Raw genomic sequence first — 55,828 nt, 5'->3', positions numbered from 1 at the left:
CTCGTATAAGCACAGGTTTTAGTCGGGCGTTCGGGGCTGTGTTGCATCGAAGAACCGGAAATCCACACTGCCTTGGCCCGCGTCCGCGTCAGCTCCTTTTTCGCGGATGAAATCGAGATCCTCACGGGAAAGCATCATCTGGCCGTGGTCGTCGACTTCGATGCGCCTGACGGACTCCTGTTTTATCCGGGCGGTGACGGTGCGTGGCACCAACACGCATCCCGGATTGGCTAGGAGCCACTGGCGCGTCTCAGAATCAAGCCGGTCCCACTCTTCTTTGAGTGTCATCTCGCTCATGCCACCCTTCCCCATTTGCTCCTGGAACCCAAGTCCGGGGCAGGATTCCGCCCAGAGTACGCCTCACCCCTGGAGAAGAACAGCGTCCTCGCACCCAATCTGGAAACTAGCTGCACCTTCCCCGTGGCGCTGCCGAGGAGTTCCATGTCGGCCAACTCGTTGCGGCCGACGTTGATCAGCGGCGTCGGGATGGAAAGGGTCCGCTTGGGGGCCGCCCAGCTCAAATCAAATGGAGCGGACGTCCCAATTCCTTGGTTCGGGGACGCTGCACAAAATGACACAGTGCAGGCCTGACGAAGCCTCCTAGGCCTAACGCGTGTCGTAGGATTCCCGGCAAACAAGCGCACATATGGTCATTCAATGGATAGGGAACATTACGACGAGCTGGAAGGGCAGACCTCGATCAACGAACTGCTCGACGAGCCCGTCGGCGTTAAACACATCCAGATGGCGCTGCCCCTTCATGTCCAGCTCCCAATGGGGGAAATCCGACGGCTGTGATGACGCTGCCGTGGACGACCCGCAACGTGTTGCTTCTCCGCCGCGCTCCGCTGCGCGTAATCTTCGCGTTCCAAAAGTTGTTCCAAAAATCGCATCTCAAAACTGCGGACGGAACGGACTTTAGAGATCCCCTGGCTGGCGTCTAAACGGTAACTGTTTGTTTTGAGCTGAGAGCGCGGGTCAGCGATGAAACGCTGACACTGAGGGTGCCTGCTGTCTCCTTCAGTGTCTTGCCCTGGCTCCGCAGCTGGTGGGCAGCTTCAAGTTTCTGTGGGGTCATGCTCCGGGGCCTGCCGCCCAGCCGGCCTCTGGCCTTGGCGGCCGCCAGTCCGGCCCGTGTGCGTTCTGAAAGCCTGGACCGTTCATACTCTGCGAGGGAAGCAAACATGTCGAAGATCAGCTTGCCGTGGGCGCTAGTGGTATCCAGCCACGGTTCCGCCAGAGAACGGAAGCCTATCCCGCGCTGCCCAAGGACCGTCACGATGTCCGACAGATCTGCCGTGCTACGGCCCAGCCTGGTCAGATCGTTCACGACCAGAATGTTTCCTGGTTGGAGGTAGTCGAGGCACTCCTTCCACCTCGTGCGGGCCTGTGTCGCGCCGGATGCGTATTCCTGGAAGACCCTCACCGCACCAGCCGCCACCAGCGCATCCACCTGCAAGTCCAATGACTGGCCCCGGGTGCTGACCCGCGCATACCCGACAACATTCCCAGACAAGCCCCTCGGCACGTCAAAAACCCTCTGCTCCACGTTCTGACCTATCTTCTTTTCGACAACGAGTTCTGACTAACGATATTGATCGCCATAGCTAGGATTTCGAGGACTCGCCGGGCATTGGTCAGAAACGGTCGTTTTTGAATACCTAACCGACAGAAGGCGTCCAGCTGCTCCGGAACGACCGGGCGGGGGCAGACCCATGGGTATGCTTTCGGCATGGCGGACGACATCATCATCGAACACCGGATTGCCACGATCAGCGAACACCGTCGGATAGCAGAAGCCGTTGGGTGGTCGGGATCGTTTGACTGGCAGACCGTACCTTTGTCCTTGGAGGCCTCCGTGTCCGGCGTCGTAGCAGTTGTTGGTGAGCGGGTTGTGGGCATGGGTCGCCTTGTAGGTGACGGGGTGAAGTACTTCTACATCCAGGACGTGGCCGTGCTTCCTGAGTACCAGGGCCAAGGAGTGGGGAAGGCGATCATCGACCGACTCCTGCTGCACGTCGCACAAACTGCGCCGTCGACTGCCTTCGTCGGGCTATTCAGCACAGAGCAGGCGACGGAGGTCTATGCCAGCCGAGGATTTACCGCGGGAGATATGACCGGCATGTTCCGGCTGGTGGAGCCCACCTAGGCTGTCCGGTGCCACCTGCTGTGATATCAGGCGTCACAACCGGTCGTTTTTGACGTCGGCAGCGTTTGCGCTTGATGAAACATGCTTCCGAGATACGGGCATGCCCCATAGTCCCGGCCGGCAGTTGCTGTTAGCGCCCCCCTCATCGTGCATTTCACCGTGCGGGTCATACGTACATCGCCAAGACCCGTCGTCACGCTGACCGCGTCAGCGGCTTTCCGCGGCACGCTGATCGACCGGCTTGCGGGCACCGGTGGGCACTATTGGTGAGCGTGGGTGATGGGAGTTCCCGGCCCTGGCGACGTCCAAGTGAAGGTTCTGACACGGAGTGACCCCCGCTGGTGCGTTTGGCATCATTCGGGGGTCACCGGTTCTTGCTGCATGGATCAGGCGGGAAGGATGATGACCTTTCCGGGCACGCGGCCGGCGCTGGCCTCGGCGTGGAGGGCAGGCAGCTCGGTGAGTGGGATGCGGCGGGTGACTTCTACGGTTAGTTTCCCGTCATCGACGAGGGACGCCAGTTCGGTGAGGCGTTCACGGTTTGGGCGGACGTATACGGTGGTGGCGCGCACGCCACGCCTCTCGTCTCCTGGAGTCGGCATGAATGCAGTGGTGCTGACCACTATGCCGCCATCGCGCACGAGTGCGACAAGCGCGATGAATTGCTCCGGATCGATCGGAGCGAGGTTGAGCAGCACGTCGACCTGCCCATTTACGGCGCTGATCAAGTCGGCGTCGGTGTGGTCGATGATCTCGTCCGCGCCGGCCGCGCGGACAGCGTCGATGCTGCGCGGGCTCGCGGTCGCCACGACGTGCACGCCGGCACGTTTCGCAAGCTGGATGGCGTACTTGCCCACGACACCGCCCGCACCGACGATGAGCAGGCGCTGCCCTGCCTCGAGCCGGCCGTCATCGAAAAGCGCCTGCCAGGCGGTCAACGCCACAGAGGGCAGTGCTGCGGCATCGGCCAGCGAGATGTTCGTCGGGGCCGCCACAACCGCATCCGCAGGGGCGATCACATACTCCGCCGCGCCGCCATCCCGCTCCATGGGCAGGAAGCCGATCACCCTATCACCGACCGCAACGCCCTCGACACCCTGACCGACCGCGTCGATGGTGCCGGAGACGTCGAAGCCGGGCACATGCGGCAGCACCACCGGGATCGGCAAGAACCCGGCCCGCATTCCGTTGTCAGCCGCGTTGAACGCGGACGCCGCAACACGCAGCCGAACCTGCCCAGCGGTCGGCACCGGCTGCTCGGTCTCCCCGTACTGGAGCACGTCGGGTCCGCCCACCTCGTGGAACTGTACTGCTTTCATGATTCTCCCTTTCATCGAATGCTTCGAATTCGAAGCAATACGGAGACTGTATCATTGCTTCGAACTCGAATCAACCATCTATGATGAGAGCATGAACGAAACGCCTGCGGCCCTGACCCTTACGCAGCTCGGGGCGTACTTCGCTTTCACGGAGGTGAGTAGCTTGTTGCGCCACGCAGTTGAGAAACAGCTCCGCGATGCCGGGGACCTCAGCTACGTCCAGTTCCAGCTCCTCGCTCGCCTGGGTGACGCTCCGGATGGGCAACGGCGCATGACGGATCTCGCCGACGGCGTGGTCTATAGCCGCAGCGGACTGACGTACCAAGCGCAATTGCTGGAACACCGTGGGCTCGTTGCCCGCTCGCCCTCGCCCGATGACGAACGCAGCACCGTCCTGGCACTCACCGAGGCTGGCCGCACCGTACTCGCGACAGTGTTCCCCGGCCATATCAACGCCGTTCACAGCTTGCTGTTCGCGGCTCTTTCCGACGGTGACGTCGACGATCTCGCGCGCATCCTTGGTCAGGCAGCCGCCCATCTCCGGGCCGCTCCGCCACGCTCAGCTACACGCCGCCGGCGGAAGACATCGTAAAAGCGGTATGCACCATTTAAGCGAAATCGCACCGGCTCTGAGCAATCGCCCGTTAGTCGATCCTTCACCGGACACGCTACCGTCGCCTGGTCATGAGCTGCTGGCGCTTCGGACGGGCTCACGTCGGGCCAGGGATGTCTAAGCTGGAGCACATGAATTTGGTGGCTGAGACCTACTATGTGCCCTAACGAGGGTGACGGTCTTCGTCCGCCGGCCGCGGCAGAGAAATCTCTGCTGCAATGGTTGCTCAGTGCGGACTATCAGGGCGCAGAGGTAACGCTTGATTCAGCGATCACAAGCAGCCCTTCAGGTTCCCACCTGGCCGTCAGCGAACGCATACCGGTCGTATGGCTTATCAAAGTGATGGCGCGTACAGTGACGCATACACACCACATCGATGGTGGCGTTCGTTCATGGTGGGGGCTACAGAACGAATTCCTTATTGCTCTCACGCAAGTAGCCGGTACCGATCGCAGGCCGGATGTGGGTGGCGGGTTGTTCAAACCGCGGCCGGGTCCACGCTTTTTATAGCTGATCATCGACCGGGCACGTTCTTGCGGATCTCAACCACTCATTTCAACGCCAACTCCGCGCACGCGATTCTTTGGCGTGCCCGCCAATAACTGGAGAGATCCCATGCGCAAAATAATCAAGGCCGCAGGCGTTCTGGCCGCCGCCGGAATCCTGCTTACATCCGCACTCCCGGCTGCAACGGCAGACACGGTGGACTCCACCATTTCCGGTGGCGCTCTGGCCGCAACCACGTCCGGCGCTGCCCTGTCTGGAGTACTGCTGAATGGAACCGACCAGGCCGCGACCGGCACTTCGTCTTCGCCGTGGAGTATTTCCGACACCCGCGGTACAGGCGCGGCCTGGGCGCTGTCGGTCACTGCCACTGTCCCTACCAGTGCTGCCGGCACCGTTGAAACAACGGCCCGCACTATTCCGATCGGCAACCTGACCATCACTCCGGGAACGATCACTGCCGGGACCGGCGCCGATGCTGCTGCCGGTGTTAGCGCACCTGTCCTGGCAATGTCCGGATCCGCACAGGTCCTCGTTTCGTCGGCGGGTACCAACAAAGGAACGTACGCGCTGACGCCCTCCTACAGCCTGGCCGTTCCCGCCAGTACGTACCGGTCCAACTATTTCGGCGCGGTCGGGTCCACGGCGCTCCTGCCCTACGTCTCGACCCTTACCTACACCATCTCCTAACAGCTGAACATGCGGCCCGCCGTTTGTCCCTCCCGGGAGGAGGGCGGGGGGCGGGCTGCACGACCGGCCGGATGAATCAGAAGAACGAAACGCTCAGCCGTCGCCACGTTCCTCGTCCTTATCGTGCACTGGACTGGTTGGCGTCCTGAGGCTGCGGCTCTCTGCGTATCGCTGCTGCCCCCGGGTCGGCGCCCATCACGCGCTAACCCAACAATCCGTTTTGCTACCAAGGACTTCCCCGTGACGATTCCATTACTGCGTCCCCTGCAGCGTAAGCCTCTGCGTACCGTCCTGATGATGGCGGCGCTGGCCCTTGGCCTGCTCGCTGGCTCGGGACCGGCGGCGGCCGTCGACAACGGGGCACTGGGAATCCGGCCATCGAACGAATCGGACTTCTTCCACCTCTCCCTTTACCCGGGAGCAGCCCTCGAAGCGACCGCGATCGTAACCAACCACACGCAGTCCCAGGTAACACTGCTCAACTATCCCGTGGACGCCATCAGCACCCCGCAGGGGGCTTTCGCCCTGGCCAACCAGTCCGAGCCCCGCGCCGGCGTCGGCGGCTGGGTACACCTGAACGGGGACCACATCACCGTCGCAGCGAACTCGGAAATGAAAGTCCCGTTCCGGGTGTCCGTCCCCGCGGGCACGCCACCGGGCGACTACGCCGGCGGCCTGATCATCCAGAGCCCCCCGGTCCAGGGCCAAACCTCCAACGTCAACGGAGACACCGCCGTCCGCCTGGACGTCATCCAGCGTCAAGGCGTCCGTATTTATCTCAATGTCGCAGGCACAGCCGTCAGCACCCTCGACTACGGTGACCTGAGCTGGCGGCAGACCGGGGATACGCTCACCTTCACGATTCCCTTGATCAACACCGGCAACACCATCCTGCACCCGTCCGCCATCCTCGATGTCAGCAGCTGGCTCGGAGCAAACACCCAACTCAAATTCGACACCCCCGAAAGCATGCTGCCCGGATCCACCCTGGACCTTCACGCCCGTCTGACACAGGCGCCCGCGATTCAGTCGGGTACCGCCCGGACCACCATCACCTCCGAGGCTGGCACCGGCCACACCGAGACCAGCGTTGTCTACGCACCCTGGCCCCTCATAATCATCGGACTGCTCCTTTTCCTTGCCGCCGTCTACGGTGCCTGGCGCACAGCCCTTTTTGTCCGCCGCGCCCGCCGAGCCATCGCTCAGGTCAACGAAAGTGAACGCTCGGCCCGCGATCCGGAGACCGTTCCCGCACGTTAACCCCGGCGTGTTGAACTGCGCCGACTTTAGGATTCACGGACAGCGAAGGGGGATGAATGGGCCGGCCGCGTAGGTTCCTGTCACTTCTGAGCAGCCATTCACCGCTGTGCGTCCTCTGTGTGCAGAGGGACTGGAGGCGCGCTGGAAGAAGCTCTCCATACATGTAGCCGCCAGGGAACAAGCCGGGACTGAACCCGGGGACCCCCCCCTAAGACCAGTTGCAGAACTCGCTCCGCTTTCACCTGGCACTGACAGCACGACGATGACCATTGCTTTAGTCCTCGCCTTCGAGTGTTTCAGCCTTGATGGTTCCGGCAGCGATTCGGTCCTGGGTCTCCTGGTAGGCGCGCTCAAGGTAGTCCGCCAGGTCATCCTCGCTGACGCGCCACATTCGCCTTTTATCTTGCCTTGATTCAGCTGTAGGCGTTGTTTGTTTTGGCATCCCGCTCACCGTTCCTTACAAATTTCATCGCCGACGTGAGGGTGGGGCTTTCGTAAATGCGATCGAAATCTTCGTGTGAGACATGGAAGACGTCACAGACAACACCGCTTGGGCGGTCTCGTCCGCGTCACTGAAGGAAATGAAGACCAGCCCCGGCTTCGTCCCCTAAGGCTTGGGAATATGGGAGCATCCGGACGGATGCTCGAAAGAGTCGAGACACGAAGGCCCAGGCTCGCTCTGGGGCCATCAAACCGCAGCCGTCAGCAGCGCAGATGGGCGGTACCAGGCAACAATGACCGTGACAGTGCTACCGCTGCCGACTGGACTCGAGGACCCAGCCAGCGAGGAGAAGCGTAGTTTCAGGAACGGCCGGATGGAGTCGACCCTCAACGAGTCCTTGGATCGCCTCTGCCAGCGATCCAGCTGACGAACCACCTCCCGTCTTCGTTCTTTTGAACATGGCAGAGGCTGGCATCGAGGCGCGTGATTCCATTCGACGACGGGGCCTAGAGTGGAACCGGGCTCAGCACATCTGCAACAGGATCCTATCTGGGAGGGCGTTTAGCCACCGGCCCAATGGCTAAAATTTCCCCCGCCTACGGCGCGTTCATCGTCGTCTTTGCCACACCGCATACAGCGCTTGAACAACCGGCCGTCTTCGGAATGTTCGACATGCCACTTATGGCTGATATTCAGCTTGCACAACAGGGCCCCAAACATGGCCTTCTCCGATCCGTGAGTCAGCTGCCTTTGCAATCTAATGATGACCCTCGTTTAGCCCGGCCGGTACCAGCAAATACTGGCCCTTCATCGGTGGCAGGACCAGCAAGAGTAAGCCTCAGCCAGGAAGCGTAAAGAAGCTCGTCGGGTCGTTGGCCCCGAGTAGGTCGTGGTGGAAGACGATGGCGTCCACTGGCCGGGTGTCCACGAACAGGACCGCCACCTCGCGCGAGTGGACGACGGTGCGCCGGGTGGGCCCGTCCAGCCAGGAGTGGACGCCGGTGTACTCCTCGACGAACAACCCGTCGCCGAGCAGTCCCCACTGATCGAGCAGGTCGTAGACAAGATTCCAGGCGAGATCTATGAGCTCATGGATGGCCCCCTCCACCGTTGGAGCCGTCATGACTCCATGGTCCTCCGGGCACTGACAGTATTCGGAAGCCAGTGGGCGTGTCTGCCCTAGAGGGGACCCGCAAGGTTAGGCTGGGCGCAACAGGAGCGACACCCCTGTCTGCATCTCAAGGGGCACCGACGGAGAGTTCGATTATTTGTTCACCGATTTCAGCCGTGCGCCAGGGGAACCCCAGCGCGCGATCCTGAACGTCCGGCCTCGCTATGTGCCGGATTAGCTACTCCTGATCGCCGGTCTCCGTGCCATCTTCGAGCTCGCCGGCGGCAATGCGTTCAGCGGTGCGCCGGTAGGCTTCGGCGATGTAGCCCTCGACATCCTGGCGGCCAATGCGCCACATGCCCCGGCCACCGACCTGAAAAGCACGCAACTCCCCCGTCTTGATGAGACCTTGAACGAGGCTTTGCTTCACGTTCAACTCGTCGGCGACCTGGGCCAAGGTCAGGAAACGGGGCTGGTTCGGTTCGTCAGTCACCGGGCCATCCTATGTGAGGGGCGATCCCGGGAGCCGTCATAGGCTCGGTCGCATGAGAGCCGGTCGGGGATCCTTGGCATTGCGTTGTTGATCGTCATCACGCTGGCTTCAATTGTCGTCGGCGTCCTCTGCCGTCGACGGAGTACACCAGCACTTAACACCCACAAGACATCAGGCCCTGTGGGCCACACATCTGAGGCCAGCGATCCTTACAAACCTCGCAAAGACCCTGCACTGCACAGGATGTTCCTCGCCCCGAATCTCAGGAACAATCCTCAACAACCGCAAGAGACTGGCAAGATAACCCCGGCCGCCGAGCTGCAGGCCGCGCAGCTCCCCCGATGAAAGCAAGGCGTAGATCGTTGGCATGCCCACGTTCAGAATCTCCCTGACCTGGGAGAGCGTCAGAAACTGCGGGAACTTCGGCTTTTCCGGTTGCGTTGATGGCATCTGCTCTAGGTCCTTGCTCCACTGGGGCATGGCTATTTGTCCTCGTTGCGGTGTTGGAGTTCTTCGCGGGTGCGCCGGCCAGGGCGGAGGGCGCCGGCGGGGACGCCGGGCCATTTTTTGCCGCCGTTGTATTTGCGTTGCAGCCGCTTGACTTCCCGCAGCGTCGCCGCTTCGATGAGGTCGGTGATGGATGCGTATCCCTCGAGGTGGCCGGCTTCCTGGACGGCCGCGCGGACTTGGTCGGCGTCGGATTCTGTGAAGTAGGGCGAGAAGGATTTGTTCTTCTTAGGCACCTGGGGCCTTTGCTTCCGGGGCGACGCGTTGCAGCAATGCGTTGTGTACCTTCTCCAGGGTGGCGCTGCGCGCCTCGGCGCTGGCGAGCTTCTTCTCCGCCTCCGCTGTCGCGCCGGCGGCAGCGCGTTCTGCTGCACGTGCTTCTTGGAGCTCGGAGCCCAGGGCGGCCAGCTGCTGCTCCAAAGCCTTCGCCCCGGACTCCAGGGCGGTGATCCGGGCTTGAAATTCGGCAGCCGCGGATTCCTTCTCCGCGGCAGCTTTATCCAGGTCCGCCACCAGTTCGGCGATTTCCTGGTCTTTATCCTTGCGTTCCTGCGCCCAGGCCGTCTCGACAGCGGTGTGCCGTTCGGCGGCCTGGGTGGAGGCCTCGGCCCAGCAGGCCGCGGCAAGCCGGGTGGCCTGTTCAAGCAGGGTCGGCGGTGTCGCGGCCACCTGACCGCCAGCGGCGAGCTTCTCCTCGTTCCATTCCTTCAGGTACCGGGTAGCGTCCGCGTTGCTGACGCCCGCGGCGGCGCGGACGGTGGAGACGGTCGGGCGGCGTTCGGCGCTGATCTGCTCGGCGGCGGTAAACACACGGTCTTTCACACTCGACGTCATGGCGGCTTCTCCAAAAAAGTAGTAGGAGTAGTAACGATACTACTCCTACTACTACTTTTCAAGGTTTAGAAGGTTTAGAACGGCGGTTCGGAATCGGGGCCGTTGCCCCAGCCGCCGGCGCTGCTGGTCTGCGGTGTCGCCCAGGGGTCCTCCTGCTGTGCGGCCTGGCCGGATGGCCCAGTGTTGCCTTGGTTGCCGAAGCCGCCGGCCCCTTGCCCGCCCTGGCCGCCGCTGCGTTGGGTGCGATTGACCTTGGCGTTCGCGTACCGGAGGGAGGGGCCGATCTCATCCACCTCCAGCTCGATCACTGTGCGCTTCTCGCCTTCCTTGGTCTCGTAGGACCTGCTCTTAAGCCGGCCGGAGACGATGACGCGCATGCCCTTGGTCAGGGACTCGGCCACGTTCTCGGCCGCCTCGCGCCACACGCTGGCCCGGAGGAACAGGGTCTCCCCGTCTTTCCATTCGCTGCTTTGCCGGTCGAAGGTCCTGGGCGTTGAGGCGATGGTGAAGTTTGCCACCGCAGATCCCGAGGGTGTGAAGCGCAGCTCCGGATCAGAGGTTAAGTTTCCAATTACTGTGATGGTGGTTTCGCCTGACATGTTCATGACCTTTCGTAGTGTGCTGGTTACGTTCTGCGGTTCTGCGGGCTGATAGGGATCGGCGACGGGGACGTTGATGGCGCCGGAGGGGTTCGCATCGAGTCCGAACCAGTCCTGATCCTCATCGAACTGGCGGGAGCTGATGGTGAAGTCCCGCGGAGTCAGAGTGTCCATGTGGACTAGCAGCTGCGGGTAAGGGCGGCAGCGTGGTTCATGGAGGCCTGGACGAGCTTGTCCCTGCGCAGCCCTGACCAGTGGTCCTGGTCATCGGAGTTGTTCACCACGACGGGCGCTTGGGAGTAGCCCAGTTCCTCCGTGATGTACATGAGGGCCGCCGGCACTTCGGTGATGTCCACGGCCGTGTAGGTGATGCCCTTGGACTCGAAGTATTCCTTCGTCCGGTCACACTGCGGGCAGGCCGGCTTGGTGTAGACCGTGTAGTCGGTGGTTGTTGAGGAAGTCATGTTCAGCACCTGGTTTCGTATGGGTTCTAGTTTCGTTCGTCTGGCTGACTTGCTACCTCCATTCTAACGTTTATTCAACTGAATAAACAAGGGTTCTGACCCTAGATATAGGCCTTTTTGCTAACATTGTCAGAGGTATCGTGGTTCGACTTACGGGTCGTGCCGTGCATAGCGGTAGGGTGGTCCCGCTGTGGTTGTGTGGGTGACTGACCGCCGCCCTGCAGCTTGTGGCTGTCCCCGCCCTTATCCCAGGGAAAAGCCCCCTGAGCGCCTTAGGAGCTGTCTCCCGCTGACGGTTCTTGTGCCGGCGTGGGATGCCCCGCTCGATGGGTGTGTGTCGTCCCGGCTGAAAAAACGCCAGCCCCCTGATCCTGGTGCGTCCGGAGTGGAAGTCTTGGTCCATGGGAGAGTTCCGTGGTTGGTGGAAGGCTTCAAGAATGAGTGAGCAGGTTGGGTTAGTAGCTGAGCGGGATGCTTTCAACGAGTTCGCTAAAGGCAGCTGAGCCTTCATGAACGGTGTTCGGGTGCCGGCGGCTCTGAGGCCTCCCGTGGACCTTGCTCTGGCGAAGGCGGTGGAGTCGTTCCCGGACGCTGGTGCGCTGCCCGGCGGAAATGTTTATGAGATGAAGTGGGACGGCTTCCGGGCGGTTTGTGTGGTCGACGTCGATGCGGTGTCGTTGTGGTCGAGGCAGCGGAAGGACCTGAGCAGCTATTTCCCGGATGTTTTGGCGGCCGCGGGTGAGCAAATTCCGACTGGTTGTGTGGTCGATGGTGAGCTTGTCGTGTGGTCTGGGGACCAGCTGGATTTTGATGCGTTGCAGCTGCGCCTGGTGACTGCCAGGGCGGTGCTGCCGGCGTTGGTGCGGGAGCGTCCTGCCTCGTTTGTGGCGTTTGATGTTCTGGCGGTGGCCGGACAAGATGCCCGGGGTCTGCCGTTCCGGGATCGGCGCGCGTTGCTGGAGGAGCTGGCGGGGGCGTGGGTTCCGCCGTTGAACTTGTCCCCGGTGACCCGGGACCGGGCGGTTGCGGAGACTTGGTTCAAGGAAATGCCGGCCATGAAGGTGGAAGGGATTCTGATTAAGGGTGATTCCCAGCCCTATGAGCCTCGGAGGATCTGGCTGAAGGTCAAGAGCAGGAACGTCACGGATGTGGTGTGCGCTGCTGTGATCGGCCCTGTGGTTCAGCCACGGGCATTGGTCGTTGGCCTGCCGATGCATGGGCGGTTGCGGATTGTTGGCCGGTCCGCTCCCCTGTCCGGCCGGGCCGGCCGGGATCTGGCCAGGTATCTGCACCCGCCGAGGGGAAAGCACCCATGGCCGGAGGAAATCAGTAACAGGATGCTGGACAGGTTCAACAAGGAAAGCGGGACCATACGCCTGACTTTGGTTGATCCCATCGTCGTGGAGGTCTCGGCCGACGTCGCCTGGTCCGGGCGTGCATTCCGGCATTCGGTCCGCCTGGTCCGGGTGCGCCCGGAGCTGGATCCCGACGACGTGCAACTCCCCGGCCATCTGGGTAGGGGGTCCGGTCGCTTTGACGTTGGTTGAGCCGGTGGTCGTGGAAGTTTCGGCTGACGTCGCCCTGGTCCGGGCAGTCTTTCAGGCATTCGCTGCGTTACCTGCGGGAGGTGCCCTGGCGTGCGATAGTGACGACAGGCAACAGGGTTGGGGCTGGTGTGGCGTAGTTGGATCCGAAGGGCTTACGTCGTCATCTGGCACCAGAGGCAATCGTTTTCCCTTGGATGCTGGTCCTGACGCTTCGGGTCTGCGATAGTGAGCGAGATCTGCTTTAGCGAACGGCAGCGGGAGTCAGCGGTTACTCCAACACAAAGGATGGTTATGAACCCCATAGCACCCCAAATAGGCATCGTTTTCGTCCCCGTCAGCGACCTTCAGAAATCCCGTGACTGGTATTGCGACGTGCTGGGGGTTCCTTCCGATGGGGAGATCCTCCACGACCACCTGTACGTCCTGCCCATGGAAGGCACATCACTCATTCTCGACAGCAAGATCTACTCCGAGGATGCCGTCTTCCAGGTTCCCGCCGTCGCACTCAACACTGCCGACATCCACGCTGCCCACAAGTTCATGCAAAGCCGGAGCGCTGAAGTAATGGACGTTCAGTTCGATAAATGGTTCAACTTCAAGGACCCTGACGGAAATCTGCTGATGATATGCCAGTAGGCAGCCGCGAAATGTGAGTCAAAGGGCGGAGAGCTAGCCAGGGCACGTCGCCGCCCGCCCACTGGACGGAAGACACCTGGTGGTTAACGGTGGAAAGGCCGGCACATGTGTGCCGGCCTTTCCTGGGTTTCCCTTGGGCAAAGGAAATCTGTAGACGACTCTAGCAGTCCTGCTGCCGGTGCCCGCGGCACGTGGTGTGGATCCTGCGTTGTCGCGGTAAGCGGCGGTCCGCCGCTGGTGAGTGGCTGCTGTGGTTCCCCCTGGGCGGCGGACCGCCCGACTTTTGGAAGGTTCCCGGCCCTGCCCGTGGTGAGTGGGCGGGGCCTTGCCGGGCGGTGGGGGTTCCGCCCGGCAAGGGGTCTTATGCTGCCGTCTCGTCCTCGGTGGCGGGCTTGGCGCTGTCGAGGATGATCTGTTCGACTTCGCTGGGGGTGTAGCCCCATGTGACCAGTTGTGTCAGGTAGTCCCGGTGGGTCTGGCCCGGGGAACGCCATGAGTCCTTGGCGATTGTCTTTTCATACCCTGCACACACCAGCGCGATCAGGGGAAACTCGGGCCGTGCCGTTGTCTTCGCGACGTGCTCACGGAGCGGGTTCCATGCCCACGCGTTGGATTCTTCGAACTTCGCCCCGACCATCTCAGCGGCTACCTTGCCCTCGTAGCCGCTGGCCGTTTCGGAGTGGTGGGTGATGGCGTGGACGGTGAAGTACTGCCAGCCCTTCGGTGCCTGCTTCCGGGCGAGCAGGGTCTTGACGAATTCGCGGCGGACCTTCGTCGCGGATTCCATGGCTTTGTTGTTCGCGATCAGGGTTTTGCGTTCGGATTTCTGCTCGTCGGTCATCGGTCCTTTTTTTGCTTGGCTGCCGCCGTCGTAGCGTTCGTACTTCGGTGTGAAGCCCATTTCCTTCCATCCGGTGATGACGGGCTTGGCGTTGTGCTGGCCCCGGTAGTCGGTGCTGATCACGTAGGCGTTGGCGTCCTCCTCGGCGGCCGGTTCACCGTCTGCCCGCTTGGCCGCTGAGACATACAGGTTCTCCTCGTCGGCGTAGTGTCCGGCGTCCTCAACGACGGCCTTGCCCTTGGCTTCCAGTTCCGCGATCAGCGCGGCGAGTGCGGCAGCGCTTTCACGGCGGTCGCGCAGCTGCTGCGCGACGTGCAGGAGCTGATCGGGTTCGTCCATGATGACCGATTCCAATTCCTCCGTGGCGTCCTCGTCCCCTTCGAACTCGGCCATGATCAGGGCTTCCTCGATGGTGTAGCCCTTGCCCAGAGCGGCGGCTCCGGCGTCAGAGGCTTTGGCCTTCAGTGCGCTTTCGACTGTGGTCTTGGTGCGTCCGGTCTTCTTGGCGATCGCGGCCGCGGAGACACCGATCAGGGAGAGCTGGTGGTAGGCGTCGGCCTCGTCCGCTTCGGTGAGTTCGGCGCGCTGGATGTTCTCCACGACCTGCGTGACGATGCGTTCGGCTTCCTCGGGTGAGCCCGCGACGAGAACAGGGATGGACGTCCGTCCGGCTTCGATGGAACCAAGGGTGCGGCGCTGTCCCATCAGGACATGCACGGTGCCGTCCTCCTTGCGGTGGGCGACGACGGGGACGAGCACGCCGTGCTCTTTAATGCTGGCTATGAACTCCTTGGTGAGTCCGGCGTCTTTGCGCACGTTGGTCTCAACGCTCAGCGTTGCCGGGTCGATCATTTCAAGCGTGGGTGTTGCGTTCATGGTGTGGCTCCTTTTTGCCCAAGGATGGGGTGGGAGGGGCGGCTCAGGTGACCGGCCAGCTTCCCCTCTCCCCCCGTTGTTTTTTGGTTGCTGGCAAGCTCGCTTGCTCGGCGGCCGACGGAGCCCTGTCTACCCTTGGGCAAGGTGGGGGAAATTCCCGGAGGAAATCAGCGACGCAGGAGCGCCGGAGGGAAATTCTTACACTGCAGGCCCCGACGAAGGAGGGGCTAGACGGGGTGGAGCGGACGCCTAGAATCCGAAGGACAGCAACCAAAAAACGTCGTAGACAACAAGCAGGGCCAGGGTGTCCGGAGCTCTGCGACGGCGCGCACTGGACCCAACAGCCGGCCGCGAAGCGGACGCCCGAAGGGGTGCGAGTTCTGCGAGCATGTCTTTCCCCCATGGTTCCGACGGATCCGCGCGTGGTTTCCCGGATCCTGGGCGGGGCCGGCGCACCAGGTGGGCACAGCAGAACTGATCGGTAGCGGCGGTCCGTCGCCGGTGACCACAGCGCCGGCGGCCCCGTGCGGCGGACCGCCCGAGGTGACCGGCCCCGAAAGACCGGCCACCCTGCGGGTCTATTCTCGGCGGTCGTGCAACGGCACGGCGCCGTAGAAGTCGATGGACTCACGGAACCTGCTGTCACTGCTGAAGATGAACGCGCCGACGAACATGTACCACGGGGCGGGTTCGTCCTCGGTGGGCAGGGGTTCGGCGTGGTAGACCGTGCCGCCGGGGTTTTCGCGCTTGACGATGCGGACGGCTGGCCGTTCCTCCGTGGGTGGGAAGATGGGGTCGATTCCCGGGCCGACGACGGTCACTTCTGTGACTCTGGCGGAGATTCCCCGGTTGGAGAAGTCGATGCCGAGGGCGTCGCGGTAGATCAGGGCGTGGATGCCTTTGCGCGGTGTGGTGTCGTTGCTCATGTGCTTGCTCCTAAAAGTCGGTGGGCGGTGCTGCCCGGCCGGGTTGGCCGGGCAGCACAGGGGTTTCAGTGCTGGTTAGGCGGCGTTGACGGTGTAGGGCATCCGGTAGCGGCTGGGCAGTTCGGCGGCGGCTTCGGGTAGGTCATCGGGGCCTTGGGCCTGCCCGCTCTTCCATTGGAAGAATGCGTACTCGGTGATCGCGTCCCACTGCCGTGCCTGTGTCCGGTAGTAGCTCGTGGTCACGTCGCCCTCGCAGTACGTCGCGATGCCGAAGAGGTTCCCGATGCTGTCAGCGGTGCGGATGCCCGCGAGCATGACGTAGGGCCATTGGCCCAGGTCCCAGCCGTCACAGCCCCAGCTGGGAATCACGGCCCAGCCGTGTTCGCCGATGAGTTCCATCCAGTCGTACCCGTCGTTCATGTGGTAATCCCGGAGAACCGGGGCGTCATGGATGACCTCGTTGGTGTCTTTGGTGGTCACCGTTGCGGTGGCTACTGCATTCATTTCTGGCTCCTTTTTGCCCAAGGATGGGGTGGGAGGGGCGGCCCAGGTGACCGGCCAGCTTCCCCTCTCCCCCCGTTGTTTTTTGGTTGCTGGCAAGCTCGCTTGCTCGGCGGCCGACGGAGGCCTGTCTACCCTTGGGCAAGGTGGGGGAAATTCCCCGGAGGAAATCAGCGACGCAGGAGCGCCGGAGGGAAATTCACCCGCCGCAGGCCCCGATGGAGCTTGCGGAACCGGGGCTAGACGGGGTGGAGCGGACGCCTAGAATCCGAAGGACAGCAACCAAAAGACGTCGTAGACATGCAGGGCCAGGGTGTCCGGAGCTCTGCGACGGCGCGCCCTGGGCCCAACAGCCGGCCGCGGAGCGGACGCCCATTTACCTGGTTGCAGCGCAGCGGAAACGGTGCGAGCCCTGCGAGCATGCCCTTTGACCAGGACCGCCCGGACAAAGGGAAAGGGCGACAGGAGAGTTCTCCTGCCGCCCTTTTGGGGCCGTTCTGGAATGGGCCGCCCTAACTCGTTCGAGTTAGGGTTTCGCGGGTCCGAAGGATTATGAAGGCAAGAACCATGGCGACTACTGCGAAGAGGAATGCCAGGGCATATCCAAGATCTCCTACCGTGAGGTAGTGGAAAACGTTGCCTACTGCGCAGAAGAACGCCACGGCCGCGGCCACGAGTCCCATGATGGCCGGTGACCGTCCAAACATCAGGTCGGCGTTGCGCACCCGGCTCGCCAGGGCTGCCACAAGGTAGGCGCTTATGCCGATCAGAAAGACCGTTGTAAACATTGCTGTTGCTCCTTTTTCAGATCGACGCTCAGGGTTTCCCGCTCATGGCCAAACTACTTGAGACCACCGACAGGATGGCGATGGGCCAGTTAGTGATCGTGGTTCCCCGGCCGGTTTTGGGGCGAAGGAGCCGGCACATGTGCCGGCTCCTTCTGTTTTCCCTCAGCAAAAGGAAATCTGTGGTGCAGCGTCGTTGCTGCCTGACTTAGTGGTCTTAGTCTTCGGGGTAGCTGTCTTGGGACATGTCGGCGGGTCCGTGTCCGGGCTCGATGGTGAGTAGGGACAGTTCCAGCACGTCTTCGAGGACGCTGGCGTTCTCGGGCAGGGCGTCGTCCTCGGTCATGATGAACTCTGTGCCCATGCGGCGCGTCTCCTGGCTGGTCGTGGCGGGGTCGTCCTTCCACTGTAGCCGGGGATCTTTGGTATGGACTTGAGGCGGTGGTGCGTCCGCGCAGCGTTGCCGGCGGCCGGCGGAGCGGAGCGGGGGAGGCCGCCGGACCGGTTGCTGGCAGGAACGGTGGGTCTCCGTCCCTGCCAGCAGGTGGGGTTAGCGCAGGCGTTGGTAGGCGGTGTCCGGGTTCTGTGCTGTTCCGGCGACGTTCCCGCGGCGGACGAGCTCGGTCAGCAGCTGGGCCATCCGGTAGCCCGGTGTGTCGGCCGCGGCAAGTTCGAAGTGTTCCATAGCGACGGAGGCCCGGCCTTTGAGGTACTCAAGCCAGCCGATCAGGCACAGCAGCGGCGCCCGGGCTCCTACCGGGGCCGCTGCGATCAGTGCACGGGCGGTGGCCTGCGCGGTGTCCACGCGCGACCAGTCGGGGCGGGCAGGCTGTCGGTGACGACATCACACATCATCAGGTCGCGAATGATGGGGTTGTGGAGCGCCCCGACGAGCTGCACGGCCGTGTCCGCGTCCGGGTGCTTGCCTGCCTCGTGCAGCGTCCGGGTCCAGAGGCTGCGGGCGGCGGTGATGTCCTCCAGCGAGACGCTGGGGATCGCAGCCTGGATACGGGTTGCGGTGCCCGGGTCACCGGTGAACGGGCCGTAGTGTGCAGCGGCGTCGTGGTGGTTGCTGCCGGTGTAAATCAGTTCGGCGTTGAGCTGGCTGTCGGTGATGGCCTCGACAGGCTGGTTGCCGGTGTCGGTCAGCAGACCGCGCCAGTGCGTGGGCGTGACAAGCCAGGCGTCTTTCAGGGGCATTTGCGCCAGTGTCAGTTCGCGGATGATCGCCTCAAGGTGGGCGAGGTACGGGTTCGGGTGCTCGTCGGTGTCTGTGTAGACGGCGAGCAGGGCGGCGGTGGCTTTCTCGTCGGCCGCGAGGTAGGTGACGACGCGGCGGGCGTAGTCCGACGGCTCCCCGGTGGTGGGTGCGTCCACGCGCAGGGTCGCTCCCAGCCGCTTGCCCTGCAGGGTCAGCAGGACGAAGGCGTTCCGGGGTGTAAAGCCCAGGGCGTGCGGGATGAAGCTGAGAATGTCGGCGGTGCTGGTGGCTTTGAGCTGTTCGTTCATGGCTTTGTTGTCCTTTGCTGAGGAGTTTTTGGTGGGTGGTGGCCGGGTCCCAGTAGGTACCCGGCCACCGTTGTGGGGTGTCAGGCCGCCGGTTGGATTGCTCCGAGGCGGGTGTCGAAGAGTGCTTCGGCGCGGTGGATCAGGTGCTCGGGGACATCGGTGTCGTAGTCGTGCTCGGCCCGTCCGAGGAACACGGCGGTTCCGGCGACGTCGGGCAGGTCGAGCCCGGTGTCGTGGAGCAGCTGCGCGGCCCGGACGTTCGGCCCCAGCCCAGCGGTGTGCTGGTCGGCGTTCAGGTACACGTGCCAGTCGCCCCGGGCGACGCATTCCAGCCCGCCCCCAAGGAGGACTTCCAGGCTGCCGTGCCGTGCGTCGAGGTTTGTAACGGTGACCGCCCCGCTAAGCCGCGCGGGGATGATCAGCGCAATGCATTTGTGAATCATGGTTTTTTCCTTTGCTGAGGATTCGGTGAGGGAGCGGCGTTACCCGGCCAGCTACTTCCTTTCCTCCCCCGTTGTTTTTTGGCTGCTGGCGAAGCTTGCGGAGCTGTGGCCGACGGAGGCCTGTCTACCCTTGGCAAGGACCGTGGAATCTGCGAGGAAATCAGCGACGAAGGAGCGCCGTAGCCGATTCCGCGGGCCGCAGGACCCGGAGGAACGGAGGGGCTAGACAGGCTGGAGCGGACACGTACAATCCGAAGGACAGCAGCCAAAAAACGTCGTAGACACAAAGGACCGGACACGGCGGAGCTCTGCGACGTCGGGGCCGGGCCCAACAGCCGGCCGCCCCAGCGGACGCCCGATCATCAGTTGCTTGGCGCTCTTAGTGTCAGGGGGACACAGATGGGCCTCAGAAGTCTCTTTAAGCGAAAAGCCGTAACCACCGCACGTGTGATCCCTGTTCAGGCGGCCACCGCCGGCCAGGACGAGCCCTTGCCGCCGGAACGCCCGGAGGAGGAGCTCCAGGCTGCCTGGGTTGAACTGACTGCGGCAGCCGGACGCTCAAAGGTGACCAGCTTCTACGCCTGCACACGGACTGGCCGGCCTTGGACGGAAGACCCGGCAGCCGTCAGGGCTGTCGCAGCCGCACTCCGTGAATTCCCGGTCTCGGACGGCCAGTAAACGACATAGCGGCCAGCGGGCCTGGTTGCAGCGCAGCGGAAGCCAGGCCAAGAACGGGTTGTGCCCACTGTGGACAGGTGGAGCCCTCCGCACAGCTCAAAGCTGTCCCCATTGGCGTGCAACCCGTTCCTGTCGGTGCCCTCCCCTATCCTGAACACCTGCGGCCGAGTGGCCGCATTTTAGTGGGGTGTCGATTCGAATATGTGTTCTAAGGTTGTGGTATGGGACCCGAACAAGCGAGCCAGCTGCAGGCGCAGTATGCGCGGCGTGCCGGCCCGATTGGTTTGACGGTGGAAGAGCTCGATTTCGAGCACTTCCCGTCCAAGAACGGCTTCCCCGGAATCCCCGTGAAGGCGTGGATCCGGTTCCCGAACTGCGCGGAGCTGGTAGACGGCGAGGTGTACGCCTGGACCTCGAAGGCGGCCGAAGTGACATGGAAGGACGGGCCGGTGACCTACCGGACGTGGGTGTGGAGTTCGGCGGTGACCCGCCGCGAAGATTTGAACAGAGCGAACTTGGGAGAACGGGCAGACCGTGACAGCAACAGCAAGTGAAACAACCCTGGACGTCCCGGTGGACGTCCGGTTCACCCCGGCCGGCAACCCGCTGGCTGTCCGGTACAACGGCCGCATATGGGCCGTCATGGCCGAACCCGTGCACTGGTTTACCAGAGACGCATGGTGGGACACACGGCGCACCGCGGCCGTGGGCAGCGGTGACCTGGTGAGCGTCGAATACTGGAGGGTTCAGGTCGGCCTGGCGTCGAACTCGGCCTTACGTACGTTCAGGCTGCGCCGTGATCCGCTCTCCAGCCAGTGGCACCTGGAGTCCATCACCGACGGCTATAGGCAACGGTGAAACCGGGCCGCGAACCAATCAGCAATCACACATGGGGGGCCATCAGGGCGGAATTTACCCTGCCTTCCCTGGGGCAGGTCCGCCGCCGGGCGTTCGAACCATGGGCTCATGACGAGAGTTTCTCATAGGGGCAGTCCCACGGCTCTCCCTGAATCCCAGCGCAGCCCCATAAAGGTGCATAAAGGTGTATCCAAAAATATGGATACGCGTTTATAGTGACTGATATGGAAAGCGCACTCAACCCGTATTCTCCCGGATCAGGCCGACGTCCTTTTGAACTCGCGGGCAGGGAAGGCGAGATCGACGCGTTCGATCTCCTCCTTGCAAAGACCCGTCAGCGTCGCCCTGACCGCGGAATCGTGCTTCATGGACTGCGCGGGGTGGGCAAGACCGTGCTCTTGAATGAGTTCCGGAGGCAGGCAGAACATGCCGAATTCATGGTGGTGTCCCTGGAAGGGCGCGACGCCGAGGGCGGTCCGGAAGCCGTGCGTGCCAAGCTCGCACGGAACCTGCTTCAGGCCGGCCGCAAACTCAACCGACGCGGGGCCGGCGCCAGGCTCATTGCTGCACTTGGGAGCGTCGCTTCGTTTTCAGCCAAACTCGGGGTCAGCGGAATCGACATTGGCGTGAACCTCAACCAGGGACGTGCCGACTCCGGGTCCATCGAAGTAGACCTGGAGGAACTCGTCGAGGACCTCTGCGGAGCGCTGGCGGAAAACAGGACCGGCCTGGTCTTCATCATTGACGAGATGCAGGACCTCGATGACGGGCTGATCACCGCACTACTCAGCGCCCAACACCTGGCAAACCAGCGTGAATGGCCCTTCTACATTGCCGGGGCAGGACTGCCCAACCTCCCTTCCGTCCTGAGCGAAGCGCGCTCCTATGCAGAGCGGATCTTCAACTACCGCAGCATCGGCGCCCTGACCCGAGAGGCCGCCGAATCCGCCCTCGTGGTACCTGCATCGCGGTACGGGGCATCTTTCGCCCCCGAGGCAAAAGAGCTACTGCTCACCGCCTCCGGCGGGTACCCCTATTTCCTCCAGGAGTACGGCTACGCGGCCTGGGAAACCGCCCCAGAAAAACTCGTGACCCTGGGCGACGCTGAAATTGCTGTCGAAATAGGACGCGCACAGCTGGATCAGGGTTTCTTCCCCTCCCGGTGGAAACGGGCCTCGAAGGCAGAGAAGACCTTCCTCCGACTAATGGCCGACGACGGAGACGCCGGATCCAGCACAGCTGAACTCGCCCTCAGAGCTCAGAAGAAGCAAAGCTCCATGACCATGACCCGAGCTTCACTGATTGAAAAGGGCATCATCTACTCACCCGCGCTGGGTACGGTCGCCTTCACAGTCCCCGGGATGGCTGATTACGTCAAGCGCCTCAGGGATTAGCGCCGCCCACCTCGACCTCGGGAAATTGCGCCCCCGCATTTCGTCAGCCAGCACAACCTCGCAACGAGGTAGCCGCCGCGGATCACGTGCCTCCGACGACCGGCTTACCAGTTCAGGTATTGAGCCGATATATGGATTTCCTTACGTCGCGGATAACTCTATATTTGGCCGGAAACGCTTAGGTGCCGGCAAGAGCGGCGATGACGACAATGACGGTAAGGGCCGCCAGTATGGCCAGCACGAGGTATCCGAGCCATTTGGGGCGCTGTCGATGGGGGTTGATGTCGATGTAGGGCATGGTCGGCGGCTACTGCTCTTGGCTCGAGAGGGCCGCGTGCTTCCGCTTCGTATGTCGCATCAGGACCAGGTGGGCGGAGAACGCCAGCACAAAAGAGGCGCTGAGGAAGACGGCGAGACCGGTGACATAGCGGAGGAAATCCATCACAAAGGCGCCTTTCAGTAGGCCAACCCGCCGATCCTAACCGGAGAGAACCCCAATACACAGTCAAGCTCAAGATGACCCGTAGAGAGGCTCAAGATTTGCTCAACAATGCCTTTGAAAGGCGATGTGTCGGAGTCTGCGCACCTATGGCCTCGTCGGTGCCAGGCCTTCGGTATATGGCTAGGGGGGAGGTAATGGGCCGCCGCGGACGGAGGCGCTCAGGACTGGTCGTAGATCTCGCGGGCACGCTTCATGGCCTGCCTGGAGATTTTCGCGAGCCTGTCCCGGCCGGTAGTTCTGTATAGGTCATAGGCCCACTCGAATTCTGCTGCGGCGTCGCGGTATAGCGCCTCGTCGAAGAGGCGTCGCCCGATCTGGTGCCGCACCAGCGCTTCGCGTGCGCGGGTGTTTGCCAAGCGGAGGGCTTCCTCGTGCAATTTGGCCGCTTCATGCCACCTGTACTGTCGCTGATAGGCCTGGGCAAGAACGAGCAGGGGCCGGAACCGGTCCTGTGCTTCCCCCAGCAGGCGTCGTCCTTCGGCCACGGCTTCCTCGTCCCGGCCGAGCAGGGAAAGGATCCATACGCGCTCAAGTGGCGGACATCCTTCGAGTCTGCTTTCCACAGCGGCGCGGTCCAGGAGCACATCGCGCAGAGTGGCAGGATCAGTACGCCAAATCTCCGCTTCACCGCCCACCGAACACGCGACCTCCCCGACTCGATTTAAGGACCTGCCGGTGGCGCGGCGGGCCCGACGGACGTTTGGTCCAGCCAGTCCAATGCTCTCACGCACACTGCAGCGGGCCTCCAGGCGAGGGTACCGCCGGGCATCAGGGATTGCCGAAGCATTCAGAAACAGCGTGTTTCACATCATTTGGTGCCAGAAGGATTAGAGTCGAATCACTCCTTGGGATTCACACCTTACGGAGTAACTGTGGCGGCCAACTGCCGCAGCCAGGTCGGTTCTTGGGGGACCTTATGACGCATCAAACACTGGCTGGCGACGACGGCGCCGTCGAACTTTCCGGCGGCGTGCTGTACCTGCGGTGGAGCAGTGGGGCTGTTGTGACGGAAGAGGATGCCCGTGCCGTGACGTCGAAGGTCAGCGCTCTTTGTTCGAGCCGTCCTCGCCCCATGCTCGTCGACGTGACCCGGATTGGAGGGCTGGAGCATAGGGCCCGGACCGTGTTTGCTGGCGCCTGGCCACTGACCCGCGTGGCGGTGGTAGGGGCTTCGCCTGTGGACCGGGTCATCGTGGACTTCTACGTGGCCAGGCATTCCCCGGTCTGCCCCACCAAGTTCTTCGCCTCCTTCGCAGATGCCATGAAATGGCTGGGCGTTCACGCCGGCCAGGTGAAGACGCCGCAGAGCGGGCTCCTGACGGCCTGGGACACCAGGCATCAGCCCGTCCGTGGCGGCTCACGGGGCGACCGGGACGCGGACATGATGCTGACTGTTCTGCTGAAACGGACCGAAGGGATCATCAGCGACACCCAAGCGGTGGCGAACGGGATGCCGCTCTTCGTGGTGGAAGCAGAACTAACCCAAAGACTCCAGGCTGTCCTCCCGGGAGTCCGTTTCACCGCCCAGGACATCAGGGCCTGGGCGGCAGAGATCTCCAGCTGACCAGGGGAACATGTTCCGAAAGGTCGCTGTCTGAAGTCGTTGCCGGGTAGTCGGACAGGGATGGCATGCCATGATCGAATGGTCCGGAATCCTGATATCGTCCGGAGGCGGTTCGGGACTTTGCCGGTCCGTTCCGCGTGCTGAAAATCCTGGGCTCAGCTCAATATGCCCAGACCCGAGTGCACGCCAGTTCGGGCCTTCTTCCGGGACAGAAAAACAGTTCACCCAAAGGCCCGTTGTTCCTTGTAACTTAGGGAGTGTGCTGTGAATATCGGGTCCGCGCTGGGCTGACGTGGATTCACGGGTGACCGTGGGGGTCCATGAGTGACTTAGGCGTGGCTGTAGTTATTGAAGACGACGCCGATATGCGGAACCTGATCGAGGGTGTGCTCCTGCAGTCAGGTTTTGAAGTCCACACAGCGACCTGCGGGCGCGATGGCGTTGAAATGGTTCGGGACCAGAGTCCCGATGTCGTGACTCTGGATGTGGGTCTGCCGGACATCGACGGGTTTGAGGTCCTGCGCCGCATCCGCGGCTTCAGCAGCGCTTATGTGGTCATGCTCACCGGGAGGACCGAGGAGACCGATCTGCTCACTGCCCTTCACGGCGGAGCCGATGATTACATCACCAAACCGTTCCGGCCGCGGGAAATGCGGGCGAGAATCTCGGCGATGATGCGCCGGCAGCAGCCGCAGACACCGGTAGGAGCCCCTTCAGAAGCGCAGTCGGAGTCCTCGCCGGCGAAGGAGGGTGGCAGCGAGTCGGTGCTGCGGCACAACGGCTTGGCTCTGGACAGCAGGAGCCGGACAGCCTCCGTCAGTGGGGCGGCCTTGGAACTGACGCGAAGCGAGTTCGACCTGATGCAGGAGCTGCTTCGTGGGGCAGGAGCGGTCGTGACGAAAGCCGAGCTCGTCCGTGCCGTCCGAGGCAGCTACTACGACCAGGATGCCTTCATCGGTGACTCCGATGAACGGGCCGTGGAGGTGCATGTCGCGAATATCCGCCGCAAGCTCCGCGATGACCCGGATTCGCCGCGCTGGCTGCTGACGGTCCGGGGAGTGGGATACCGGTTGGCCAAGCCCCGCTGAAGGGGCAGCCCGAACTGAACGGGGAACATGGGCCTTCCGCGGCTATCCGCCCGCCTGAACGTACCGCGACTGAAGTTCTTTTACCGTCGCTTGGCCGAGGACTGAAATGAAGGCCAGGAATGACAGTCCAGCACGCAGATCGCCTTTACGTAGGGTAATTTCCAGTGCCCCCGCGAGACGCGCCAGGCGCAGTCCGCCGACCATGGCGGATGATACTTTCAGGCTGATCACCGCATCAAGGGCTGCGGAATGATCCTCCCGCTCGAGTGAATCGAGGAGGCAGCGCTCCCGCAGCCTCCACATGACGGCATAGTCATTGGCAAAACTCCAGGCCATCTCCGGCTGCCCAAGCTCGTCTTCCAGGTCCTGAAGGACCGCCGCGTCCACCAACGGCAGCTCCTGATCATCTAGAGTCAGGACGCCGCTCTCGAGTTCATTGGAATGTGCCGCTGCACCGAAGATGTACGTGCCGGTGTCGCCGGAGCCGGCTGCTGCTGAATGGGCCATCCGTTAACGCTACGTGCACATTTCACTGCAGGGCCTGACATCGGAGGATATTGCGTAAAGCTTGGGGTTTCCTTGATGGGGGAAGCTCGCCCATGGTCGAATCGGACTGGAACCGCAACGGTGTGAGACCTTCATCGTCCGAAAGGAAACGTTATCTACCGCTACCGCAGGTGATCTGACACTGCCCCGCCCGAGCCTGACCGAGCTGGTAAACGCTGAGTCATGAACCCGACACCCGGTCTCACCATTCGATCCGTCAACCAATGGCTAGGAATCTTGCACGCGGTGAGCATGCCGCACAGGCCCGCTGGCGTCGATGTTGTTCGACTCCGAAGGTAGTCTGTGATGCACAGCCGTCCAGGGGGAACCGCTATGACAAATGATCAGATCGTGAAATGGCAGTGCGATAAGTGTGGCGAGGATGTTGCAGGCTCGGAAGGCTACCTTTCCGTTGACATGCCGGCCGTCAATCTGGCTGAGCGGGCCCGGCAGGAGCGGGAGATCCATCCGGACACGCCTGGACCGCGCGGACTCGAGCTCACACCGGATACGACAGGGCAGCCCCAAAAGGTTCAGTGGCGGGTGTACCACAGCGCCTGTGACCCTGACTCGGCCAGCATGAGCTACAGCATCGACGTGGCAGACGTAGCAGCTGTTTCCCGGATACTGGCCTGGACACTGCATTTCATGGACACCAAGAACTGGATCAGGCATACCGACTGGACGTCCTTCGTGCGCGGCAGAACAGGGGTCGACCTGAGAGAGGAACGGACCTAGCAGAGGCGCCAGGCGATCCGGGCCCGCTCTGGTGAGTCGTCCTGCTTCCGACATAGTCAAAAAATGAGCGCCTACACACCTGGCGACCGAGTAATGGCCCCGGCCGACTATCTGTCACCCTGGACACCCTGGCCGGACAGGTGAATGTCTCGGATGCCCTTGGAAGTTGAGTTGACGGAAAGCCTCAATGACGGAAACTAGGCGGGCAGCCCCGAATCCGGAATGGGTGCAGATGTACCGGCAAGGCATCCCTTCGCCGGCGATCGCTGCCGCAGCAGGTGTAGGGAAAAGCACCGTCCGCTACCACCTCCACATCGCAGCCCAGGCCGACCCATCCATTCGGAATGAGCATCGGGCAGCGGCCGGCACACCGGTCCAACCTACCGGCGCGGGTCTGCGGAACATGGAAGACCTCATCGACCTCTACACAACGGAGGGCAGACTCCCCTCATTCAAGGGCACAGCACCCGGGGAACGGGCACTGGCGGTATGGCTGCAGCGACGGCGGCAGGACGCCATCCGGGGCGCCCTCTCCCCCATCTACAGGGACGGCCTGAAGGCAATTCCCGGCTGGGATCAACAGCCGAGCCGTAAAGCCAAGGATGAAGCACGCTGGCACCAGCGCCTGGCCGAGTTGATGGACTACATAGCAGCCGGCAACGACTGGCCCCGGCACAAAGGGACCGAGACCGATCAAGAGCGGACCCTGGGCGTGTGGCTACACAGCCAACGGATGAAGCACCGAAGACGCGAACTGGATCCGGACAAGGAAACGCAACTGAATACGGATCTTCCCGGATGGCGGGCCGGGAGGGTGCGCGGGCGCAAAGCCCCGCGCAAAAATCCTATTAACCCCTACCACTAGCGCCCCAGCTGCGCGAGGACTTTTCACCGTTCGAGGTCGCGGTCCCTCTTTGGTTGAGGTTGATGCGGGCGACTGTGAACGGGCTCGGCTGGGCCCGGTGAAGTCCCTGGGCGTTGAGGGAACGAGGCGCGGTGGAGCTTCTGCATCCGCTGGAGCTCCGGGTCTACCTGGACCTCAGGCTCTGCCGTCATCGCCTGCGTAGGTTGTCCCGCCGGTTTGGAGGCTTCGGCCATCAGCTGGTCTATGCGGGCTGTCTCGGTTCTTGCGTTTTTCAGGGCGGCGGCGTGCTTGAACGGTTCGGTGAGGGCCTTATCGGCTTGCTCGATCCTGGCGAGAGCTTCGCTTCTGCGTTCTTCGACGTCGGCTGCCAGTTTCGGCAGGGAAGAAATCCTGTTTTCAAGCTGGCGGATGGTACCGACGTCGGCGGAAAGTATGCTTCTTCGGCCGATCTGTGTGGTGGCTCGGGGCACGCCATGGACGCGGACTTCTACCGTGGCGCGGTCCAGGTCCATGGCTGGCATCAGCTTGGCGCGGAGGTCGTGACCCCCGACTGTTGCTATGACGCCCAGTTCGTCGTAGCCGTACAGGTTGACCAGGCGGTGGCTGTTGCGCCCCGCCCAGGCCTGCAGTGCTTCGGCCGCGTCGTTTCTGGTGTCGAGGGTTTTCCCGTCGACCTGGATGGTGAAGGCTTCGCGGGCTGTTGACTGGATACGTTCGATTCCCTGGCGGATCAGTGGCAGGTCGGCGTCGGCTGCGTCGACGGCGTTCTGTTCTCCGCGCTTGGTGTGGGAGACGGCGACGAGGTTGCGGTTATAGGCGCGGTCCAGTCTGCTGAGCCGGGCGAGTTCCTGGTCTGCTACGGCCTTTTCCAGTACCAGCGGGTTTCCGCTGGTGATGGCTTTTGCCTGGGCGAAGTTCAGGGTGTTGTCGCCGATGTCCTCGATTTCGCGGACGTCCAGCCGGCCCTTCATGATCTGGTTGATGAAGCGGGATTTGCGCTCGAGTCCTTGCCACATGAAGGAGTCGAAGGATCCCTTGGCCACGACCTGGGTGATGCGGACCTCGGGGTTCTGGTTTCCTTGGCGGACGATGCGGCCGTGGCGTTGTTCGACGTCGGCCGGACGCCAAGGTGCGTCCATGTCGACAAGGTGGATGGCGCGCTTCTGGATGTTGGTGCCGACCCCCATTTTCAGCGTTGATCCTACGAGGACGGCTATTTGGCCGGAACGGGCGGCGGCGAACAGCCGGCCTTTTTCGGTGTCGTTTTTGGCGTCGTGCATGAACTTCACCATGTGTTCGGGCACTCCCCTGCGGCGCAGCTGGTCCTTCAGTTCGCCGTAGACGTTCCAGCGTTCGGAGGGGGTTCCGAGGTCGCAGAACACGATCTGCAGGGCACCGGGCACCGGGTCCGGCTCCCCAGTGGAAGGGTCGGTGTAGATGCGGTCCTTGTTCTCCTGATAGACGCTGGCCAGCAGGTCAGCCGTGGCGCTGACCTTGGTCGGGCCCGTCTGGATCATGGCGGGGTCCACCAGGCGCATGTCCAGGGCGGCTTTGCGGCCGTCGGAGGACACCTTGAGCATGTTGTCTTCCTCTGAGGGCACGAGACGGCCCTGGATTCGATCCACGCGTTCCCCGATGTCCTGGATGTAGGCCTTCAGTTCCGGGCTGGGGTCCACGGCGAGCATGTGGGGCTGGCGCGGCCCGTCACCGGGCCGGGGTGCAAGGTCTGGGGTTGGCAGTTTCAGGTCTTCAGCGGTCTTCACGTCCGCGAATGTGTGGAACATCTTCAAGAGTTCCGGAACGTTCTGGAACTTTGCGAAGCGGCTCTTGAGCTTGAACCTGTCGCCGCCGGCCACGGACAGTTCCATCTCTTCCACGACCTGCCCGAAGGTGGCTGCCCAGGTGTTGAAGTCGTGGATGCCGGCGCTTTTGAGGAGGTCAGGGCGCAGGTAGCGCTGCATCACGTACATTTCCGTCACGGAGTTGGCGATGGGCGTGGCGGTGGCGCCGGTAATGACTCTGCGGCCTTCCCGTTCCCGCAGGAACTCGACCTTCATATGCAGGTCGGTGGCGCGCTGGGATCCCTGGATCGCGGCGCCCGGGATGTTGCTGGGGGTTTCGAGGTTCTTGTAGTCGTGGAGTTCGTCCACGACGAGGTAGTCGATGCCGGTTTCCTCGAAGCTGATGCCGGGGTCGGCGGGGGTGTCGAGCTTGGCTTTGAACCGTTCTTCCTGAGTCAGGACGAGTTTTTCCAGGCGTTTGACGATGCTGGCGTTGGCTTTGCCGTTTTCCTGGCCGTTCTCCTTTGCCGCTTCCAGTTCCGCCCGCATCTGGGCGACTTCGGTCTGCATGTAGGCGGTCTCGGCCTCGGGGCTGAGGCTGATCCGTTGAAAGGCGGAGCGGGTCATGATGACCGCATCCCATTCGTTCGCCGCTGCGCGGGCCACGAACTCCCGGCGCTTGTCCTTGACCAGATCGTTTGATGATGCGGCCAGGATCCGGGCCTGCGGGTAGATCTGGAGCCATTCGCGGGCGAACTGTTCAAGCATGTGGTTGGGAATGACCACCGCGGGCTTGTTAACCATGCCCAGGCGACGCAGCTCCATCGCGCCGATGACCATTTCGGCCGTCTTTCCGGCACCGACTTGGTGGAACAGGCCGACGGCCGGTTCTGACAGCATCCGGGCCACGGCAGCGCGCTGGTGCGGCCGGGGCGCGAAGTCCTTGGCCATGCCCGGCAGGGTCAGTCGGTCCCCTTCGGTGCTGTAGTCGCGCAGGACGATGGAGTTGAAGCGGCGGTTGTACTCATCGATCAGCCGTGTTGCGCGTTCTGGTTCCTCCCAGACCCACTCGCTGAAGCGTTCCTGGAGCAGTTGCGCTTTTTCTTGGGCGGCGGCGGTTTCGGTGGGGTTCAGGATGCGGCGGTTGTCCTCGCCTTCGTCCGTGACGCGGACGGGGCGCTGTTCCAGGGCCTGCTTGATGATGTCCGAGGCCGGCATCCTTTGGGTGCCCCAGGTGCTGGTGGCAGCCAGCGTGTGCCGGTTGGCTTTGACTTCCCACATGGAGCCGGCGGCGTTGGAGACGGTGGCGTAGGGGTCGTTCAGGATTTCCTGGACGAATGCCTGGTGCGTTGGGGCGTCGATCCACACGGCTCCGAGGCGGGCTTCCACTTCGTCCATGCCCAGCGGCTGCGGGATTGCCTCGGTGAGGGCGCGGACGTTGGTGGTGAACCGTTCATCGGTCAGTGCTGCTGCCCGGGCCACGTCCAGCTTCTCGCGGACGTTTCCGGACAGGTATTCGGCCCTCGTCTGATACGTGGTTTCGTTGCCGGGGATTTCGTAGATGCTCTCTCCCAGCGCTTGCCGGGTTTCTTCCGGGCCGAGGCCCAGGAGGCTGGCGGCGTAGTCGAGGTCCACGCTTCCTACGGTGTCGAGGGTGACGGCGAGGGCTTCCTCGGCCGTGTCTACACCGAGGACTGGTCTGCGGGGCTGGACTTGGCGTGTGGAGAGCAGGGCGGCCGGTGTGGCCTTCTGGGTTCCGTCGTCGAAGTTCTCCAGGGCCATCACCAGCGGTCCGAAGGGGTCTTGGCGGAGGGTCGCAACGGCCCGGGGCGTGACCCGGGACTGGATGGCTTCTCCAGTGGCTTCATCCACGCGCCCGGTGTTCCGGAGCGTGAAGCGGTTGATCGGGCCGTAGGTGCCAAGGTAGCCCTCGTAGGAGGACTTCAACCCCTGGCGCATCGCGTCGATCTCTGCGGTGTCGTCCCGGTTTTCGGCTTCGGCTCCCAGGAGCTGCCGGGCCTGGTCGCGCAGTTCCAGCAGCAGGCTCAGTTCACGGGTCTGGGTCTTGGGGACGGCCAGGTCGATGTGCTGGCCGTTTTGGACAACGGTGAAGCCGGTCTCGGCGGCCGCGATGTGGCCTTCCCACTCGTGGCTCGCTGCGGGGATGTAGGCGGCGCGTTGCTGTTCCTGGTCGGTGGTCCGTTCGGAGAAGATCATGCCGTCCCGGCGTGCTTCGGCCACGATGCTGGCCAGGGCGGCGTCCAGCTGGGCCGGGACGGCGGTGAGGTCATCGGCGGTGAGTTGGAGGGTTTCGGCCCCGTACATGCCGTGGGAGACGTGCAGCTCACCCAACAGCCGGTCCGGGTGCTCGTCGAAGTAGGAGTTCAGGCGCGTGATCGTTCCATCGATCCTGCGGGCACTGACGGTTTCCCAGAGCGTGGAGGCCGGCTCCTGGGCGGATTCCCTCCGCCGGAAGATCAGCAGGTCTGTCATGGCGTCGGTGCCTGCGGCTTTGCGGTGTGAGCCGGTGGGCAGCCTGACGGCGCCGACGAGATCCGCGAGCTGGTTCATTTCCCGACGCGCGGCGGGGTTGGTCGCGTCGAGGGTGAAGCTGGAGGTCAGCACGGCCACCATGCCACCAGGGCGTGTGAGCGCCAGGGACTTGAGGATGAAGTGGTTATGGATCGAATGGCCGGCAGCGTTGTGCCGGGGGTCGTGCAGGGTGACGTTGGCGAAGGGCACGTTGCCTATTGCCATGTCAAAGTGGCCGGAGGGCAGCCTGGTGTCCGCAAAGGATTCAGACCGGATACTGGCCTCGGGGTAAAGGGCCTGGGAAATCTTTGCGGTGATCGGGTCCAGCTCGACACCGGTCATGGCGGCGTTGTCGGGTGCAAATCCTACGAATGTCCCAACGCCTGAGCCCGGTTCCAGGACACTACCGCCGTCGAAGCCCAACTGCCGCACTGCTGCCCAGATGGACTGCACGTAGGCGGCGTCGGTGTAGTGGGCATTGATTGTGGTCCGGCGGGCAGCGTCGTACTCGGAGACAGAGAGCAGGCTGCGAAGGTGCTGGCGGTCAGGCTCGTACTCTCCCCGACCCTCGTCGAAGATTTGGAAGACGCCCTGGGCGCCCCAGCTCCCCCACCGAGCAAGCGAACTTCGCTCGATGTCCGTCGCTGGCCGGCCCTCGGATTCGAGAGTGCGCAGGATTTCCAGCGCTTCAAGATTGGCCCGGATACGTGATCGTGCCCCGGACGGCGCCATGTCGTCCTGGGAGGCCGGACGGAAGCGGTCCGACAGGCCGGTTACAGTTGCCGGCGCAGGTCCTCCGCTTCGGCCTTCCAATCCAGGTACTGCTGCAGCTCCGGATTCACGTTCTCCTCGTCCTCTTCCGTCGCCGGTGGTGCCAGGAGGTCGTGGCTGACTATTTCCTCGGCTTGGTTCTTGGCTGCGTTCAACCGGCCGACTTTCTCGAAGTAGCTCTCCCCTGCCGGGTCCGGGCCCGCCAGCTTCGTTTGCAGTTCCGCGATCTGCTCCGCTGCCTGCTCCCCCAGCTGGGTGAAGAACTCGTCCTGGTCCGGGATCTGAGAATAGTGTGTCGGACTGGCTTGCTGCCACGCCTTCTGTGCCTGCATGCCGTACTTGTTCATTTCGGTCCTCCTCTGGTGCCGCCCACAGAGCCTCAAAGCTCAGCTGGCCATCTACTTGCTTCTTTCGCCCTGCCATCGACATGTCCCCTTACCCAGAATGGTTCAGGGCCACGCTAGCTCGATTGGCGCCGCATCACCTGTCAAGCCTGCGATGAGTTACCGGCGGATTTGGGGAGACGTTAAATAATTCCGTCTGGGCATAATTATTTATTTAGGCGGTCTCTTATCGCTTCATCAAGGAAGTCTGTGATCGTTAGTCCGGCGGCCTCGATGTAGGCGTCCATTTCATCGCGGAGTTCGATCTCAATCTTGGATGAAAATGGCTCCATCCTTCTCTTACTCCTTGGGCGCCCCGGTCCGGGCCCTTTCGTAACAGCGGAAGCAGGTGGCGCCTTGACCGCCCGCGCTTCGGTGGCCGGCTCCGCATCGGGCTTCGGATCCGCTGTTTCCGCCTTGGTGGAAGTAAGGACATCAACGACATCTGCTGCCGGGGCCTTACGAATGGATGATTTCCTTTCCACAGCCATTTAGTTCACCCCATCCAGGTAACGTGCATGAGCGACGAACTTCTCAGTCATGATGACCGCTCCCCTGCTGTTCAGTTTTGTCAGCGGCGCTCTGCTGCTGATCGAGTCCTGCATCGCTGTCCTCAGTGGCAGGTGCGGCGCCTTCACGTCACGGCCATATTCGGCCTCCAGTTCGCCTATCTGGAATGCGTGCTCGCCGGTTAGCGGCGAGCTGGTTTTGTTGATGATGATGCCTATGAATTCCAAGGCTGGGTTCAGATGGGGCAGCGACTGCACCTTCTTGACAGTTTCCAAGAACTCCGTCACACCCTTCACGGAGAAGGCGGCCGGTTCCGTGACCACCAGAACTCGGTCAGCCCAGATCAATCCATTCAGGGTCAGCCTTCCCAAGGCCGGCGGCAAATCAATGAGGATATGGTCGTATGCTTCCAGCTCCTCCGCTCCCCAGGCTGCTGCCTTGAGTCGCATCTCTGGTGTCATGATGCTTTCTGATTCCAGCCGAGCCAACGACTCGGAGCTGGGGATGAGGTCAATACCCGCCCACGAGGTTGTAGTGATCGCCTGGCCGAGGGTGCCTGCTTCTCCCCCGTAGAGGACATCAAAGATGTCAAACTCCCCGGCCCCTTCCAGCGCATCGGTGACGTTGGCTTGGGGGTCCAGGTCGATGACCAGGACCTTTTTCCCGATAAGCCTCAGTCCTGTGGCAAGGCCCAGGGTTACGGACGTCTTGCCCACCCCGCCCTTTCGGTTTCCTATGGCGGTCACTCTCATGGTCGATCCCCTCTCAATTAAATACAGACTGACAGATTGATAGATGTTCGTCAATCAATCTATCTGTCAATACATCCATCATGCTATCAATCAGTCAATCTAACAATCAATCTGTCATGACATATTTATTCTCGTTTGAAATAATTCTGTCATGACAGAATGACAGCACGTTCACAGGGCTGCTAGGACACTCCTAGCAGTTGCGCCCAGCCCACGTCCTGCTCCGTCAAGGCCCAGTACTCGTCTTGCTCGGGGTCGTGGACGTCATTCTCATCTATTCGGGTGCTGTGCCGGTCCAACCATGCCTGCCATGCAGCACGTTCTCTGCGGTGACGCGAGACCTGCTCTTCGAAGTCCTCCAGTGCGCCCAATCGGCGGGCCAGTGCTTTAAGGTTGGCGCCGGCCGTAACTCTCCATTCACGGCCGGCCCGGTGGATCATGCGGACGGCGAGCAATGCCGCCAGGGCATTGTCTACCGCGGTTCGGGAGTATCCGGTGGCTCTGGTGATGCCGGCGGTAGTGGGGGAGAGGCGTGAGCGTTCGATTGCTTCGTACACCAGAGCCGCAGTGTCACCGAGGCTACGAAATACTGGTCTGACGCCGTAGATCTTTCCCTGGCGCCAAGACAGGTCTTTAGCCAGCTTGCGGTAGGACTCGGGCAGCTGGATGAGGTAGACGTCCGCGTTTCGCCCGCGCGCATCTGCGACTTTCGTCAGAATCCCATCGGACGCTGCAGCGAGAACTGGTAACAGCCTGGCGATTGTCGCATGGTGTTTGCCGTTCGCCGCAGCGAACGTCCTGCAGCCGACGTCAAGGACGTCGCGGCCAGTCGTCCGTACGTAACCCAACACTGACCGGAACAGGAGCCTTAGCCCGGTACTCTCGCGGCCGTAGTTCTTGATGAGCTTCTGGTCCAAGACAGCGTAGAGGACGTTCTCTACGTCATTGGCAAGCTGCTGGACAGCAGCAGTGCTAGAGCGCTCGGATAGCCCCCCCTGTGAGTATTCAGGGTGGCTTGTGTCGTTAATGTGGGCACTTTGTGAACCCCTTCCCGCTGCTGTGCTTTTTGCGGTGAAGGTGACTGCCCGGGAGAACTCTTTCTCCAGTAGTCGGTCGGCTTTTGATCCGTACAGTGCAGCGAGGCCGGGGTAGCGGTCTGTCATGGCAGCACGTACGTCCTGGGCGGTGTGTCCCGAGGCCGCCATGGAGCAGAGGATGGCCATGCGTGCCTCTGAAGGGCTGGCATAGCTTCCGGAGTCATAGAGGCCAGTACGGGCCATCCTGCGGACGGCAGTCTCTCTCGCTGGAGCGGGAAAGGTGAGGCCGGCCGGCGTTGCCGCAAGCCGGCTCCGGCGACGGTTCTCCTGGAGGCGCCGGAGCTCCGGAGCGAGTGCGTGCCGCAGCCGGGCTACGACCGTACCCGGGTTGCGGCGACGCAGAATGTCATAAGCCGCGGTCAGTGGAGTCACGAGTACTTGGTGGCCCCCGCTTTTGTGCGTGGATCCAGGGACGCGGATGCAGCCGTCCGTTACGTTCTGGTGGGGACCGGGGTCCAGGCTGGGACACGTCAGTGCCAGGGCTTCGACTAGTGCTCGCGCCTGGGCGCCGTCGAGCCGTTCAGACAGCGGGACATAAAGGTGGCGGCCGCCGCTGGGGGAGAAGTCCTCAACGAAGCGCAGGCCGCATTTCTCCAGCAACGCGGAGAGGCGTGCAGCGTCCGATCGCACGACAGCAGGAGCTGCCTTGGAGGTATCGAGGTCCAAGCAAAGCGTGGCCACGGAGCCATCGGGGCCGTGGACCATGACTGCTGCCGGCGTTTGCGGCAGGTGGCGGGTGATTCTGGGATGGTTCTTGGGTCGGGGGTACTGGAAGCGGTCACCTATCCACCGGCCCAGCCGGTATGTGGACTGCCCGGCGATGAGCGGAGCTAGGATCCACGCCTGTTCGGGCGTAACTTGACAGCCGACACTCGGTAGAGCGTGCATTGACTCGGAATCGGGTTCAGGTACGATGAGACCAGTTCCTCTCCACTGGATGGGTACGACAAGATCCACCCACTGGGTGGGTGTTGGCTAAAAAGTTCAGATCTCATCCCGCCAAGAACAGGATCTGAACGCATACTTTTGAAGGCCCGCCTAGTGCGGGCCTTCAGTTTTTAACTGGCCTTAGAAGTGAACAGGTCCTCCGGTAGTTGAGCGCGGTCAAACCATGTGGGGATGCCATCCTGTGCGATTTCATCGCGCAGGTGCTTCAGTACAACTTCCATGACTTCGCTCTGGGACATCCCTAAGCGATTACCCAAGGCGACGACGAGCTGCTTATCTTCGCTAGGAACACTTGTCACCAGCTGGACATTGTCCAAGCCTGTCCCGCGCTTGCGACGAAGGGGTGTAGTAGTCATAGCGCCAAAATTAGCGTTAACGCTAAGGATTAAGTGGGAGATGCAGCGTCTGGCGTGTCGATAGTTGTACTTACCGCTTAGTTGAGACCCAACGCTCGGCCTAGTTCCACGTACCGCTGTTCGACTTCAGAACCAACCAGGGTGTACCTGACCCGCATGCCGTTTCGTTCTTCCGTGGCTGGCGGATCCTCGAGCACAACACCCTCATCCGCGAGCAACTGCAGGTTGTGCTTGGCCGTCGCCACCCCAATCTCCAGGGCTTTTGCTACATCGCTTCGCGTGGAGGGTCCGTGTTCCCTCAGATGCCCAATGATTGCAACCTTCGTCAGATTGCCGAAGGCGTTAATGACCCGCTCCAAGGAAGCAGCTGTGTTGGGTCGAACGTATCGGGGCATAGGGACAATCTTGCCGTATCCACAGGTCTATAAGCATGACTAGAGAATAGCGGATAATTAAACTAGCCGCTATGCTCGTCTATGTGCCGCGAGTTGATCCGCATGAGCGGTAGTTCGATATCGAGGGGGACCAATGGAATCGAGGAACTTCAGGCGGCCCTTTCTCTTGCTGGCCAGCCGAGGAAGCGCACCGCCCTACGTCTGCAGGCTCCTTGCGAGTGTCTGCATGAGCAGCGAGAGTTGCGTCTCAAATCCTTCACTTGACAAGCGTCATTCATGAAAGTGGGGAACAATTTGCCGGGGCGCCCCTCCATTCGATGGAGAGATTGACTTTGACAAAGTCTGTCACGCGCTCACAGGCACCTACGAGATGCGCTTCTGACCGGTAGTGATTGACAAGCACTTCCGGCGGAACATGTGGGGAATTGCCAGCTGGTTCGGCGAATGAAATTTGTCGGCGGTGCCGGTGGACGTCGAGACGATGCCCGGGGGAGGGACAGGATTTGAAAAGTATGTTGCCGTTCGGCACACCTTGGCCGATGCACAGGGAGCTGCGCGAACGTGCTGCCCAGGAACGTATAGCCTTCCAATCCTGGGTTACTGACCTGGACGCTCCTGCCGGGCACGTGCGGGTGCTCAACGAGCTTCTGGAGCTGATGGATGAGCGTGAGTTCGTTGAGGGCCGCGCGGCCTGCGTCACTTACGAGGCGGAGCTCGCCCGCCGCACAGGACTGGGGGACTCCCTTCAGGATGCCCTTACGGATCTGAAGGGCGCGGGCCTGCTGACCTCCCATCGGGCGGCCGAAGTCTTCAATGACAATCGGCCGGGAGTGGTGCTGCGGATCCGCCGCCCTGGCGTTGTCCTGACCGTCGAAGCCGCCGGCCCTCTGTGGATCAAGGATTCCTGGGTCCGCAAACGGGCAGAGGGACTGTCTTGATGCAGCGTAAGTCGCTTGGCATGGTGGCACTCATTGCCCTCCCTGGCCTGTTCCTTAGCCTGATCTTCGCCATGCTGCTGTTGTTGGCCCCGGCGAAACCGGCTGCCGCTAACTGCGGCCCGGCTGTTTCCGTTGTCATCGACGGCAACACCAAGGTTGAGGGTTACACCCAGGAGCAGCTGAAGAACGCCGCGGCGATCATGGGTGCCGGCAAGGCAGTGAACCTGTCCGTCAAGGGCCAGATGATCAGCGTCATGGTCTCCCTGGGGGAGTCAGGGCTGCGGGTGCTGGACCACGGCGACGGTCCCGGACCCGACTCCCGCGGCCTGTTCCAGCAGCGCGACAACGGCGCATGGGGCTCCTACGCAGACCGCATGGACCCCGCCGCCAGCGCAAAGAACTTCATCAAAGCACTGCAGGCCGTTCCCGGCTGGGAGCTGTTGGAGCCGACCATCGCCGGCAACAAGGTTCAGCGCAACGCGGACCCGTATCACTACCAGAAGTACTGGCCCGAGGCCGTCAAACTCGTCCAGGAACTCTCGGACGGGAAGCTCTCGCTGAAGGGCAGCGACTGCGCCATACCGGGGCAGTCCGGTGCCGGGAATGACTACCCGTGGAAAAACTCTCCGACCTGGATGCAGGTCGGAGACGGGGCAGCCGCCGCGTCGCCGCTGGGCATGTTCTACCGCGAATGCGTGGACTTCGCCCTGTGGCGGGTGAACCAGCAGATGGGTTCCACCAGTGCACCGTTCAAATTCCTCAATGGTAACTTCCGCCCGGACGGGCAGGGCCTCGGCTCGGCCCTGACCTGGAAGGCCGGCTGGGACGCCAAGGGCTGGCCCACCGGCAAGACACCCCGCGTCGGTGCGGTCGTCTGGTACGCACCCGGTGCCGGGGGAGCGGACCCAACCTACGGCCACGTCGCCGTGGTCAAGGAAGTCAAAGACGACGGGACCTACGTCGAAGAAGGTTACAACGGCAACCCGCCACCGGATGACCACAACTACTACACGCGGACAGTCAGCAGCAATGTCCCCTCAGCGTTCCTGTATCTGCCCACTCAAGAGGAGAAGAAGTGAAAAAGCCCCTGACCCTGCTCGCCGTGGCCCTGCTGTGCGTGTCGTGCGCCCCGGCAGCGAGCACGACACCGGCAGAATCAGCCAGCAGCACCCCTACGGCGTCCGCGCCCGTCTCTCTGAGCGCCAACAGCGGGCCACAGGCCCCTGGGGGTACAGCCCCGGCCACCCTTGGCATCACCTGGGATCAGACCAGCAAGGACAAAGCTGTGGAAGTCGCTGAGAAGGCAATGGCGGACTTCGCCCGCCCGGCCGTGGAGGAAAAGCAGTGGGCGAACGATCTTGCCCGCTGGCTGACACCACAGGCCACCGCCGACTACTCGGCAGTGGACCCGGCCAACATTCCGGCCAACCGCGTCACCGGGGCGGCAACGCTGACCGTCGATGAAGCCAACGGCTACGGCGTCACGGCAGCGGTCCCCACCAACGCCGGGACCTACACGTTGCAGCTGCTCCGCACGGGCAAAGACTCCCTGTGGAAGGTCGACCGGCTCACCCCACCAACGTCCTAAGCGCCTCATCTCTCCATCTCACACACGTAAAGGAAGAAGTTCATGGGTACTACACCAACCGAGGTCATGGCCTTTCCGAAGATCAGGGCCATCGTCCGCGATAACGGGACCGCGGAGGTCGTCGTCGCGGGTAACTCGCGCGTCGTTCCTGGCGGGGAGTCCCTGCAGGATCTTCGCAACAATGCCTTGGCTCTTGTTGTGGGGGAGGCGCAGACGCTGCAACGCCCCGTCAGGGTCCAGATCGAAGATCCCGAAGGGCACGGTGAACTGATCGTGCACCCGGACAACAAGATTGAATCTGTCTCCTACGAGCCGCGCCCTGCCCGCCGCCGGGCAGAAGCTCCGGAAATCACGCCCGAGACTGCAGCTCCGACCGTCATTGATACGGTCCCGGTTGCTGCTCCTGAGCCTGTGGCCGCCCCCGCAGAGCCCACGGTGGTTCCTGCCTCTGCCGCGTCGGAGGAACGCCAGCCGTGGCCGCCTAACCTGGTCGCATCCAGCACCACGCCAGCGCCAGCCAACCCGGAACCACAGCCCGCGGCCGCCGCAGAAGAACCGCAGACGGCTGTAGTCGCTGAGGAAGCCCCGCCAACCCGGCGCAGCTTGAAGGAAACCTCGTTCCTGGTCAGCGCACCGGTTTTGGAACCGGCGACACAGGGCTGGCGCGGAACCCTCACGCGCCTGGGATTCCGGATGGACCCCTCAGCGGAAGAACTCTCCGAACGGGAGGACATTCGGACGGTCAGTCAGCATTGGCCCGGCCCCCGCACGGTCGCTGTCGTGAACCGGAAGGGCGGGGCGAACAAGACCCCCACGGTGGTCATGCTTTCGGCAGTCCTGGCCCGCTACAGCGGCGCGGCCACCGTCGCGTGGGACAACAACGAGTCGCAGGGAACGTTGGGGTGGCGGACAGAAAAGGGCGTCCATAACCGGAGCGTTCTGGACCTGATTGATTCATCTCAGTCCTTGCTCTCCCCGTCAACCAGCGCCGCCGAAATCGCCAAGTTCGTCCATCACCAGACCGGAGACAAGTTCGACGTCCTGCGCTCGGACGAGAACGAAGAAGGCGACCACGAAGTCACCGCTGAGGAAGTCGATATCGCGCACCAGGTCCTCACCCGCTACTACCGGCTGGTGATCATGGATTCGGGCAACACGGCCCGGGCAGCAAACTGGCGCAGGATGATTGACCACACCAATCAGCTCGTCGTGCCAGTTACGGCCATCGAGGATCGCGCAGAAGCCGCCCGGCTGACGCTGCAGACACTGGAATCCCGTGGTGGCCACGACGCCGAACTGGCACGCAACGCGGTCGTCATCGTCTCCGAATCCACCGACGCCAAGCGCAGCATGACCGGAGAGGCCCTGAAGAGGGCCAAAGACGAGGCACAGCGGATCGCGGACGGCTTTGAGCCGTTCGTCCGGGCAGTCGTCCGCATTCCCTACGATCCGGCCCTGGTCAACGGCCCCATCCGCTATGAAGCCCTCCAGCCCGCCACACAGCGGGCATGGCTGGCCGCAGCGGCCCGCGTCGCTGACGGCTTCTAAACACCCACCAACGGACTTCGAAAGGAGGAACCATGCAACAGTCCCTGAACCCCTGGATCACCAGCCCAGCCGCCGACAGTGCGGCAGAGGAAGTACCGAAGACGCACGTGCCACCAGCGGCCGTGATCAGTGCACCGCTGCGGGGAATGGTTGAACCGGACGCAGCAGACCGCCTGGGCCGCCGCACCGTGTCAGGTTCTGCAGCGCTGTGGATTACCGGAGCCCACGGGGGAGCCGGCGAGAGCAGAATCGCTGAACTCCTCGATGGGGCCCGCATCGCCGATCATTGCTGGCCCGTCCTGCAGGACGGAAACAAACCACGGGTACTGCTGGTCTGCCGGGCGGACATGCGCGGCCTCACAGCCGCCAGGAACGCATTGACCCAGTGGGTATCAGGCGCTGCGCCGGAGCTTGATCTGCTCGGCCTCGCTGTCCTTGCGGACGCCCCGGGCAAGACCCCCAAAGCGCTCCGTGACTTCGCCGCGCTCGTCGGCGGGGGAGCGCCCCGCTTCTGGACTCTGCCCTGGGTAGAGGCCTGGCGGCACGGGGACTCCACGACGCCGCCGGCCCGCGAGTACCAACGCTTCATTACTGACGTAGCCGCTTTGGCTACCGACACCACTCCAAGCACCAGCAACTGAAAGGTCTCACCATGAACTCCTTCTCCGCACTTGCAGCCAGCGTCATCCCCAACCCCACCCCGACTGTCCCTGCACAGGCCGGCGGACTGCTCACGATCCTGAACTGGGCGGCGGGTATTGGTCTGGTCCTGGGAGTCCTAGGCGTCATCATCGTCGGTATCAAGCTGGTCATCTCGCTCCAGCGCGGCGAGGGCGGCCAGACCCTCGCCAGTCTCGGCTGGGTCCTGATGGGCTGCATCATCATCACCGGCGCCTCCGGCATCGTCCGCGCCTTCGTCTAAGCCAGCACCAACAACGGGAGGTTCACCATGAGCCAGTCAACAGAGAGCACCACCGAAAGCAATCCGTTCACCAAACCCGGTTTCATCATTGCTGCCGCGCTGGTGGTCGCGCTCATTGCAGCAGCCGTCGTCATCTTCCTGCTCCCCAAAGGACAAGGCAACGCGCAGCCGGGCCCTGCCCCGTCCGAATCCGGCAGCTCAGCCTCAGCCAGCGCACCGCAGGCCGCAGGTGAGAGCGTGTGCGGACTTCCCACCTCATCGGAGTCGGCGCTGGGTGCGGCACCGGAGACGAAGTGGGAACTTGTGGGGACCATGGCCGCGCCAATCGATCCTAAAATCGGCCCAGGAAAGACGGACGATCAGGGCATTAGGTCCTGCTTCGCCCACACACCCACAGGGGCGTTGTATGCAGCGGTAAACCTCTGGGCATTGGGCAGCGACACATCCAAAGAACCAGCTATTGCTGAACAGCTTGCAGCCAGGGGACCCGGCCGGGATGCCGGGATGAAGGCACTCCCGACCTCGGCTCCAGTGTCGGCCGTGAAGGTCCAGGTGGCGGGATTCAACGTCTCATACACGGCCAACCAGGCCGTTGTGGAACTTGCGTTCAAGGCGGACAACGGAGGACTTGCTTCGGTGAGGACAACGCTTCTGTGGCAAGACGGGGACTGGAAGGGTGTCGTCGCCGACAACGGCGCACCTTTGGAGGAGCCTCGGCAAATCCGTGACCTTTCAGGATTCATCCTTTGGAGTGGAGCATGAGGCCTACTTGGAACCCGGTAGGGGACTGGTTTTCAGGGCTCGCTGATGACGCTATGGGCAACATGGCGAAAGCCATCTTGGAGGGCATGAGCCAGATGGTGACGACACTGTCTACCTTCTGGGTTTCCATGCCCACGGTGAACCTTGCCAGCGAGGACGGGACGACGCCGAGTCCCGTAGTCTCCATGGTGAACAGCGAGCTGACGGTCTGGACGGTGACGCTAGCGGTCCTCGCCGTCATCGTTGGTGGCATCCGAATGATCTGGGAACAACGCGGGGCACCGCTGAAGGAGCTACTGCGATCCCTGGTCACGCTCACCCTGGTAACGGGCTTGGGCTTGGGTGTCATCTCGATTCTGGTAATCGCGGCAGATGTTTTTTCGGCCGCCATCATCCAGCGCTCCACAGACGGCAAGGGCTTCGCTGAGTCAATGAAAATCCTCGTCGTGACAGGCCAGACGGCGGTCGGGGTGTTTATCCTCATCGTCCTGGGGTTGATCGGGCTGCTTGCTTCCCTCGTTCAGGTCGTCCTGATGGTGGTGCGCAGCGGCATGTTGGTGATCCTGGCGGGCATCTTGCCCACCACGGCCGCTTTCACGAACACGGAGATGGGAAAGCAGTGGTTTCAGAAGGCGGTCGGCTGGACTATCGCCTTCATCCTCTACAAACCAGCGGCGGCCATCGTCTACTCGGTCGCGTTCCTGCTCATGGGCAAAAACAGCGGGCAGGACGCATTGATCACGTCCATCACGGGCTTCACGTTGATGATCGTTGCCCTGTTCGCCTTGCCTGCTCTGATGCGATTCGTGACGCCGATGGTCGGAGCCGTTGCTTCCGGCAGCGGCGCAGGGGCAGGAGCAGCCGTCGGGGCGATGGCCACAGGTGCTGTGTCACTGGGCCGCAGTGGCAGCGGCAAAGGCAATGCCGCACCAACGCCGGCGAGCACGCAGAACAACCAGCCAGGCACTTCTCCCAAGGGCAGTGACGGAACACCTGGCCCGAAGGGAAACGGCGGCCAGCCGACGCCAGGGTCAACAGGTCCAATAAGCCCAGGCGGAGCTACCAGCACCGCAGGAGCAGGGGCAGGGGCCACTGCTGGCACGGCAGGAGCCGGTGCCGCGTCGGGAGCGGCGAAAGCCGCCGGCCCGGTCGGGCTCGTCGTCGCCGCAGGAGTACAAGTAGCGTCCAAGGCCTCTCAGGCCGCACAGCAGACCGCGCAGAATTCAACCGGGGAGGGCCCCAGTGGCAGCAATTAATACCGAATACAAGGAACCGTCCTACGGCAACTGGCGCGTACCGCGCTCCGCTGGACTGGGCAACCTCGGCGCTATTGGCACCGGGATTGTCATGATCGGCCTGTTGCTGGGCATCATCAGCTTCGCCATCTGGGGCCTTTTCGTTGGCCTGGGCGTTTTGGCCGTGGCCGGGGCCAGCGCCCTGTTGCTGACCGTCAAGGACAAGCACGGCCAGTCCGTCGTCGACCGCTTCGGGACCCGCTTGAGCTTCCGGCTGTCCAAGTCCTCGGGAACGAATCTCTATCGTTCCGGTCCCCTGGGCGTGACGCAGTGGGGCATGTACCAGCTGCCGGGGCTTGCAGCGAAGTCGACCCTGTACGAGTTCGCTGACTCCTACAAGCGCCCGTTCGCGCTGCTGCATGTGCCGACCACCAGCCACTTCACCGTGATCTTCTCCACCGAACCTGACGGAGCCTCACTGGTGGACCCAGAGCAGGTCGACGCATGGGTGGCGAACTGGGGCGGCTGGCTCGCCGGCCTTGCCGATGAGGCAGGCCTGGACGCCGCAGCCGTAACTGTCGAGACCGCACCGGACTCCGGGTACCGGCTGCGAAACGAAGTCGAAATGAACATCGACCCGAACGCGCCGGCATTTGCCCAGGCGATTCTGCGCGAGGTCGTTGAAACCTACCCGGAAGGATCGGCCACAGTCCGTGCCTGGGTATCCCTGACGTTCAACGCCTCCCTGCGGGCGGGATCGAAAAAGCGCACACCTGAAGATGTTGCCCGTGACCTCGCCTCCCGCATCCCGGGCCTCTCGGCACGGCTGCAGTCCACCGGCGCCGGTATTGCCCGTCCGATGTCGGCGCAGGAACTCTGCGAGGTCGTCCGGATCGCGTACGATCCGCCGGCAGCGCTGATCATTGATGAAGCCCACGCCGCCGGTTCCCCGGTGTCCCTGAGCTGGGGCGAGGTCGGCCCGACCGCGACGCAGGCAAGCTGGGACGGCTACCGGCACGACAGCGCATTCTCGGCCTCCTGGACCATGACCGGTGCACCCCGGGGGTCCGTGAACTCCTCGGTCCTGTCGCGGCTGCTGGCCCCGCACGGGGATGTTGACCGTAAACGGATTTCGCTGCTGTACCGCCCGATGGATTCTGCCCGGGCAGCTGCAGTGGTCGAGCGGGACCAGAACAACGCCAACGTCCGCATCACCTCCGGGACCCGGCCTTCCGCACGCGCCCTGGTCGATGCCCGCTCCGCTGTGCAGACAGCGCAGGAGGAAGCCCAAGGCGCTGGCCTGGTGAACTTCGGGATGGTCGTCACTGCCACTGTGACGGACAGGGACCGGCTGCCTGATGCCGTGGCTGCCATCGAACAGACCTCCGGTACTGCCCGGGTGCTGTTGCGCCGCGCTTACGGCGCTCAGGACACCGCGTTCGCCGCCTCACTGCCGCTGGGGCTGGTCCTTCCCAAGCACAGCCTTCTGCCCACCGAAATCAAGGATGCCCTGTAATGGGCCTCCTAAAGATGTTCACCCGTTCCTCCAAGAAAGCCGCTGGGCCGGCAACGGCCGCACCCAAGAAGGCTGAGCGGCAACCACGCGAGGCCGGGCCGGGCTCCCGTGGCTGGCCCGGTCGTGGCGGGGGCATGGCGCAACTCGTCCCCTCTGTGACTGAGTACCGGGGAACCACGGTCCAGGTCTGCGGGCTCTGGCCGTTCTCCTCCGGGGCGTCCTCGCCCATGATCGGCGTGCCGCTCGGACGCCACGAGGAAACCCAGGCCACGGTCTGCTGCGACCCGATCAGCTGGTTCCAGCGGGCACGGCTCATTTCCAACCCTTCCGCCTTCATCCTGGGCAAGCCGGGATTGGGCAAGTCCACGCTGGTGCGGCGTATGTTCCTGGGCCTGTCTGCCCAGGGCGTCCACGCACTGGTCCTGGGGGACCTGAAGGGCGAGCACGTCAAAGCGGTCCAGGCCCTCGGTGGCCAGGTCATCAAGCTCGGCCGTGGCGTGGGGTATCTGAACATTCTCGATCCCGGCCAGGCCGTCGAGGCCGCCCAGCTATTGGAAACCCACGGTCACCACGAGGTCGCCACCCGGGTACGGGCCGACGCTCACGGCCGCCGCCTGAACATGGTCGTCTCACTCATCACCATCAGCCGGAACAATCCGCCCACCGATCAGGAACAGACGATCCTGGACCGGGCGCTGCGGGTCCTTGATGACCGTTTTGAGGGCATCCCGGTGTTGAAGGACCTCCTGGACGTCATTGTCTCCGCTCCGGACGAACTGCGCCAAGTCGCTCTGGACCGTGGCGACATGGCCGTCTACCTGCAGGAAACGCGGGCACTGGAAGCGACCCTGCTGGGCCTGACCGGCGGCGGGAAGCTGGGAGAAATCTTCTCCCGGCAGACCACCAGCCCCATGAAGCGGGACCGCGCCGTCGTCTTCGACGTCTCCACCATTGACGAGACAGAAACCGACCTGCAGGCCGCCATTCTGCTCGCGTGCTGGTCCTACGGGTTCGGTACCGTCAACGTCGCCAACGCCCTCGCGGACGCTGGCCTGGAGCCCCGCCGGAACTACTTCGTTGTCCTTGATGAGCTGTGGCGGGCGCTGCGCTCCGGTAAAGGCATGGTGGACCGGGTGGACGCCCTGACCCGTCTGAACCGCTCCGTAGGCGTTGGTCAGATCATGATCTCCCACACCATGTCCGACCTGCTGGCGCTGCCGGCAGAAGAGGACCGGATGAAGGCCCGCGGATTCGTGGAGCGTTCCGGCATGGTGATCTGCGGTGGCCTGCCAGCCTCGGAGATGGCCCTGCTGACCTCCGCAATTCCCCTGTCCCGGCAGGAGCAGCAAAAGCTCATCTCCTGGCAGGACCCGCCCGCGTGGGACTCACGCGGCGTCGACGTCGAACCCCCGGGCCGGGGAAAGTTCCTCATCAAGGTCGGCGGCCGCCCGGGGATCCCCGTACAGATCGGCCTGACCTCCATCGAGCAGGCCGAAGGCCTCAACGACACCAACACCCGCTGGCACGAACCAGCCGAAACGCTCATGGACCCGGCGGCTCCCGAGCTGCCCACCGAAGGAGGGACACCGTGAGTGCACCGAACCGTAAAGGAATGGGCCTGGGGGACGCCCTGCTGGTCTGGTTGGGTATCGGCTTCATCGTCGTCTTTGGCGGCGGCACCTACGCGGCCGCCCACCTCGGGTCCTGGATGGCCGGCATCGACGCACCACCGGCCCACCCGATTGATCTGATCGCTGGCCTGGTCAAGGGCCGCGTGCCCTGGCCCGTCCAGTCCACCGTCGCCGCGTGCGTCATGGCCGGCGTGGTCGTTGCCCTGGCCATCGTGGTGTTGGTGGCTTGGAGGCAGGGTGCGTCCAAGCGTGCCCGGGTCGATAAGGCCGCCCGATACCTGGGGCGCGGAAAATCCCTGGCCGCGTTCTCCGAGAAGGGAGCGAAGGCCACGGCTGAGCGCCTGGGCGTGAAGGACACTCCTGGCATTGTGGTCGGCAAGGTGGTCTCTACCGGCCAGAAGTTCCTTCAGTCCTGGGAAGACCTCAGCATCGACATCTGGGGACCCCGGACAGGTAAGTCGACCTCCCGGGTCATACCCGCGATCCTGGACGCACCCGGCGCCGTCGTCTCGACCTCCAACAAGCGCGACGTCGTGGACGGGACCCGTGGCGTCCGCGTCCTGACCGCCCCGGTGTGGGTGTTTGACCCGCAAAAGATCGCCCAGGAGGAACCGGACTGGTGGTGGAACCCCCTGTCCTACGTCACGGACGAAGAGAAGGCCTACAAGCTCACCCAACACTTCGCGGTCGGTTCACGCCTCCCGGGGTCCAAACCCGATGCCTACTTCGACCCGAAAGCCGAAGACATTCTCTCCTCATACTTCCTCGCGGCCGCGCTGGGGGAGCTGCCCATCACCCAGGTGTATCTGTGGGTGACGGAGCAGGTCAGCCAGGAACCCATCGAAATCCTGAAAGAGCACGACTACGAGCTGCAGTACAAGGGCTTGGAGTCCACGCTGAAGCTGGCCGACAAGCAGCGGGACGGTATTTTCGGCACCGCCGAGAAGATGATTCAGTGCCTCAAGAGCAGGAACACGCTGCGCTGGGTCGCCCCGGCCCGTGGCGCGTCCGTGGCCACGGATCCCCGCCGCCAGTTCAATCCCCGCGATTTCGCCGCCTCACAGGAGACGGTCTACATCCTCTCCAAGGAAGGGGCCGGCTCTGCCGCCCCACTCACGACAGCGCTGACGGTGGCCATTGCTGAGGCCATGGAAGAACGGGCCGAGCGCAGCGGCGGCCGTCTGCCGCTGCCGGCGCTGTTCGCCCTGGATGAGTTGGCCAACGTCGTCCGCTGGGCCGGCCTGCCGGATCAGTTCAGCCACTACGGCTCCAAGGGCCTGATCGTCATGGGCATCCTGCAGTCCTGGTCCCAGGGCGTCGAACTGTGGGGTGAGGCGAACATGCGGAAAATCTGGTCGGCCGCCAACGTCAAGGTCTACGGCGGCGGCGTCGCCGAAGAAGGCTTCCTCCGGGCACTCTCGGACCTGATCGGGGACTACAGCTACACCAACGTCTCCGTCTCCTCCGGCAAATCCGGGTCCAGCCGCTCCCGGCAGGAGGGCAAGGAACGCATCTTCGATGTCTCCAACCTCGCGGAGCTCGACCGGGGCCGCGCTGTCGTTCTGGCCTCCGGTGCACCGGCCACGCTGGTCCGGACCCTACCCTGGTACACCGGGCCCCACAAGGAAGCCGTAGAGGCATCCATCAAGACCTACAGCCCCCGCCCCGAGGAACCGGCCGTCCCGGCGGCAGCTGAGCCGGTGGCTAATCCCTGGGTCACGACGTAGGAGGTGCTGAGATGAACAGCGATATCGGACGATTCAGCACAGCTCCCGCTCTGGGCGAGACAGAGTCATCTGCCGAAAAGCCGGCGGAGGAGCAGAAGCCATCCGAACTGGTCTACGGCTCAGCTGAGGAGTTCCTGCACGAGCAGCTGCTCCCCACTTACGTCCGCGACGTCGACGGCCGCGCCGCCAAGTGGTGCATCGAGTGGTACTTCCACCCCGAAGCGCTCTCCCGCGTGGAAGCACTGTGGCGGGCCTGGGAACACCTCAGACTCGACGGAGCCACCGGCATGAGCGTCTGGTGGAAAGACCACGCAGACCACCACATGAGCGTGCTCCTGGACCCCCGCGGCCCGTTCTACAAATGCGATATGCAAAAGCACAGGGACCCGGAACACTTGGAACCGATGAAGGCCCCGGAGGGCTGGTTCCCAGACGTACGGACTCAGGCAACTTGGGGTCGCGGTAGTACTCGCCGAAAATCGGGCGCATATGGCTGACCAGCGGTAACCCGGCCGTTCAGTCGCGTCAGATGCTCGGCTGGAACGTGGCGAAGTCGGCGTGGGCCTGGTCACGGCGACGTGCACAGTGCCACCGCCAAACTGAGCCGGTCCGCCGGTCCACGGCCCCGGCCGGGATCGACGAACTCGGCATCCGCCGGGTCAGGGTGAAAAACCGGCACAATTCGTCCCGGCCGATCTCCGGGAATCCCCTAAACCGATCCAGGTCTTCATCCGCAAACACCTGCGTAGCGAGGAATGACCTCCAACGAGCCCCACAAATTCCCAGCCCAGAAGCCTACCCCAGCGAATATCCGCCCGATTTTCGGCGAGTACTACGGCGACCCCTAAAAGGAAGAAAGCCGCCAGCCGATGGGACCATTCGCACCTAACCCAGCGGGTGCGGGTTGGCACCCGAGAGACGCCGACGATTGCCACGCCCTCACACGCTCTCCAGACGTGGCGAGCTCCCTCAGCGAAGTCGTCGCTCAGCACTCTTCTCTTCTGCCAAGGTGGACTTATGACTTCTCGCGGTACCTTACTGGCAATCGCCAGCAATCCCCCACTACAGACCAGCGGCCGGAGGACATTGGCTCGGATCGAGCAGGCCCAACGAATCCTCGGCTTCGACAGCAACCTCTTGGTAAACCTGTTCTCCTTCGCGAGTTACCGGACCGGAGATGTAGCCGAGCTGGGCTCTACCGAGGACGGTTGGCACCGGGCTCGCCCTGCACTCCAAGAGGGAATCAATCGCGCCGACGGCGTTCTCCTTGCATACGGTGCAAGCGCACCGGGCGGCCCTGCTCGCCAACATTTCCATGAACAGGTGCGTTGGCTGGCGGATGAGCTGGCTGTTGCCCAAAAGCCAGCCTGGTGGGTTGGCGGGACAGCTCGGCACCCCTCACGTTGGCAGCGCTTCACGTGCCGAGCTCATCCAGGAATGGACTTCGGGGAGGCCTTGCCTCTCGCCATCCAAACCGTCCCAATGGCTGTCCTGGCTGGCACTCAGTCCTCTTCTGGGAAGACGTAGTCCTCCGCCGCATCCGAGAGGTACAGCTGATCGGCGCTCATGGCCGCAGCCACCTTCTCCCGGACATCAGCGTCCATCAGTCGTAGTCGGCGGAGTTTGCCGGTTCCGCTCGGATCAGCAAGGGAGTCCACGCGTGTGAGCAGCTCAGCCTGCTGTTCTGCATACAGCGCGAGAGCCTTGATGTGAGCCAGAGCGTGCCTGTCGAGCGTGTAATGCGGATCGATGATCGCCAGTTTCGGCCCATCCGCAGTCTGCTCGACGAGGAGGAAGTCAGGCTGGAAGGTCTTCCATCGGTTGTCGGCTTCGAACGAGATTCGGAATGAGTCGATTCCCGCTGATGACGGGTTCCGATACCAGGCGAGTACGGCTGGCCGCTTGACTTCGCGGGCAAGAACCGCAGACTCCCAGCTGTTCTTGACGAGCTTCTCTTCCACCGGCCACTGTCCCTCGGCATCGGCGTAAACGTGTTTCCTCACGCTCGGCAGGGCGTCACCGGCCACTGTGGTGGTTCCGTAGGACTTCTCTTCCTTGAAAACAATCCGGGCCTCTTGCGGGTCCTCGGCCTGCTTTCGAATGCCGTCAAAGTCCGCTCGGACTTCCTTGCCGAGCGTGTTGATGTCGTCTTGGTGCTGCTGGAACAGGGTTTGTACGAGCTGGTCGCAGAACGCCTCCATGTCCGCCACCACTTCAGGTACTCGGCCCATGGCTGCGACATGAGCTCGCATGTCCCGTTCGTCGAGGGGCTTGCCATCAGCCTGCATCTTCACACGGAGATGTTTGTAGTAGGTTGCCCCCATCCCTGAGAGTGCTCGGTTGGAGTCATTGAAGGCGGCACGGACGGTGCGCAGATCAGCCGCTGTGTCGCGGGTGTCCTCAACTGCCGCGCTGCCGAAGCCCTTGGTGACCGTGCTGAGCGTGGCAGTTAGCACATCCTTCTTCGCTTCAGCCATTTTGGACGAGAACTGCACGGCCTTGCCGTCCAGGATGTGGCAGATCTTCATCTCGGACGTCTTCACGGGCGCATTTCCAATCCCGTGCTGGTTCAGGAGCGCCGTCAACGACTTCAGCCGCGTGACTGGACGCGCCTTCGCTTGGGGCGCCAGGACCGAGGGGAGCGCGGCGATGACTTCCCGCAGCTCCGCTGACACATCGGGGTTGAAGCCGAACATCTTGGCGTTGATGTTGACCTCGTTACGTGCCTTCTCCCGGCCATCGGGCTCCTGGTCGCCGGTCAGGATGTTGACCACCTTCAACGCGGTGGTCCTGTCGAAGTATGGGACGTAGCAGGCGACAAGGTCCAGTCTTTCGACCTCGGTCGTCTTGGCGAGAGGTGTCCGCACCATCCGGCCGAGCATCTGAGTGATCGCGGTGTCGTCGTTGAGCGTGCGCAGACTGAGGAGCACCTCGGCCCGCGGGCAGTCCCAGCCTGCGGTGATCGCCTCCTTCGCGATCAAGACGCGAAGACCTGTGTCCGCCGCCACAGTGTCAGGATCAACCTTCGGAATGTCGCCCGCCTTGGTCTCGATGGTTCCGCGGTCGCCCAAGACGTGGGCCACACAGTCTTCGGTGAAGTCGTCCAGATCGGTGGACAGACGGCCCATGATCTCGCCGATGAGTCGGTCCTCGGCAGTAGTGTCGGCTTTGCTCCGGTCAGGCAGTTGGAGTACTAACAGCGGGACCACCCGCTCAGAGCGACCGGTCTCGTTGCAGTACTCCTCCCACGCGGCTGTGGAGGCGTTCAAGTCTGCGATGGCTTCGCCGAGAAGCGTGGTCCACATCTTCTGCTTCTCGCCCGGAAGCGCGAGGGCAATCTTCTGCTTCAGCAGGCCAGAGTCCTGGACATCCGATGGGTCGACAGCGACGTCAGTGCCGCCAGCCCCAGGAAGCATGGCGCTGATGCCCTCGCGGAAGTGCTTAGGGGTCGCACTTATCCCCCAGACGATCGGCATGCCCGGACGGTCCCCGTTTCCCCTGATGACACGTTGGAGGATGGACTGGTTGTCCTCTGAATTGACCGCCTTCATGCCGACATGCGCCTCGTCAACGACGACATACAGCGTCCGGTCATCAGCAGTGATGGTGTTGCGCAGCGTGTCCCAGAAAGTGAACGGTCGGTCGTCGTTCGGCTTGGTCAGCTTTCCCTTGGACCCCAGGAGTCCGAGATTCAGGAAGTAGACTTTGCCGGCCTCGAGCTTGTCGAGCGCGAAGGTGTTCTCGATGATGACCAAGTTGCTCCCGGAGAGGCGATCGGCGAACTTCTGGAAGACACCCAAGGTCTGGGAGTTCAAGGATGGATCGTAGTTGAGCCACAGGAAGGTGGCCCCCGGAACTGGGTTGATGTTATAGCTCTCTGAGCCAGTGAGAATCGCCTCGATCACAGTGGCCGCGATGACGGTTTTGCCGGAGCCGGTGACGGACGACAAAGCGAAAGCCGAGGTCTGCGGGCTATCCAGATTCCGCGTGGCGTGCCATGTCTTAGTGGCGCTGTCTAGTCGGCTGAGAACCTTGGCAGCAGCCTCCGTCTGGAAGGGAATCAGGGGGATCTTCACAGTGACCTCAGACGATCTCGAAGTTGGACAGGTAGGAGCTGTAGAGACGTTCCGCCTCGACGTTGGGGGCGAGCGTCGAACAGACCCGGGCGAACTCCGTCTCGTAGTCGGTCACCACGTAGACGTACCGGACGCCCTCGGCATCGTCGAGGGCTTTGATGAGCTTCCGGTGTGCGTCTACGTCGAAGAGAATCGCGTAGGTCTCAACCACGGCAAACCCCTCCTCCGGTATCGTGTCGATCCGCGGTCCCCGTGCGCCAGCTTTCAGCCAGAGGAGAGGAGCAATCGCCTCGAAGGCTTCGCCGACCTCGATGTCGTCGGGGTCGCCGTAGGTGAGGGTGAAGAACTCTGCGTTCTCCTCGAAGCCGTCGGCCATGGGGAATACGTCAGTGAACTTGTATTCGCCATTGACCGGGGTCCCCTCGGGGGTCTTGCCGGTGATAGCGGCCTTGATCCGAGGCTTAGTTATGTGGTCACAGATGCCCCGGGACTCCCACTCCGGATCACCGGGTCGCAAGTGCTTGGCGCGCAAGTCCGATTGTTCGTCGGCGGAGACTTCGTTATTGGTTACGGAGATGCACTGCCTGTTCCCACCGTCCTGCTTATTGAGCCGCATCACCGCGTGCGCTGTGGTGCCCGAGCCCGAGAAGAAGTCGAGGATCAAGGCATCCGGTTTGTTACCTACGAAGAGCCGCAGGATGTCTTCGACCGCGAACAGGGACTTGGGGTAGGGAAAGGTTCGGCCCGGTAGCAACGAACGGACGATCTTGGTTCCGTAATGCTCCGCATTGTGGGACCGAAGATTCCATTGCGTCGGTGGCGACTTAGACATTTCCGCCTGGTAATGGGCAATCACCGAGCCGTCAGGATTAAACCCCTCGACAACGGCCCGTTCCTCTTCAATAGCCTTTATCGAGCCCGTCTTTAGGTACTGAATGACATAGGGCTGAGGCTTGCCAGGCGTTGCCCTGCCGGCCCGCGCGTACCCCTTTTCCAAACGGTCCAGAAAGCTTGGTCCTGTCGTCGCCCAGTTCATCTCGGTTCCGTCCTCTCGGATCGGAAAAACCGAGACACATCCCGGGCGGTGAGGCGCGCCTTCCCGGGGCATCGAATGTGCTAGCGGGTCGCCGACTGCCTCAATAGTTCCTGTGGCTGCATTGACGTAGATTGGATAGAACTGCCTAGGTCCACCCTTCTTGGTTCCGCGGGCAGAGGCTAGGTCCCGGCGCCTGAACGTCTGCCAATCGAGGCCGATTCGCGGCTGGCTTATGTCCTCGGCTTGATCCCGCTCTCCAAATGAGTCTATGGTCGCTGTCTCATCGTCCTTCTCGATCCCGCCTAGGGCCTTGCTTCCTAGGGGAACTTTGGTACTCGCCTTCACGCCCTGAGCGCCAAGCCGGACGACGTACACGTACTCGTCGACCCGCTTGAACCCTTCGATTACCCCGACCCCCTTGGGATTGATGAGGGTGGAGATCATCCTGATACGTGCGTCAGAGAAGACTTGCTCTAGGAGCAAGCCGAGGCGGAGGTATTCCTTCTCGTCGATCGTGACGATCAGCACTGATTGCTTCGGATTGAGCAACTTCCTGGCCAGCCTCAGTCGACGATCCATGAAAGCGAGCCATTTCGAGTGCTTGTCATCGTCGTCCGGGTCCACGTAGTCGTTGTTGTACTTCCAGTCCCGGGCGCGAGTGTTGTACGGCGGGTCGATGTAGATGGCATCGACCCTGCCCTGGTGGGTGTAGGTCAGCAGCTCCAGAGCGTGGAAGTTCTCTGCGTTGATTACCGTGTGGAACGGCTTGTCGCCCCCGCGCTCCACCTTGCCGTCAGTTGAGGTCAGTCCCGGGTAGATAGGTTCACGGAAGAGGGCCATCACCACCAAGTCAGCGATCGGCCAGTCGATGGTCTCGTCGAACCCATCCGGTCCATTCACAAGTTGAGCCGCGTCTGTGGTCATTTGAGAAACCGTCCAGATCGTCCCCCACAGGGGATCGACGGCGTCACGGTCCGCCTTCTTCCGACTCGATGAGAGAGCCTCCGGGTCGATCCCACGGGGCGGCAGGATCGCCACGCGGTTGTGGACCTTCACATTCAGGCTGGGGAGTGCAACTGCTTCGGGCTCGTGGTTCTCGAAGACGAGCCCAACTCCCTTGCTTCGTACCTCGATCTCTCGACTGAGCCGGGACGCCAAGTCCGGATCGAGTGACCGTACGCGGTCGAGCAGCAGACTGAGCGTGTTCGCCATGTGTCCTTCCAATGTCTAATACGGACCATCCTGTCCAACTGTGCCAGTCGATGGCCGCCAAGAGCATATTGAGCTGCCCTCATCTCGGACGGAGTCGCCGAAGTTCCTGGCTTCGCCGCCTGCCCAACCGACTCGCCCCGAAGTATCAGCGTCCGGCAGTTCACACTAGTTCATGTGAGCTTCAGCGACTTATTCCCTTCTCCATGAGCTTTGTCTGGCCGCCTACGCTGCGTTTCTTGCGGGCCATGGGGCTGCGGCTGGATGCCTTCGTCACTGCCGCGCTCGGAGGTGTTGCCTGATCCTGGTCGGCGCTTATCCGTGCCTGCACGGCCTCGCGGTCGGAAACACCTTCAAGGCTGGCCGCCAGCTCCTGGCGGCGGTCGGCCGAGTCGTACTCGAGGCCGCCCTCTTGGGGTCGCGGTAGTACTCGCCGAAAATCGGGCGCATATGGCTGACCAGCGGTAACCCGGCCGTTCAGTCGCGTCAGATGCTCGGCTGGAGCGTGGCGAAGTCGGCGTGGGCCTGGTCACGGCGACGCGCACAGTGCCACCGCCAAACTGAGCCGGTCCGCCGGTCCACGGCCCCGGCCGGGATCGACGAACTCGGCATCCGCCGGGTCAGGGTGAAAAACCGGCACAATCCGTCCCGGCCGATCTCCGGGAATCCCCTAAACCGATCCAGCTCTTCATCCGCAAACACCTGCGGAGCGAGGAATGACCTCCAACGAGCCCCACAATGACCCTTGGCAGGTTTGGAAGGAACTTTCCCCGAGTGGTTGGCGGGAAGTTGGGGGCACACGGATCACCCAGAATCCGTCCGATGCGCCCGGA

At 62.8% G+C, this 55,828-nt stretch carries 58 protein-coding genes; 28 read left to right on the top strand and 30 right to left on the bottom strand.

Annotated features, from left to right (window positions below; genetic code table 11):
* Window positions 1–18: 18 nt before the first annotated feature.
* The gene (locus QFZ40_RS21520; protein WP_306907073.1) at window positions 19–297 is read right to left on the bottom strand and encodes a hypothetical protein; all 279 of its coding nucleotides are present in this window, start codon (window positions 295–297) and stop codon (window positions 19–21) included.
* Between the two features lie 360 nt (window positions 298–657).
* On the opposite strand from QFZ40_RS21520, the gene QFZ40_RS21515 reads away from it, so the two are divergent.
* Entirely contained in the window at window positions 658–798 is a 141-nt protein-coding gene (locus QFZ40_RS21515; RefSeq protein ID WP_306907072.1) for a hypothetical protein, read from the top strand.
* Between the two features lie 142 nt (window positions 799–940).
* On the opposite strand, the gene QFZ40_RS21510 is transcribed toward QFZ40_RS21515, so the two are convergent.
* Window positions 941–1,516, bottom strand: coding sequence for a recombinase family protein (locus tag QFZ40_RS21510; RefSeq protein ID WP_306907071.1), 576 nt, complete (start codon window positions 1,514–1,516; stop codon window positions 941–943).
* A gap of 216 nt (window positions 1,517–1,732) precedes the next feature.
* Here QFZ40_RS21510 and QFZ40_RS21505 point away from each other — a divergent pair, with 216 nt between their 5' ends.
* Window positions 1,733–2,149, top strand: coding sequence for a GNAT family N-acetyltransferase (locus QFZ40_RS21505; RefSeq protein WP_306907070.1), 417 nt, complete (start codon window positions 1,733–1,735; stop codon window positions 2,147–2,149).
* Between the two features lie 386 nt (window positions 2,150–2,535).
* Here the strand turns inward: QFZ40_RS21505 and QFZ40_RS21500 are convergent, their stop codons facing one another.
* Window positions 2,536–3,468 carry an NADP-dependent oxidoreductase gene (locus tag QFZ40_RS21500; protein ID WP_306907069.1) on the bottom strand — a complete coding sequence of 311 codons (933 nt, stop codon included), beginning with the start codon at window positions 3,466–3,468 and terminating at the stop codon, window positions 2,536–2,538.
* A 91-nt stretch (window positions 3,469–3,559) separates the two neighbouring features.
* Here QFZ40_RS21500 and QFZ40_RS21495 point away from each other — a divergent pair, with 91 nt between their 5' ends.
* The 3 genes from QFZ40_RS21495 (at window position 3,560) to QFZ40_RS21485 (ending at window position 6,535) form a co-directional block, all read left to right on the top strand.
* Window positions 3,560–4,060, top strand: a complete 501-nt coding sequence (locus tag QFZ40_RS21495) for a MarR family winged helix-turn-helix transcriptional regulator (RefSeq protein ID WP_306907068.1) — start codon at window positions 3,560–3,562, stop codon at window positions 4,058–4,060.
* 636 nt (window positions 4,061–4,696) lie between these two features.
* Window positions 4,697–5,275, top strand: a complete 579-nt coding sequence (locus tag QFZ40_RS21490; protein ID WP_306907067.1) for a WxL domain-containing protein — start codon at window positions 4,697–4,699, stop codon at window positions 5,273–5,275.
* 240 nt (window positions 5,276–5,515) lie between these two features.
* Window positions 5,516–6,535, top strand: coding sequence for a WxL protein peptidoglycan domain-containing protein (locus QFZ40_RS21485; protein ID WP_306907066.1), 1,020 nt, complete (start codon window positions 5,516–5,518; stop codon window positions 6,533–6,535).
* Between the two features lie 1,280 nt (window positions 6,536–7,815).
* Here QFZ40_RS21485 and QFZ40_RS21480 read toward each other — a convergent pair.
* The 7 genes from QFZ40_RS21480 to QFZ40_RS21450 form a co-directional block, all read right to left on the bottom strand.
* Entirely contained in the window at window positions 7,816–8,100 is a 285-nt protein-coding gene (locus QFZ40_RS21480; protein WP_306907065.1) for a hypothetical protein, read from the bottom strand.
* 226 nt (window positions 8,101–8,326) lie between these two features.
* Complete coding sequence (locus QFZ40_RS21475; RefSeq protein WP_306907064.1) at window positions 8,327–8,581, bottom strand: helix-turn-helix domain-containing protein; 255 nt, start codon at window positions 8,579–8,581, stop codon at window positions 8,327–8,329.
* 171 nt (window positions 8,582–8,752) lie between these two features.
* On the bottom strand, window positions 8,753–9,061 hold the full coding sequence (locus tag QFZ40_RS21470) for a helix-turn-helix domain-containing protein (protein ID WP_306907063.1): 309 nt from the start codon (window positions 9,059–9,061) through the stop codon (window positions 8,753–8,755).
* 2 nt (window positions 9,062–9,063) lie between these two features.
* Window positions 9,064–9,324, bottom strand: a complete 261-nt coding sequence (locus QFZ40_RS21465; protein WP_306907062.1) for a ParB family protein — start codon at window positions 9,322–9,324, stop codon at window positions 9,064–9,066.
* Window positions 9,317–9,922 (bottom strand): DNA-binding protein, encoded by a 606-nt coding sequence (locus QFZ40_RS21460; RefSeq protein ID WP_306907061.1) that lies wholly within the window; start codon window positions 9,920–9,922, stop codon window positions 9,317–9,319. Before QFZ40_RS21460 ends, QFZ40_RS21465 begins: the two co-directional genes overlap by 8 nt.
* A 74-nt stretch (window positions 9,923–9,996) precedes the next feature.
* Entirely contained in the window at window positions 9,997–10,521 is a 525-nt protein-coding gene (locus QFZ40_RS21455; RefSeq protein ID WP_306907087.1) for a single-stranded DNA-binding protein, read from the bottom strand.
* 179 nt (window positions 10,522–10,700) lie between these two features.
* On the bottom strand, window positions 10,701–10,985 hold the full coding sequence (locus tag QFZ40_RS21450) for a glutaredoxin family protein (RefSeq protein WP_306907060.1): 285 nt from the start codon (window positions 10,983–10,985) through the stop codon (window positions 10,701–10,703).
* Window positions 10,986–11,494: 509 nt separating this feature from the next.
* On the opposite strand from QFZ40_RS21450, the gene QFZ40_RS21445 reads away from it, so the two are divergent.
* The gene (locus tag QFZ40_RS21445; protein ID WP_306907059.1) at window positions 11,495–12,532 is read left to right on the top strand and encodes an ATP-dependent DNA ligase; all 1,038 of its coding nucleotides are present in this window, start codon (window positions 11,495–11,497) and stop codon (window positions 12,530–12,532) included.
* A gap of 291 nt (window positions 12,533–12,823) precedes the next feature.
* Window positions 12,824–13,168, top strand: a complete 345-nt coding sequence (locus QFZ40_RS21440; protein ID WP_306907058.1) for a VOC family protein — start codon at window positions 12,824–12,826, stop codon at window positions 13,166–13,168.
* Window positions 13,169–13,529: 361 nt separating this feature from the next.
* Here the strand turns inward: QFZ40_RS21440 and QFZ40_RS21435 are convergent, their stop codons facing one another.
* From QFZ40_RS21435 to QFZ40_RS21400, 8 genes are all read right to left on the bottom strand, one after another.
* Complete coding sequence (locus QFZ40_RS21435; RefSeq protein ID WP_306907057.1) at window positions 13,530–14,885, bottom strand: ParB/RepB/Spo0J family partition protein; 1,356 nt, start codon at window positions 14,883–14,885, stop codon at window positions 13,530–13,532.
* A gap of 578 nt (window positions 14,886–15,463) precedes the next feature.
* On the bottom strand, window positions 15,464–15,811 hold the full coding sequence (locus QFZ40_RS21430; protein ID WP_306907056.1) for a hypothetical protein: 348 nt from the start codon (window positions 15,809–15,811) through the stop codon (window positions 15,464–15,466).
* 75 nt (window positions 15,812–15,886) lie between these two features.
* On the bottom strand, window positions 15,887–16,315 hold the full coding sequence (locus QFZ40_RS21425) for a hypothetical protein (RefSeq protein WP_306907055.1): 429 nt from the start codon (window positions 16,313–16,315) through the stop codon (window positions 15,887–15,889).
* Between the two features lie 509 nt (window positions 16,316–16,824).
* Entirely contained in the window at window positions 16,825–17,100 is a 276-nt protein-coding gene (locus tag QFZ40_RS21420; protein WP_306907054.1) for a hypothetical protein, read from the bottom strand.
* A 214-nt stretch (window positions 17,101–17,314) separates the two neighbouring features.
* Complete coding sequence (locus QFZ40_RS21415) at window positions 17,315–17,461, bottom strand: hypothetical protein (RefSeq protein ID WP_306907053.1); 147 nt, start codon at window positions 17,459–17,461, stop codon at window positions 17,315–17,317.
* Between the two features lie 186 nt (window positions 17,462–17,647).
* Window positions 17,648–17,902: a DUF4192 family protein gene (locus tag QFZ40_RS21410; protein ID WP_306907052.1), complete on the bottom strand. Its 255-nt coding sequence runs from the start codon at window positions 17,900–17,902 to the stop codon at window positions 17,648–17,650.
* On the bottom strand, window positions 17,869–18,606 hold the full coding sequence (locus QFZ40_RS21405; RefSeq protein ID WP_306907051.1) for a DUF4192 family protein: 738 nt from the start codon (window positions 18,604–18,606) through the stop codon (window positions 17,869–17,871). Before QFZ40_RS21405 ends, QFZ40_RS21410 begins: the two co-directional genes overlap by 34 nt.
* A gap of 80 nt (window positions 18,607–18,686) precedes the next feature.
* Complete coding sequence (locus tag QFZ40_RS21400) at window positions 18,687–19,049, bottom strand: DUF3846 domain-containing protein (RefSeq protein WP_306907050.1); 363 nt, start codon at window positions 19,047–19,049, stop codon at window positions 18,687–18,689.
* Between the two features lie 447 nt (window positions 19,050–19,496).
* On the opposite strand from QFZ40_RS21400, the gene QFZ40_RS21395 reads away from it, so the two are divergent.
* The 4 genes from QFZ40_RS21395 to QFZ40_RS21380 all read left to right on the top strand — a co-directional run bounded on the left by QFZ40_RS21395 (window position 19,497) and on the right by QFZ40_RS21380 (window position 21,979).
* Window positions 19,497–19,727, top strand: coding sequence for a hypothetical protein (locus tag QFZ40_RS21395; protein WP_306907049.1), 231 nt, complete (start codon window positions 19,497–19,499; stop codon window positions 19,725–19,727).
* Between the two features lie 221 nt (window positions 19,728–19,948).
* Window positions 19,949–20,281 (top strand): hypothetical protein, encoded by a 333-nt coding sequence (locus QFZ40_RS21390; RefSeq protein ID WP_306907048.1) that lies wholly within the window; start codon window positions 19,949–19,951, stop codon window positions 20,279–20,281.
* Window positions 20,262–20,585, top strand: coding sequence for a hypothetical protein (locus QFZ40_RS21385; protein WP_306907047.1), 324 nt, complete (start codon window positions 20,262–20,264; stop codon window positions 20,583–20,585). The genes QFZ40_RS21390 and QFZ40_RS21385 overlap by 20 nt, the downstream gene beginning before the upstream one ends.
* A 224-nt stretch (window positions 20,586–20,809) precedes the next feature.
* Entirely contained in the window at window positions 20,810–21,979 is a 1,170-nt protein-coding gene (locus QFZ40_RS21380) for an ATP-binding protein (protein WP_306907046.1), read from the top strand.
* 307 nt (window positions 21,980–22,286) lie between these two features.
* Here QFZ40_RS21380 and QFZ40_RS21375 read toward each other — a convergent pair whose 3' ends face one another.
* Both QFZ40_RS21375 and QFZ40_RS21370 read right to left on the bottom strand, forming a co-directional pair.
* Window positions 22,287–22,424, bottom strand: a complete 138-nt coding sequence (locus QFZ40_RS21375) for a hypothetical protein (protein WP_306907045.1) — start codon at window positions 22,422–22,424, stop codon at window positions 22,287–22,289.
* A gap of 215 nt (window positions 22,425–22,639) precedes the next feature.
* Window positions 22,640–23,116 carry a hypothetical protein gene (locus QFZ40_RS21370; RefSeq protein ID WP_306907044.1) on the bottom strand — a complete coding sequence of 159 codons (477 nt, stop codon included), beginning with the start codon at window positions 23,114–23,116 and terminating at the stop codon, window positions 22,640–22,642.
* Between the two features lie 281 nt (window positions 23,117–23,397).
* Between QFZ40_RS21370 and QFZ40_RS21365 the strand changes: the two genes are divergently transcribed.
* Together QFZ40_RS21365 and QFZ40_RS21360 are read left to right on the top strand one after the other, a co-directional pair.
* A complete protein-coding gene (locus QFZ40_RS21365) occupies window positions 23,398–24,045 on the top strand; it encodes an STAS/SEC14 domain-containing protein (RefSeq protein ID WP_306907043.1) in 648 nt (215 codons plus the stop codon).
* Window positions 24,046–24,365: 320 nt separating this feature from the next.
* On the top strand, window positions 24,366–25,133 hold the full coding sequence (locus QFZ40_RS21360) for a response regulator transcription factor (protein ID WP_306907042.1): 768 nt from the start codon (window positions 24,366–24,368) through the stop codon (window positions 25,131–25,133).
* 42 nt (window positions 25,134–25,175) lie between these two features.
* Here the strand turns inward: QFZ40_RS21360 and QFZ40_RS21355 are convergent, their stop codons facing one another.
* Window positions 25,176–25,640: an Hpt domain-containing protein gene (locus tag QFZ40_RS21355; protein ID WP_306907041.1), complete on the bottom strand. Its 465-nt coding sequence runs from the start codon at window positions 25,638–25,640 to the stop codon at window positions 25,176–25,178.
* A 372-nt stretch (window positions 25,641–26,012) separates the two neighbouring features.
* Between QFZ40_RS21355 and QFZ40_RS21350 the strand changes: the two genes are divergently transcribed.
* Window positions 26,013–26,417, top strand: a complete 405-nt coding sequence (locus tag QFZ40_RS21350; protein ID WP_306907040.1) for a hypothetical protein — start codon at window positions 26,013–26,015, stop codon at window positions 26,415–26,417.
* Window positions 26,418–26,604: 187 nt separating this feature from the next.
* Window positions 26,605–27,282 (top strand): helicase associated domain-containing protein, encoded by a 678-nt coding sequence (locus QFZ40_RS21345; RefSeq protein WP_306907039.1) that lies wholly within the window; start codon window positions 26,605–26,607, stop codon window positions 27,280–27,282.
* Between the two features lie 23 nt (window positions 27,283–27,305).
* On the opposite strand, the gene QFZ40_RS21340 is transcribed toward QFZ40_RS21345, so the two are convergent.
* The 7 genes from QFZ40_RS21340 to QFZ40_RS21310 all read right to left on the bottom strand — a co-directional run bounded on the left by QFZ40_RS21340 (window position 27,306) and on the right by QFZ40_RS21310 (window position 36,807).
* Window positions 27,306–32,327 (bottom strand): helicase-related protein, encoded by a 5,022-nt coding sequence (locus QFZ40_RS21340; RefSeq protein WP_306907038.1) that lies wholly within the window; start codon window positions 32,325–32,327, stop codon window positions 27,306–27,308.
* A gap of 41 nt (window positions 32,328–32,368) precedes the next feature.
* Complete coding sequence (locus QFZ40_RS21335) at window positions 32,369–32,713, bottom strand: TnpV protein (RefSeq protein WP_306907037.1); 345 nt, start codon at window positions 32,711–32,713, stop codon at window positions 32,369–32,371.
* A gap of 203 nt (window positions 32,714–32,916) precedes the next feature.
* Window positions 32,917–33,240 carry a hypothetical protein gene (locus QFZ40_RS21330; protein ID WP_306907036.1) on the bottom strand — a complete coding sequence of 108 codons (324 nt, stop codon included), beginning with the start codon at window positions 33,238–33,240 and terminating at the stop codon, window positions 32,917–32,919.
* Window positions 33,241–34,011: a ParA family protein gene (locus tag QFZ40_RS21325; protein ID WP_306907086.1), complete on the bottom strand. Its 771-nt coding sequence runs from the start codon at window positions 34,009–34,011 to the stop codon at window positions 33,241–33,243. It lies immediately after the preceding gene.
* A 182-nt stretch (window positions 34,012–34,193) separates the two neighbouring features.
* Window positions 34,194–35,789 (bottom strand): hypothetical protein, encoded by a 1,596-nt coding sequence (locus QFZ40_RS21320; RefSeq protein WP_306907035.1) that lies wholly within the window; start codon window positions 35,787–35,789, stop codon window positions 34,194–34,196.
* 377 nt (window positions 35,790–36,166) lie between these two features.
* A complete protein-coding gene (locus QFZ40_RS21315; protein WP_306907034.1) occupies window positions 36,167–36,412 on the bottom strand; it encodes a hypothetical protein in 246 nt (81 codons plus the stop codon).
* Between the two features lie 77 nt (window positions 36,413–36,489).
* A complete protein-coding gene (locus QFZ40_RS21310; protein WP_306907033.1) occupies window positions 36,490–36,807 on the bottom strand; it encodes a helix-turn-helix domain-containing protein in 318 nt (105 codons plus the stop codon).
* A gap of 539 nt (window positions 36,808–37,346) precedes the next feature.
* On the opposite strand from QFZ40_RS21310, the gene QFZ40_RS21305 reads away from it, so the two are divergent.
* The 13 genes from QFZ40_RS21305 (at window position 37,347) to QFZ40_RS21730 (ending at window position 50,201) form a co-directional block, all read left to right on the top strand.
* Window positions 37,347–37,745, top strand: a complete 399-nt coding sequence (locus QFZ40_RS21305) for a hypothetical protein (RefSeq protein WP_306907032.1) — start codon at window positions 37,347–37,349, stop codon at window positions 37,743–37,745.
* Window positions 37,745–38,824, top strand: coding sequence for a CHAP domain-containing protein (locus QFZ40_RS21300; protein ID WP_306907031.1), 1,080 nt, complete (start codon window positions 37,745–37,747; stop codon window positions 38,822–38,824). The genes QFZ40_RS21305 and QFZ40_RS21300 overlap by 1 nt, the downstream gene beginning before the upstream one ends.
* Entirely contained in the window at window positions 38,821–39,333 is a 513-nt protein-coding gene (locus tag QFZ40_RS21295; RefSeq protein ID WP_306907030.1) for a hypothetical protein, read from the top strand. Before QFZ40_RS21300 ends, QFZ40_RS21295 begins: the two co-directional genes overlap by 4 nt.
* 42 nt (window positions 39,334–39,375) lie before the next feature.
* Window positions 39,376–40,881 carry a chromosome partitioning protein ParA gene (locus QFZ40_RS21290; RefSeq protein ID WP_306907029.1) on the top strand — a complete coding sequence of 502 codons (1,506 nt, stop codon included), beginning with the start codon at window positions 39,376–39,378 and terminating at the stop codon, window positions 40,879–40,881.
* A gap of 32 nt (window positions 40,882–40,913) precedes the next feature.
* Entirely contained in the window at window positions 40,914–41,522 is a 609-nt protein-coding gene (locus tag QFZ40_RS21285) for a DUF6668 family protein (RefSeq protein WP_306907028.1), read from the top strand.
* Window positions 41,523–41,533: 11 nt separating this feature from the next.
* Entirely contained in the window at window positions 41,534–41,803 is a 270-nt protein-coding gene (locus QFZ40_RS21280; RefSeq protein ID WP_306907027.1) for a hypothetical protein, read from the top strand.
* A 27-nt stretch (window positions 41,804–41,830) separates the two neighbouring features.
* A complete protein-coding gene (locus QFZ40_RS21275; protein WP_306907026.1) occupies window positions 41,831–42,565 on the top strand; it encodes a hypothetical protein in 735 nt (244 codons plus the stop codon).
* Complete coding sequence (locus tag QFZ40_RS21270) at window positions 42,562–43,821, top strand: hypothetical protein (protein ID WP_306907025.1); 1,260 nt, start codon at window positions 42,562–42,564, stop codon at window positions 43,819–43,821. Before QFZ40_RS21275 ends, QFZ40_RS21270 begins: the two co-directional genes overlap by 4 nt.
* Window positions 43,808–45,316, top strand: a complete 1,509-nt coding sequence (locus tag QFZ40_RS21265) for an SCO6880 family protein (protein ID WP_306907024.1) — start codon at window positions 43,808–43,810, stop codon at window positions 45,314–45,316. The genes QFZ40_RS21270 and QFZ40_RS21265 overlap by 14 nt, the downstream gene beginning before the upstream one ends.
* Window positions 45,316–46,908, top strand: coding sequence for a helicase HerA domain-containing protein (locus QFZ40_RS21260; protein ID WP_306907023.1), 1,593 nt, complete (start codon window positions 45,316–45,318; stop codon window positions 46,906–46,908). Before QFZ40_RS21265 ends, QFZ40_RS21260 begins: the two co-directional genes overlap by 1 nt.
* Complete coding sequence (locus tag QFZ40_RS21255) at window positions 46,905–48,674, top strand: type IV secretory system conjugative DNA transfer family protein (RefSeq protein ID WP_306907022.1); 1,770 nt, start codon at window positions 46,905–46,907, stop codon at window positions 48,672–48,674. Before QFZ40_RS21260 ends, QFZ40_RS21255 begins: the two co-directional genes overlap by 4 nt.
* Window positions 48,675–48,685: 11 nt before the next feature.
* Complete coding sequence (locus QFZ40_RS21250; RefSeq protein ID WP_306907021.1) at window positions 48,686–49,171, top strand: DUF4913 domain-containing protein; 486 nt, start codon at window positions 48,686–48,688, stop codon at window positions 49,169–49,171.
* A gap of 520 nt (window positions 49,172–49,691) precedes the next feature.
* The gene (locus QFZ40_RS21730; RefSeq protein WP_373427492.1) at window positions 49,692–50,201 is read left to right on the top strand and encodes a DUF1643 domain-containing protein; all 510 of its coding nucleotides are present in this window, start codon (window positions 49,692–49,694) and stop codon (window positions 50,199–50,201) included.
* Here the strand turns inward: QFZ40_RS21730 and QFZ40_RS21245 are convergent.
* The gene (locus tag QFZ40_RS21245; RefSeq protein WP_306907020.1) at window positions 50,177–52,750 is read right to left on the bottom strand and encodes a DEAD/DEAH box helicase; all 2,574 of its coding nucleotides are present in this window, start codon (window positions 52,748–52,750) and stop codon (window positions 50,177–50,179) included. The two genes, QFZ40_RS21730 and QFZ40_RS21245, sit on opposite strands and share 25 nt — an antisense overlap.
* A 7-nt stretch (window positions 52,751–52,757) precedes the next feature.
* Window positions 52,758–54,998 (bottom strand): DNA methyltransferase, encoded by a 2,241-nt coding sequence (locus QFZ40_RS21240; RefSeq protein WP_306907019.1) that lies wholly within the window; start codon window positions 54,996–54,998, stop codon window positions 52,758–52,760.
* Window positions 54,999–55,828: the final 830 nt, after the last annotated feature.

Origin of the sequence: Arthrobacter pascens, assembly GCF_030816475.1 — a bacterium.
GTDB lineage: Bacteria > Actinomycetota > Actinomycetes > Actinomycetales > Micrococcaceae > Arthrobacter > Arthrobacter pascens_B.
This window is presented reverse-complemented; position numbering and strand designations above follow the sequence as displayed.

Excerpts from the sequence above, each read along its gene's own strand:
- QFZ40_RS21520 (WP_306907073.1), bottom strand. The coding sequence starts at position 297 with ATGAGCGAGATGACACTCAAAGAAGAGTGGGACCGGCTTGATTCTGAG.
- QFZ40_RS21515 (WP_306907072.1), top strand. The coding sequence starts at position 658 with ATGGATAGGGAACATTACGACGAGCTGGAAGGGCAGACCTCGATCAAC.
- QFZ40_RS21505 (WP_306907070.1), top strand. The coding sequence starts at position 1,733 with ATGGCGGACGACATCATCATCGAACACCGGATTGCCACGATCAGCGAA.
- QFZ40_RS21500 (WP_306907069.1), bottom strand. The coding sequence starts at position 3,468 with ATGAAAGCAGTACAGTTCCACGAGGTGGGCGGACCCGACGTGCTCCAG.
- QFZ40_RS21495 (WP_306907068.1), top strand. The coding sequence starts at position 3,560 with ATGAACGAAACGCCTGCGGCCCTGACCCTTACGCAGCTCGGGGCGTAC.
- QFZ40_RS21490 (WP_306907067.1), top strand. The coding sequence starts at position 4,697 with ATGCGCAAAATAATCAAGGCCGCAGGCGTTCTGGCCGCCGCCGGAATC.
- QFZ40_RS21480 (WP_306907065.1), bottom strand. The coding sequence starts at position 8,100 with ATGACGGCTCCAACGGTGGAGGGGGCCATCCATGAGCTCATAGATCTC.
- QFZ40_RS21470 (WP_306907063.1), bottom strand. The coding sequence starts at position 9,061 with ATGCCCCAGTGGAGCAAGGACCTAGAGCAGATGCCATCAACGCAACCG.
- QFZ40_RS21460 (WP_306907061.1), bottom strand. The coding sequence starts at position 9,922 with ATGACGTCGAGTGTGAAAGACCGTGTGTTTACCGCCGCCGAGCAGATC.
- QFZ40_RS21455 (WP_306907087.1), bottom strand. The coding sequence starts at position 10,521 with ATGTCAGGCGAAACCACCATCACAGTAATTGGAAACTTAACCTCTGAT.
- QFZ40_RS21450 (WP_306907060.1), bottom strand. The coding sequence starts at position 10,985 with ATGACTTCCTCAACAACCACCGACTACACGGTCTACACCAAGCCGGCC.
- QFZ40_RS21445 (WP_306907059.1), top strand. The coding sequence starts at position 11,495 with ATGAACGGTGTTCGGGTGCCGGCGGCTCTGAGGCCTCCCGTGGACCTT.
- QFZ40_RS21440 (WP_306907058.1), top strand. The coding sequence starts at position 12,824 with ATGAACCCCATAGCACCCCAAATAGGCATCGTTTTCGTCCCCGTCAGC.
- QFZ40_RS21435 (WP_306907057.1), bottom strand. The coding sequence starts at position 14,885 with ATGAACGCAACACCCACGCTTGAAATGATCGACCCGGCAACGCTGAGC.
- QFZ40_RS21430 (WP_306907056.1), bottom strand. The coding sequence starts at position 15,811 with ATGAGCAACGACACCACACCGCGCAAAGGCATCCACGCCCTGATCTAC.
- QFZ40_RS21425 (WP_306907055.1), bottom strand. The coding sequence starts at position 16,315 with ATGAATGCAGTAGCCACCGCAACGGTGACCACCAAAGACACCAACGAG.
- QFZ40_RS21420 (WP_306907054.1), bottom strand. The coding sequence starts at position 17,100 with ATGTTTACAACGGTCTTTCTGATCGGCATAAGCGCCTACCTTGTGGCA.
- QFZ40_RS21415 (WP_306907053.1), bottom strand. The coding sequence starts at position 17,461 with ATGGGCACAGAGTTCATCATGACCGAGGACGACGCCCTGCCCGAGAAC.
- QFZ40_RS21405 (WP_306907051.1), bottom strand. The coding sequence starts at position 18,606 with ATGAACGAACAGCTCAAAGCCACCAGCACCGCCGACATTCTCAGCTTC.
- QFZ40_RS21400 (WP_306907050.1), bottom strand. The coding sequence starts at position 19,049 with ATGATTCACAAATGCATTGCGCTGATCATCCCCGCGCGGCTTAGCGGG.
- QFZ40_RS21390 (WP_306907048.1), top strand. The coding sequence starts at position 19,949 with ATGGGACCCGAACAAGCGAGCCAGCTGCAGGCGCAGTATGCGCGGCGT.
- QFZ40_RS21380 (WP_306907046.1), top strand. The coding sequence starts at position 20,810 with ATGGAAAGCGCACTCAACCCGTATTCTCCCGGATCAGGCCGACGTCCT.
- QFZ40_RS21365 (WP_306907043.1), top strand. The coding sequence starts at position 23,398 with ATGACGCATCAAACACTGGCTGGCGACGACGGCGCCGTCGAACTTTCC.
- QFZ40_RS21360 (WP_306907042.1), top strand. The coding sequence starts at position 24,366 with ATGAGTGACTTAGGCGTGGCTGTAGTTATTGAAGACGACGCCGATATG.
- QFZ40_RS21355 (WP_306907041.1), bottom strand. The coding sequence starts at position 25,640 with ATGGCCCATTCAGCAGCAGCCGGCTCCGGCGACACCGGCACGTACATC.
- QFZ40_RS21350 (WP_306907040.1), top strand. The coding sequence starts at position 26,013 with ATGACAAATGATCAGATCGTGAAATGGCAGTGCGATAAGTGTGGCGAG.
- QFZ40_RS21345 (WP_306907039.1), top strand. The coding sequence starts at position 26,605 with ATGACGGAAACTAGGCGGGCAGCCCCGAATCCGGAATGGGTGCAGATG.
- QFZ40_RS21340 (WP_306907038.1), bottom strand. The coding sequence starts at position 32,327 with ATGGCGCCGTCCGGGGCACGATCACGTATCCGGGCCAATCTTGAAGCG.
- QFZ40_RS21335 (WP_306907037.1), bottom strand. The coding sequence starts at position 32,713 with ATGAACAAGTACGGCATGCAGGCACAGAAGGCGTGGCAGCAAGCCAGT.
- QFZ40_RS21330 (WP_306907036.1), bottom strand. The coding sequence starts at position 33,240 with ATGGCTGTGGAAAGGAAATCATCCATTCGTAAGGCCCCGGCAGCAGAT.
- QFZ40_RS21325 (WP_306907086.1), bottom strand. The coding sequence starts at position 34,011 with ATGAGAGTGACCGCCATAGGAAACCGAAAGGGCGGGGTGGGCAAGACG.
- QFZ40_RS21315 (WP_306907034.1), bottom strand. The coding sequence starts at position 36,412 with ATGACTACTACACCCCTTCGTCGCAAGCGCGGGACAGGCTTGGACAAT.
- QFZ40_RS21310 (WP_306907033.1), bottom strand. The coding sequence starts at position 36,807 with ATGCCCCGATACGTTCGACCCAACACAGCTGCTTCCTTGGAGCGGGTC.
- QFZ40_RS21305 (WP_306907032.1), top strand. The coding sequence starts at position 37,347 with ATGCACAGGGAGCTGCGCGAACGTGCTGCCCAGGAACGTATAGCCTTC.
- QFZ40_RS21300 (WP_306907031.1), top strand. The coding sequence starts at position 37,745 with ATGCAGCGTAAGTCGCTTGGCATGGTGGCACTCATTGCCCTCCCTGGC.
- QFZ40_RS21290 (WP_306907029.1), top strand. The coding sequence starts at position 39,376 with ATGGGTACTACACCAACCGAGGTCATGGCCTTTCCGAAGATCAGGGCC.
- QFZ40_RS21285 (WP_306907028.1), top strand. The coding sequence starts at position 40,914 with ATGCAACAGTCCCTGAACCCCTGGATCACCAGCCCAGCCGCCGACAGT.
- QFZ40_RS21280 (WP_306907027.1), top strand. The coding sequence starts at position 41,534 with ATGAACTCCTTCTCCGCACTTGCAGCCAGCGTCATCCCCAACCCCACC.
- QFZ40_RS21275 (WP_306907026.1), top strand. The coding sequence starts at position 41,831 with ATGAGCCAGTCAACAGAGAGCACCACCGAAAGCAATCCGTTCACCAAA.
- QFZ40_RS21270 (WP_306907025.1), top strand. The coding sequence starts at position 42,562 with ATGAGGCCTACTTGGAACCCGGTAGGGGACTGGTTTTCAGGGCTCGCT.
- QFZ40_RS21260 (WP_306907023.1), top strand. The coding sequence starts at position 45,316 with ATGGGCCTCCTAAAGATGTTCACCCGTTCCTCCAAGAAAGCCGCTGGG.
- QFZ40_RS21250 (WP_306907021.1), top strand. The coding sequence starts at position 48,686 with ATGAACAGCGATATCGGACGATTCAGCACAGCTCCCGCTCTGGGCGAG.
- QFZ40_RS21730 (WP_373427492.1), top strand. The coding sequence starts at position 49,692 with ATGACTTCTCGCGGTACCTTACTGGCAATCGCCAGCAATCCCCCACTA.
- QFZ40_RS21240 (WP_306907019.1), bottom strand. The coding sequence starts at position 54,998 with ATGGCGAACACGCTCAGTCTGCTGCTCGACCGCGTACGGTCACTCGAT.